Here is a 54,038-nt window from a genome sequence, read left to right as displayed (position 1 = left end):
AATCGATCAGCGAAGAGAGATTGAATACGTGTCCGGTTCTCCGTGAGCAGGGCAAGCTGCGTGGATCCCTCCGTCGCGACCGCGGCCTGCACTGAGAGGCAACCCGCCGGGGATCCGGGCATCGTCACCGCCAGCGCGTTGCCGGTGAGAAAGGCCTCAGCCACGCCGCGAGCGGTGGGTTGCGCGAGGGCATCGGTGACGTAGCCCATGTTGCGTTCCACATAGCGACGGAGCGCCGCCTGGAAGAGCTGCGCCTTGTCCCCGTATGTGGCGTACAGACTCGGCGGCTTGATGCCCATCGCCGCAGTCAGTTCGGACACACTCGCGCCGTCGTAACCACGTCGCCAGAAAACGTCGACCGCAGCGTCCAGCGCCTGATCGGTATCGAACCCGCGGGGCCGTCCGGTTACCGCCATGTCATGTCCTCACTACTTTCTTAGTGATCACTACATAAGTCAGTGTGACACAGAAACGGGCTCGAAGATAGAGCGACGGCAGGTTGTCGGAGGGCCGGAACTTCTCCCACGGCGCGTCCATGATGGAGCGGGAGCCGCATCGAGGAGACGTTCATTCACGCCTGAATGCCGTGGAGCTCAAACCATTGATCGTCGTGTCTCCCTGAAGGAAGCCGGTGGCGAAACCGCGGATGACGTTCATGGGGTACTCCAGGGTGGGCTCCGTCAGAGCTGACAGCCGTGCGACGTTCTCGGCGGACAGGACGACCTCGATCGAGGCCATGTTGGCCCGGAGTTGTTCGACTGTCCGAGCGCCGATCAAGGTCGATGTCACCTCCGCCTGCTGCCGGACCCACGCGAGCGAGACCGCAGCGACAGTGGCGGTGTGCTCGTCGGCGATCTCCGCGAGCGCGTCCAGGAGCACGAACGTGGCCTCAGTGAGATTCGGGGAGGCGTAACCCGACCGGCTGGATCCCTCAACTGCGCGCACGGCGCGGGAGTACTTGCCGGAGAGCACTCCGGATGCCAGCGGGCTCCAGGGGGTGACGCCGAGGCCGAGTGCTCGGGCCGCCCCGAACTGCTCTCCTTCGGGCGTACGGGCGAGCAGCGAGTATTCGACTTGAAGTGCCGCGATGCGTTCCCAGCCGCGTGCTCCCGAGAGCCCGACGGCCTGGCCTACCCACCAGGCCGGCACGTTCGAGACGCCGATCGCCCTGATCTTTCCCGCCCGTACCAGGTCGTCGAGGGTGGAAAGGGTCTCCTCGATCGGGGTATGCCGATCCCACTGGTGCATCCAGTAGAGGTCGACGTAATCGGTCTTGAGGCGGCGTAGTGATTCGTCGAGCTGCGTGTAGATCGCCTTTCGTCCTGCGCCGCCGGCGTTGGGGTCCGCCGGATGCAGGGTGCCGCCGAATTTCGTCGCGAGGACGACACGGTCGCGGACCCCTCGTCGCTGCTCGAAGTAGTCGCCGAGTGTCTGCTCGGACTTCCCTCCGTTGTACTGATTGGCGGTGTCGATGAAGTTGCCGCCCGCATCCAGGTAGTGATCGAGGATGTCGAAGGACGTCTCCGGGGCAGAGCCCCAGGTGCCGTCATCGAAGTTCATCGCGCCGAGTGCCAGGGGGCTGACGCGCAGTCCCGTCGAGCCGAGCGTGCGGTAGGAGTGGGTGGTCATGGTGCCTCCGAAGTCGATGTCCGATTGGATGATTCGAGTCTTGGGCCCCGCTCCGGTCGCAAGAAGGGCGAGCCACACGGGGTGCGGCGCACCCACCCACCCCGCAGCCGGCGAGGACGAGGGTGGGTGTCGCACACCCTGGGAAGCGCACCCTTCCCGGTCAGGGTCTCCCCGATCACAGTGGACGCATGACCACCAACACGAATGACCTCGTCATCACCACCGACACCGTGACCTCCTGGGTCGACCGCTACCTGACCGCATGGAAGACCAACGACCCGCACGACATCGCCGGACTCTTCACGGAGGACGGCGAGTACCACGAGAGCCCGTACGAGACGGATTGGATCGGACGGGACGAGATCGTCTCCGGCTGGCGCAGCCGGTGGGACTGGCAGCAGGGCGGCTGGAGCTTCGACTGGGAGATCGTCTCGATCGACGGCCCCACCGCTGTCATCACAGGAGTGGGCCGATACACGAAGCTCGGTGACTTCGACAACCAGTGGACCGTGACGTTCCGAACGCCGGAGCTCTGCGAGAGCTTCATGATGGTCAACACCGCGCGCGACGGGAACGAGTGACGCCATGCGCCGGAGGGTCCGCGTCGTCCGAACGGACGACCCGACGTGGGCGCTGCGAGGTCGACTAACGTGAAGGCCATGCCGGTCCAGCCCAGTCCTCTCGGAGATTTCCTCCGGGCGCAGCGCGCCCGCGTCGCTCCCCAGGATGTGGGACTACCTGACGTCGCCGGCCGTCGTGTCACGGGGCTGCGCCGGGAGGAGGTCGCCGTCCTGGCCGGAGTGAGCGTCGACTATTACACCCGGCTCGAACAGGGCCGCGAGCGCACACCGTCGGCTCAGGTCGTCGATGCGCTCTGCGGAGCGCTCCGACTCAGTCCTGACGCTCGTCAGCATGCCTATCGGCTCGCCATGCTTGCCCCCACATTCCAGCCGCCGCCGGACACCGTCAGTGCGGAACTGCTTCAGTTGATGGATGCGTTTCCTGGAGCTGCGGCTTATGTGGTCGACCCGGCTTTTCGGGTGATCGCCGCCAACGCCACCGCGAGGGCGCTGCTCGGTCCCACACAACTCGAGGTCGGCGGGCTCGAGTTCATTTTCCTCGAGCCCGCCGCCCGTGATTACTTCGTCGAGTGGGACGTCGTCGCGCGAGCGTCCGTCAGTGCGATCCGGCTCGCTGCCGGATTCCCGGTTCCGTACCCGGCCGTTCCGCCCCTCGTGGAACGCCTCCTGCGGGAGAGCAGTGACTTCGCCACCCTCTGGGCGGATCACACCGTGTCAGGACTAAACATCACCTACAAAGTCATCAACCACCCCGACATCGGTCGAGTGGAACTGACCTACCAGACGCTCGACGTTCGCGATGCGCCGGGCCAGCAGCTCACCGTTGCGACCGCTCCTGTCGGGTCGTCGAGTGCCGACGCCCTTGCGTTGCTGGGAGCGATCGACGCCACGCGACGAGCGCGGCGTTAGGCGCGACGGGAGAGCTTTCGTGCCGGTGTCGGCGACGCTCGCGCCCGCCGGGGCGGCCCCCCGTCAGCGGGAGCTCGCCTCATTCTGCATAGCTCGTGATCGTGGGGTGAAGCAGTAGACGGTCGCCTTCGCTTACGGGCCCCCTGGCGTCAGGCACTGAAGCCGCCGTCGATGTTCAGGGAAGCACCGGTCATGAAGGCGGCCTCCGGTGTGGTCAGGTACGACACGAGCGCAGCGACCTCGACGGGTGAGCCGAACCGCTCCACGGCGATGCGAGAACGAAGCGTCTCTCCGGCGGGGCCGTCCGAGGGGTTCGCATCGGTATGGACGGGCCCGGGCTGCACGTTGTTGACGGTGAGTCCGCGCGGTACGAGCTCGCGTGCGAGAGCCTTCGTGAAGCTCGCAACCGCTCCCTTGGTCATCGAGTAGACCGAACCCCCGACGAAACCCGTGTAGTCGGCGTTCACGCTGCCGATATTGATGATCCGTCCGCCCTCGCGGAGATGGGGGATGGCGGCCCTGGTCGCCAGGACCAGTGCGCGGACATTGATGGCGATCATGGAGTCGATCTCCGCCACTGGCAGTTCGGTGAGTTCACTCCAGGTGCCGCCCCCGGCACTGTTCACCAGCACGTCGAGCCCTCCGGCGCGATTGACGACGGACTCGACGACCGCGGCGAAGGCCTCCTCGTCCGTCCCGTCGGCCTGATAGGCGATCGCGGTCCCGCCGGCATCCCGCACGGTGTCGACGAGCGCGTCGGCTGCCGTGTGCGATGACACATAGGTGAAGGCCACGGTGTACCCGTCTGCGGCGAGGCGTTGCACGATGGCGGCTCCGATTCCTCGTGATCCGCCGGTGACGAGAGCGATGCGTTCGGTTGGAGACGGCATGATTTCTGTCCTCATTCACGTAGTAGGGAATATCTGGAGGGCTTCTCCGGATACCTTAGATAGAAACGGAGGTGCTCTCCGTTCATTCCCTTTGAGGAGATTCGGTGTCTCTCGTCTCGAACAAGCCCCGTACTGCGGCCTTCGCCCTGTCGGCGGTGTTGGCATTGCAGCTCATGCTGCAGCTCGACGCTCAGGTCATGACCGTCGCCCTGCCCGCCGTACAAGCAGAACTCGGCTTCACGGCCGCGTCCCTGTCGTGGGTACCGAATGCTTATGCTCTCGCCTTCGGGGGGTTGATCCTGCTCGGTGGCCGACTCGGCGACGCGTTCGGCCGCGTACGGGTATTCGCGGTGGGCACCGGGGTGTTCATGCTCGGGTCGCTGCTCGGAGGTCTCGCGATCGACCCGATCATGCTCGTCGCCGCTCGTGTCCTCCAAGGGATCGGTGCGGCCGTGGCCGCACCGAGCGTGTTGGCCCTGATCGCAACGATGGCGCGAGACGAAGCGGCTCGCGCGAAGGGGCTCGCGTTGTTCACTGCGACCTCCGCGATCGGGTCGTCGGCTGGTCTCATTCTCGGCGGTTTGTTGACCGATCTGGCTTCCTGGCGATGGGGGCTCCTCATCAACGTGCCGGTCGGCATCGTCGTCATCGCGACCGTGGCCTGGCTCGTGAACGAGAGCGATCGGCGCCGAACCCACGCCTTCGACGTTCCGGGAGCGGTCTTCGCCAGCTTGGCATCCGCCGGGATCGTATGGGCCTTCATCTACGCGGGAGAATGGGGCTGGGGTTCAGTCAGCACCGTTCTCTTCTTCGGATTGGCCATAGTCCTCATCGCCGTGCTCGTCGTGATCGAACGACGTTCGGCCAACCCTCTCGTCGCCGTTCACCTTCTGACACACACGCCGCGCGTCGGCGCTCTCATCAACATGGGACTGATCGTCGGCACCCATGCCGCCATGCTGTTCTTCATCGTGCAGTTCCTGCAGCGCGTTCTCGACTTCGGCCCGCTGCTTGCCGGACTCGCTTTCCTGCCCCTCACCGCAACGGTGTTCATCGTCACTCGATGGGTGCCGGGCATCGTCGCTCGTTTCGGCGCTCGCATCCCACTCGTCATCGGGGGAATGCTTGTCGCTACGAGTTTCCTGCTCTGGGCGCCGCTGAACGAGAATGCATCCTATGTCGCCGTCGTCGTTCCGCTTGTCGTCCATGCACTCGGAGTGGCGCTCATCTTTACGGCCGGTACTCTTACGGCGATGAACGCGGTCCCCGAGGACGACACCGGCTCGGCATCGGGATTGCTGCAGATGGCGCAGCAGGTCGGAGGATCGGTCGGGATCGCGGTCGCGGTCAGCGTCTATGCGACCGGTGCGGTAGAAGGGCAGTTCATCCCCGGCTTCGCCGGTGCCATGTTCACCGGCGCGGGACTCGCGGCCGTGGCGACCGTGGTCGCGATCTTCACGATCAGGAGGCCGGTCGCCAAGGCGGCCGAGCAGCCCGTGCATAGCCCCCGCGTCACAGCCCGCTGATCATATCCTTGATACACAACACCACGCGGCTTGCGAGGGGAAGGGCGGACCACATCTCTACCGACATGAACCCACCCCGGCGTATGCGCGCAGACGCGCTGAAGAACCGGGCGCGCATTCTCGAGGCCGCCCGGGTCGAGGTCGAGCTGGGCGGCACGGAGTGCTCGCTCGACAACGTCGCCAAGCGGGCGGGAGTGGGTCCCGGTACCCTGTATCGGCACTTTCCCACGCGCGAGGACCTCATCAGCGAGCTGCTCCTCACCTGGGTCAGCGACGTCGAAGCCGACGCCGACGCCACGGCGACCGATCGCTGGGACGACGTCCTCGACTGGTTGATGCGCTTGGTCGAGCGCGCACGGCTCTACCGTGGACTCGCGTCCACCATGGCGGCCACCGAGAGTGATGAGGACTCGCCCTTGCGTGCGGCCCATGCCGCCGTCGTCGAAGCGAATGGGCGGGTGTTCGACCGCGCCTTCCACGCGGGAGTGGTGGTGGCCCCCGTCGACTCCGGCGAAGTCATCCGGCTCGTCACGGGGGTCGCCATGAGCGCCGAGCAGGCAAAGCTCGATCCGGCTCAGGTGCGGTCGATGCTCTCGATCGTCCTCCACGGCCTCACCCCTCCGCACGCTCACTCCTGAAATCCCGCCCAACGAGGCACCCGAACAACTCGCCAGAAACTCAGGCAAAAAACTTTTGGCTAGCGGGAATTACCTGCCCCCTTCGAGCGCTCTCTCTAATAACCGGAGAGACTCTCCGGTAAAGACCGGAGAGGGTCATCATGACCGACACCACCACCAACCCCACCATCGTCATCGTGCACGGAGCATGGACCGATGCAAGCTCCTTCGCGGGAGTTCAGCAGTTGCTCACCACGGGCGGCTACGACGTCCTCGAGTTCGCGAACCCGCTGCGATCACTCGGCGGCGACGCCGACTACCTCGCCGCGTTCCTGCAGAGCCGCACCAGCGGCCCGGTCATCCTCGTGGGCCACTCCTACGGTGGAGCGGTCATCGGAGCAGCCGCCGCGGCCGTTCCCAGCGTGACCGGTCTCGTCTACGTCAACGCTTTCGTTCCGACTGAGGGAGAAAGCCTCCTCGACCTGCTGAACAGCGCCGGCCCCGTCGACCCGACCCAGCTGTTCGACATGGCGCCCTACCCCGGCGCTCCGGAGGGAGATGTCGACCTCTACATCCAGCGCGGCCCGTTCGAACCCGCATTCGCAACGGGACTCTCCGAGGAACTGCAGGCGGAGTTCTACGCCAAGCAGCGCCCGATCACGTTCAGCGCTGTCGGCGCGCCGGCTGCTGCGAACCAGGGCTGGGAGAAGCTTCCCTCCTGGTACGTGGCGGGCACGATCGACGGCAGCATCCCGCTGGCTCTCCAGCTCCGGATGGCCGAGCGTGCCGGATCGGCCGTCACGCAGCTGGAAACAGGTCACCTCTCGATGGTGACCCACCCCCGCGAGGTCGCCGACGTCATCCTCGCCGCCGCGACGGTCGCAGAACGCGCATGAGCTTCCTCGACGACTTCCACCCCACCCAGCTCAAACTCACCGTCGAATCGCCGACTTTCTGGCGAGTGACCTTCGATAACCCACCGATCAATGTGATCGGGCTCGAGATGATGCGCGAGCTCAAAGAGCTCCTCACCGAGCTCGAGCACAATGACACGGTCAACGTGGTGGTCTTCGACAGCGCCGACCCCGACTTCTACATCGCCCATTACGACGTCGAAGTCGACAACGACGCCGCCGAGGCACTGCCGACCACCACCGGGTACACCGCCTGGGTCGACATCACGGTGCGCATGAGCAAATTGAATGCCGTCACCATCGCGGCCATCCGGGGCAACACCCGGGGTGCCGGCAGCGAACTCGTCCTCGCAATGGACATGCGCTTCGCGAGCCTGGAGAAGGCGAAGCTCGCTCAAGTGGAGATCGCACTGAAGGCCGTCACCGGAGGTGGCGCCAGCGGTCGGCTGCCGTCGCTCGTCGGACGGGGCCGCACGATGGAGATCCTGCTCGGCGGCGAGGACTTCGACGGAGCGCTCGCGGAGCGCTACGGATACGTCAATCGCGCCATACCCGACGCTGAGTTCGAGGACTTCGTCAATGCTTTCGCACGGCGCGTCTCCGGGTGGGACCACCAAGCGATCGTGGAGATCAAAGCGTTCATCGACAAGTACACCCGTCTCCCCGACGCCGAGTACCCGCTCCACTCCGACGCGTACTGGGCGGGAGTCTCCCGCCCTGAAGTCGCCGGGATCGTGGGGCGCCTCCTGGACAACGGGATGCAACAGCGCGGACCGCTGGAATACGACCTCGGTCGACAGATCGCCACGATCGCTCAAGAGGAGGCATGACGGTACGCCCCTCGTCAGAAACCCAGATAAGCCGCGGCAAATGACCGTCGCACAATCCCCGCAACATCACTCAAGAAAGAAGATCATGAACAAGCCCGCTCGCACCCTCCGGGGTGCCACACGTCGAATCCTCACCATCGCCGCCGGTATCGCTACTGTCGCAAGCGTCGCCCTCGCGGGTACCGCGAACGCCGACAGCGTCACCGACAGGCACAGGCCGCAGGCCAAGCCGACCGTCGTCATCGTGCACGGCGCCTGGACCGACGCCAGTTCGTTCACCGCCGTCGAGAAGATCCTCACGAAGGACGGCTACCCGGTCCTCGATTTCGCCAACCCGCTCCGTTCCCTCAGCGGTGACTCCGAGTACCTCGCATCGTTCCTCGCCGCCCGCACCACCGGCCCGGTGGTCCTCGTCGGTCACTCCTACGGCGGAGCCGTCATCAGTGAAGCAGCCCTCAGCGACCCGGACGTGAAGAGTCTCGTGTACGTCGACGCCTTCGTGCCCGCCGAGGGTGAGAGCCTGCTCGACCTGCTGAACAGCGCCGGCCCCGTCGACCCGACCCAGTTGTTCGACACGATCCCGTACCCGGGCGCCCCCGAGGGTGACGTCGATCTCTACCTGAAGAAGGACGCATTCGGTCCTGGTTTCGCCAACGGCCTCTCCAAGTCCGAACAGGCATCCTTCTACGCCAAGCAGCGCCCGATCACCTTCAGCGCGGTGAACGAGAAGGCCTCAGCGGCCGAGGCGTGGAAGACGCTCCCGTCCTGGTACGTCGCAGGCACACAGGACGCCAGCATCCCGCTCGCACTCCAGCTGCAGATGGCTGAGCGCGCCGGATCCACCGTCACCGAGGTCACGGCAGGACACCTCGCCATGGTGAAGGAGCCGAAGAAGGTCGCCAAGGTCATCGAGGCCGCGGCGAACGGCACCAAGTAGCACTGTCCAGGGAAGAGCACGGGGGTCGCGCGAAAGCGTGACCCCCGTGCTCTTCCTTGCTCCTTCCTCGGCACGCCTTCGCTGTCGAGCCTCACGAGAGAGAGTCGAACCACCATGCGCGCTGCCCGATACCACTCCTACGGGACCCCCGACGTCCTCGTCATCGAGGATGCACCGGAGCCCCACGCCGGCGAGAACTCGATCCGCGTCGCAGTCCGCGCAACGAGCGTCAACCAGATCGACGTCTTCCTCCGCGCCGGCCACCTCGCGCAGGTCCTGCCGCTGGACCTCCCCGCCGTGCCGGGCATGGACGCGGTCGGCGTCGTAGACGAAGTCGGCCCGGGCGTGACAGACACCGAGGTCGGTGACGTCGTCTTCGGGCTCAATGGTGGGGTCAGCGGGACAACGGCAGAGTTCGCCGTTCTGACCGCGTGGAGCGTCGTGCCGGAACAGTGGACAACGACGCAGGCCGCTGCGGCGGGCCTCGCGGGCGCTACCGCCGCCACAGCCATCGAAGCGCTCGGCGACGTGGAGGGCCTGACGGTGCTCGTCGAGGGTGCATCCGGAGTAGTGGGCAGTGCAGCCGCAGCGTTCGCGCTCACCGCGGGAGCCACCGTCATCGGCACGGGCAGCCGGAGCAGCTTCCCTTACCTCGAGGGGATGGGCGTCCTCCCGACCACCTACGGCCCGGGGCTGGCGGAGCGAGTCGCCGCCCTCGCACCGAGCGGCGTCGACGCCGGACTGCACGCCGCGCCATCCCCCTCCGACTCGCTGCCCGACATCGTGGCCATCGTCGGGAACGCCGACCGAGTCGTCACCGTCCTCAGCGCTCAAGAAGCTGCCCGTTTGGGCGCGCTGAGTGTCATCGCCCGCCACGACTCAGTACTCCTCCGGGACGCGGCCGCACTCGGAGAGGCCGGTCTGTGGACGCCCCGAGTCGGACACGATTTCCCCCTGGCCGACATCATCGACGCGCACAGAACCGCTGAGAGTAGTAGCGGCAAGGTCGTCGTCACACAGCGCTGACCCAGCAGCGTCGACGGCCGAGTCGGCGGGTCCAGAGCATCGAGGCGCTTCACGTGCAGGCACCCCTTCCCGTGGTGTGGGGATCGATCTCGTCGGAGAGCGGACGTGCTGCTCATGCCGACACGGTACGCCGGCGTGGTGCGGAGACCAGAGGTGAGGATTCGATGATCCGCACATCTCCACCCGAAATGGGGAGCGATGACGCGATACCCCCGGCTCTACGGTGAAGCGATCCATTCAGCTTCGCTCGGGCCCGACGCTCGCGCCCGTTTGAAAGCACGGCCATGACCGACCCTCAGTACCCCGTCGCCCCTCCCGCCGCGCCCACACGACAGCGGACCTCACGCGGTCGCACGGCCGCGGTCGTCGTGTCCGCGCTCGTGGGCGGCCTCCTCTTCCATGGCGGGATCGGCGCCGTGGGCGTCGGACTGTTCGCCGCGGGACAGTCGGCCGTCGCGGCCTCCCTCACCGAGGCGCGCGACGAGAAGATCGCCGCGGTCGCCGCGGAGGAGGCCGCCGCCGCCGCGATCGAGGAGCAGGCCGCCGATGAGCGTCTCGCCGCTGCGGCGGCGCTCGCCGACGAGAAGACCTGGCGGGAGTCGATCCTCCTCGCGCTCGAGAAGGCGGTGCACGAGGACGCCCAAGCGCTCGTGGCCGAGGGCTACCTCGAGGGTCCCATCCTCGAGAGCGTCTGCTTCCCCGACGGCGACACGTCGACCGTGGCGATCACCGAGCTGTCGGACGGCGAACTCGAGTGCATGGCCGTCACGCAGACGACAATCGACGAGTACGTCGGCTACACCTACACCGCCACGATCAGCTGGGCCGACGGCACCTACTCGTTCGAGATCCTTTGACGCCGGCCCACCCGTGGCCTCCACGCCGGTCGCTTGCGGCCTCCACTCCGGTCCCTGAGCTTGTCGAAGGGCGCCGCGTTCCAGAGAGCTGGAGGCGCTTCGACAAGCTCAGCGACCGAGATGGTTTAGTGACCGGTACGGGTCAGTGACCCAGGATGCCCGACGGGGCGATCCACACCGTGCTCTCGCCGGGAACGGCGCCGCCGTCGACCGTGCCGAGCACGACGCTCGCGGCGTCCGCCCCGAGGTCGAACGGCTCCGTGCCGAAGTTGGTCACGACGTTCCAGCCGTTGGGGCGCGCGAAGCGGACGACGTCGGCTCGGCCGGTCTCGACCCATTCGAGCTGCTCCTCCGTCTGGAGGACCCGGCGGAGGCGGAGCGCCTCGCGGTAGAGCGACAGCGTCGAGGCGGGGTCGGACGACTCGACGTCGACGGCGTACTCCGCGAACCACTCCGGCTGCGGGAGGTGCGCGGGACCGGACCCGAACCCGAACGACGAACCGGTCGACGTCCACGGGATCGGGACGCGGCAGCCGTCGCGGCCGAAGCCGTCGAACTCGCCGCCCCGGAAGAACGCCGGGTCCTGACGCTGGTCGGCCGGGATCTGCGCGACCTCCTGCAGGCCGAGCTCCTCGCCCTGGTAGAGGTACGCGCTTCCCGGAAGCGCCAGGAGGAGCAGGCTCGCGGCGCGCGCACGACGAAGCCCGCGCTCACGATCGACCCAGTCGGCGGGGCCGCCGGCCCGCACCCACTCGACGCCCTGTTTCTCGGGCTTGCCCTCGAGCGCCGGGAGACCGTAACGCGTGGCATGCCGCGTGACGTCGTGGTTCGACAGCACCCACGTGGTCGACGAACCCGACGCGGCCGACTGCGCGAGGTTGTCCGCGATGATCGTCCGGAACTGCTCGGCGTCGAAGTCGGCGACGAGCAGGTCGAAGTTGAAGGCCTGACCGAGCCCCTCCGCCGACGCGTAGCGCGCACGGCGCTCCGGGCTGCTCACCCATGCCTCGGCGACGCCGGTGCGCGGCGGGTCGTACTCGTTGAAGACGCGGCGCCACTCGGCGTAGATCTCGTGCACGTCGTCACGATCGCTCAGTGGATGGTTGCCGTCGTGCGGCAGACCCTCGAGCTCCGCCCGGCTCGGCAGCGGCTCGGTGAGGTCCTTCGTGAGCATGTGGGCGACATCGATGCGGAACCCGTCGACGCCCCGGTCGGACCAGAACCGCAGGGTCGTCAGGAAGTCCTCCCGCACCTCGGGGTGGTCCCAGTTGAAGTCCGGCTGCTCGGTGGCGAAGCTGTGGAGGTACCACTGGCCGTCCTCGACGCGCTCCCACGCCGAGCCGCCGAACGCCGCACCCCAATCGGTGGGCGGCTGCTCGCCGTTCTCGCCCGCGCCCTCGCGGAAGATGTACCGCTCGCGCGCCGCGGACCCGCGACCGGCCGCGAGCGCCTCCTGGAACCACGGGTGCAGGTTCGAACTGTGGTTGGGGACGATGTCGACGATCACGCGGATGCCGCGTTCGTGGAGGGCTGCGACCATGCGGTCGAAGTCCTCGAGCGTGCCGATCCGCGGGTCGACGTCGCGGTAGTCGGCCACGTCGTAGCCGCCGTCCGCGAGGGCCGACGGGTAGAACGGGCTCAGCCACACGGCGTCGATCCCCAGCTCGGCGAGGTAGTCGGCGCGGGAGACGATGCCGGGGAGGTCGCCGAGACCGTCGCCGTTCGCGTCCGCGAAGCTGCGCGGGTAGATCTGGTAGACGGCGGCCTGCCGCCACCAGATGGCCGGGTCGGTGCGGCGGGACTCGGTGAGGAGTACATCGGTCATGGTGGGGAAGCCCTTCTCTGGCTGCGGGTGTGTGGGTCCGTGGAGTGGGCGGTCTGATGGAGTCGTGCCGACGGCCGCCGCGGAAGCCGCGACGGCCGTCGGATCGTGGTGAGGTGTCAGCCCTTGAGCGCGCCCTGCGTGACACCCTCCATCACCCAGCGCTGCGCGAACAGGTAGGCGATGATCGCCGGCGCCATCGCCATCAGGTACGAGGCGAACGCGACGTTGTAGTTGCTGCTGAACTGCGACTGGAACAGGTTCTGCCGCACGGGAAGCGTCTGCATGTCCGCGTCGGAGATGATCAACGACGGCATCATGAAGTCGTTCCACGCGTAGAGGAAGGCGAAGATGCCGACCGTCGCGCTCATGGGGGCAAGCAGCGGGAAGATCAGGCGCCAGAACGTCTGCCACGTGCTCGCGCCGTCGATCCGCGCGCTCTCCTCGAGCTCCATGGGGATGGAGCGGAGGAACGCGGTGAACAGCAGCACGCTGAAGCTCAACTGGAACATCGTCGCGAGGATGATGACGCCGAGTGGGTTGTCGAGCCCAAACCGTCCGGTGAGCTGGATCTGCGGCAGGGCGACGACGGGGAACGGGATGAACATCGCGCCGAGCAGGTAGAAGAAGGAGTAGCGGAACAACCGGTGATCCCAGTTGCGGATGATCGCGTAGGACGCGAACGACGCGAGGATGATCGTCGCCACCACCGTTCCCGCCGTGACGATGAACGACATCGCGAAGCCCACGGGGAACCGGGTGAGCTGCCACGCTTCGACGAAGCCGTCGATGCTGAACGGGGCCGGGAGCGAGAAGGCGTTGCCGTCGACCGACTGCGGGCCGGTCTTGAACGCCATCGAGATGGTGACGTAGAGCGGCAGGAGGACGGTCACGGCGCAGAGGAACAGGATGATCGTCGTCGACCAGCTGCCGCTCTTCCGACCTTTCGTGGGCGCGCCCGCGCCGCCGGTGGTGATGGAGCGCGTCGAGCCGGTCGTCGCGGTCTCTTCCTTGGCGGTTCTTCCGGGGGTGAGGGGAATCGTGGACATCAGATGTTGCTCCTTCCGCGCGTCACCGAGAGCTGCAGGACGGCGATGATGATCGTGATGATGAAGAACAGCGTCGCCGTCGCCATCTGGTAGGCGTAGTCGCCCGTCTGGAAGCCCCGGATGATCGTCATCGCGATGCTCCGTGTGGAGGTGCCGGGACCTCCGTTCGTGAGCCCGATGATGATGTCGTAGGCGTTCAGGTAGTTCTTGAAGCCCAGGATCACGTTGATGACCACGTAGCCCGCCACGAGCGGGAGCGTGATCCGCAGCAACTGCTGGCGCTTGTTCGCACCGTCGATGGAGGCCGCCTCGTACACGTCTCCGGGGATCGACAGGATCCCCGCGATGTAGATGAGGAGCGTGCCGGGGATCGACTGCCACGCCGTCACGATCACGATGCCCACCCACGCGAGGTCGGGGTTCGCGATGATGCTCGTCTCGAGGAACGGGATGCCGAGCGCCGAACCGGCGGCCGGCAATGAGTTCTGGAAGAGGAACGCGAAGACGTAGGCGATGATGATGCCGGAGACGACCATGGGGATCACGAAGATCGCCCGGAGGCCCATCTTGAAGCGGATCTTCGCCGTGAGCCCCACCGCGAGGAGGAATGCGATCACGTTCACGAGGATCACCGTCACGAGAGCGAACCCGAACGTGAAGAGGAAGCTCGTGAGGATCGCCGGGTCGCTGAACGCCGCGATGTAGTTCGTGAACCCGATGAACTCCCACTCACCGATCCCGATCGAGTCGGTGAAGCTGAAGAAGATGCCGATGATCCCGGGAACCGTGATCGCGAGCGTGAACAGGATGACGGCGGGGAACAGGAAGAGGTAGTAGATCGGCTCGACCTTCTTACGGCTGCGGGGCGTCTTGGCGCCGCCGCCACCGGTGACGATGCTTCTCGTGGCGCTCATCAGTTGCCCTCCTCGCTCGAGATGGCCGGTTGGCGGAACGCGATCCGCGCCCAGTCGGCGTCCATGGTGCGCAGCAGGTTCTCGGCGTTCGTGCCGAGGGCCAAGGCCTGCGCATAGTTCTCCGTGGGGATGGCGCGCGGGTTGAGGATTCCGGGGCCCTGATAGAACGCGCCGGCGTCGTAGTAGGGGATCATGCCCTCGACGCGGGGGTCGTCGGGAGCGGTGCCGTCCTCGGTCGGGACGAAGCCGAGCTGGGATTCGTTGTACGCCTGGATGATGTCGGGCTGGAACAGGTAGTCGAGGAAGTCGAAGGCGCCCTCCTTGTTCGATGCCTCTTCGGGGATCATCGTGACGAGGTCCATGTTGACGCGGACCTTGAGGTCGGCGGGGTCCTCGGTCATCGGCAGCGGGAAGGTGCCGATCTCGAGGTCGGGGTTCGTCAGCTCGATCTGGCTGAGCGCCCACGGGCCCTGCATGTACATCGCGGCCTCGCCGTTCGCGAAGGCGACGTTGCCGACGTCGTAGGCGCGGCTTCCCGCGTTCGGCTGCGTGTACTCGCTCGCGAGCAGCTGCATCTTCTCGATGGGCTCGAGGAAGTCCTTCTGAAAGGAGACTTCGGAGTTCGGCCCGACCTCGGTGCCTTGCTCCGCCATCTTGTCGTAGAAGGACTGCACGTCGATGGCACCACCGACGGAGTAGTCGAACCAGCCCTGGTTGACGGTCCACGCGTCGGCGAAGGTGCCGTAGAAGGGGACGATGTCGTTGGCCTTGAGCGTGTCGCCGACCTCGATGAGCTCGCTCCACGTCGTGGGGACCTCGAGGTCGTTCTCCTCGAAGATCGTCTTGTTGTAGATGACCGAGGCGGCCATGACCGAGTACGGCAGGGCGGTGGTGCGGCCCGGGCACGTGCCGAACTGGTCGAGCAGCGGCTGGAAGTCGTCGCGGATGCGCGACGCGGGTTCCGTCTCGGAGAGGTCCTCGAGCACGCAGCGCTGCACGAAGCGCGAGACCTCGTGGTTGTAGTTGGCGAGCATGATGTCCGGCGGATTGCCGCGGACGAAGCTCGCGGAGATCGGGTCGACACCCGACGTGTCCATGACGACGCGGTAGTCGCTCTGGGACGCGTTGTAGTCGGCGACCGTCTGCTCCATGAACGTGATCGCCTCACGCTTGTTGAACGTGAAGTGCACGGTCTCCGCGCCGCCGCTCGAGCAGCCGGTGAGGGCCGCGCCCACGAGGGCCAGTCCCAACGCTCCTGCGGCGGCCCTCAGTGCCCCCGTCTTCCGTCTAGACATCGTTGTCCTTCCGTCGGCGTCCGTCGTTGGATCGCCAATAAATAGTGTGAGTGAATAAACTCTCAGTGCTCCACTCTTCCAGTGCTCATCGTCGAGGTCAAGCGCGGAGGCGATCCCATCCTCCGTCGGGGTGCCGGTGGCGTCGAGGGGGTCGACGCGGCGATACTCTTGGCCATCATGCGCACGATGTCGAGCAGGGCCGCGACGGTCGCGCCCCGGACGGCGAACGTCGGGGCCGTCCTCGACATCGCCTGGTCGGCGGCTGCGTTCACGGCGACCGACGTCATCCAGGCAACCGGACTCGCCCGCTCCACCGCCATCGCGGTGTGCGACGAGCTCATCGAGCTCGGGTGGCTGACGGAGCTCGACGACTCGCGGCAGTCCGGGGCGGAGTACCGGAAGGGCCGGCCTGCGCGGCGCTACGCGCTGCGGGCGGAGGCCGGGCTGCTCGTGGGCGTGGATGCGGGAGCGCACTCCGTGTCGACGGTCGTGACCGACCTGCGCGGGGCCGAAGTGGCGCGCTCGCAGCGGGTCGTGGATCCGGAGGCCGAGGCGGAGGAGCGGATCGCGGCGATCGACGCGGCGATCGATGAGGCGTTGAGGGACGGTGCGACTGTGCCCGTCTCAGATCCAGAGGCCGCCGACATCGAGTCTGTTGACGGAATGGTGGCTGAGCGGACCCGTGTCCTCTGCATCGCAGTTGGCGTGCCGGCCCCCGTCGATGTCAACGGTGCCTCCCCGGATCGCGACGTCTTCTGGCAGCGCATGAACCCGCGTCTCGCCGAGCGGTTGACCGGTCGCGGGTGCCCCGTGCTCGTCGACAACGACGCCAACCTCGCGGCGCTCGCCGAGGGTGCCGTGGGCGCCGGGGTGGGCGCCCACTCCTACATCGCGATCGTCGCGGGCGAGCGACTCGGCGCCGGCTACGTCGTCGACGGCCACCTCGTCCGCGGCCGCGGCCAGGCCGGTGAGCTCCACTTGCTGTCTCTCGTCGACGGCGTCGGCGACCCGCTCGGCGTGGGCGCGCTGCTCCGCGAATGGGGCCGGCAGGCGCGCGAGAGCGGAGCGCTCGCCGCAGACAGTGCGCTCGCCCAGGTCCCCGCGGACGACATCGACGCCCCCACCGTCTTCGATGCGGCGGCCGCCGGCGACCCCGACGCCCTCACGCTCCTGGATCGCATGGCCGACCGCCTCGCCCGCATCGGAGCGATCCTCGGCGGCCTCCTCGACGTGGAGCGCATCGTCTTCGCGGGTGCTCTGGCCCCGTCCATGCCCCCGCTCCTCGACCTCACGACCGCGATGCTCACCACCTACATGAACGCCGACCCACCCGAACTCGTCGCCTCCGCACTCGGCGCCGACATCGTCGCCCAGGGCGCCATCGCCAGCGCGATGGACCACGTCCGCCGCAACGCTTTGGGGATAGACATGGCGCACACTTCTTGACGTGCTCTGCGCCCGTGATACGAAGTGAAGGGCCTCGCGTGCTTGCACTCGGTTAACCGGTACGCATCTCACCTGAAGTGGGGAACGACGAGGTGAACACGTTCGCTCTAACGTTGGTTGTATCTTGTGGCCCGGAGCCTTGTCTTCATTGTGAGGGCCCGGACGATGGCCGGTTCAAAAGAGCCTCAGCAGGCGGGCCATCAGCGAAGCCACCGTGATCCACGGATCGACCTCATTGGAGGATGCTTACAGCCTGCGGCTCGCAACTATGAACGTGGACGACCGCGGAGTAAGGACAATCAGGCCCAACCTTGGCAAATTATTCAATGAATCCATATGCGTTCTCGTTCAAGCCAAGTTATGCGCGGGGCGGCGAAAAGAAACCGATCGATGACCTCGATGGCAAGGGGGCAACGGCCCGGAGTGCTATCGACGGCGCTCTGAAGTCTTTGAAAAGTGCCAGGTTGAAGGTCCATGCAGAGGACGAATCCAGGTCACTACGAGTAACGCAAATAACTGAATATCGTGAATTCACGTTCGTTGAGTTCGAGGTGGGTCGCGCCGGCCTGGTGGGCAACTTGCACCAAAGTACCGGTGGTCGGATTCCTTATGGCGAGGAAGATCACAACGGCACCTTTGTTCGAGCAATCTTCGTCTACCCCAAAGATGCGCACGAGGTCTACTGGCTCAACGAGCGCGCGGGACTCACGTCGGCCTTCTCTTATCTCGAAGAAGTCCTGGTGGCCGCCCTGCGTGCGGCGACGTCTGATGCACGCATCACAGTTTCGCTTGCGCCCGTGGCCGAATGGAGTGCGCTAGAAAGCTGGGCTTCTAAAGTTATGGTCCGCGAGCTCAGGTTCGATGCGCCGCGGCCCGGCGGGTCGACTCAGGCGATGGACGTAAACGGGGTGCACGCAGACGTAAGATTCGTCGTCAAGCCGAGAGGTAGCTTGGCTCTAAGTCGATTGATGGGAAAGAATGGTCCCGACCGTAAGGCCGTGTTCGGGTTCTTGACTGACTTGCCATTGGTCCGAAAAACCTCTACGCCGAACTCTGTTATGCGCGATGGTTGGCGAGCACAGGTTTCATTCCAGACGCCCAATGGGCGTCAACGATCATTTGGTCTCGCCACTGATGACAAGGCGCCGACGCTCGTCTACCCGGTAGGCCCTCAGGGTGCAGGGATCTCTCGAGCCAAGCGGCCGAGCCAGCGAGAGTTCGCAGTTGCCTGTGCAGATTTTCTTTCTGACGTCGAGTCTGCGCTGCCCGGTCTGAAGTCAGTGGCTACGGCCATACTGAGTTCCTTCAAGTGAGGGGCGGAGGCCGACGCGATTGAATGGCGTTTCAGTACTTCAGATTGCGCGAGAACAGTTCTACTCCCTCGCGCCGCCAAGCATTGCGCGGCCGGGGCTTGCCTGGCTTCAGTTGGTATGGCTGGTGCTCTCCGGGCTCGTCGGACTTGCCTTCGGCTTCACCGCTCCAACACGAGACCCGGGCGCTTCAATCTTGGCAGCTAACGCCGTCTTCACTGCCCTTAGCGTGACGATGGCAATGTTCTTCTGGCCACGTGCCATCAATATGAAAGCCGACGCAAGATTCTCGGCCACGGATGAGCGCTGGCATGTCTACCGCCTCACTACTCAGTTGTTCTGGACTGTGCTGGTGGGAATTCTGGCTACAGGATTGGCCGTGATCCAGCTCGTCATACCCGACCGCCTCGCCCTTTGGTTCGGTGTCGTCGAACTGGAACTCACGAGCACTGTCATACAGGCGTTGTCGGTTGGTTTGACCGTCTATCAGGTTCTACTCCTGGCGCAGTCCGTGTTTCGGTTGTATGCCGCGACCTATTGGATGCCGCGAGCTTGATTCAACGTGCTGAGCGTCTCACACGGCGTCGCCTTCGCCCCGTCCCTCAGCTCTCACGCCCACGCGAAGCGCTCCGGGGGCTATCCGCGGCGGGCCTAGTCTGAGAAGCCGAGGGAACGCACGAGCATCACAATCGCATGACCCCAGAAAGAAGCGAATGTCACCGAGTACTAAAGAAGGGCAGCGCGCCGAGCTGCACAAGACGATTTGGCGCATCGCGAACGACCTGCGTGGATCGGTCGACGGATGGGACTTCAAGTCATACGTGCTCGGGATGCTGTTCTACCGCTTCATCTCCGAGAACCTCGCCGCGTACATCAATAGGAGCGAGCGCGAGGCTGGCGAATCCGCGTTCGACTATGCCCGGTTGGACGATTCCGACGCGGAGTTCGGGCGTCAGACGACGGTGGAGGAAAAGGGCTTCTACATCCTTCCGTCCGAGCTGTTCCAGAACGTTCGGCGCCGCGCATCCCAGGACGAAAACCTGAACGAGACGCTCGCTCGGGTGTTCAAGAACGTCGAGGGTTCCGCCGTTGGGACGGACGCGGAAGACGACCTCAAGGGTCTCTTTGACGATCTCGACGTGAACAGCTCAAAGCTCGGCAACACCGTGGCGAAGCGCAACGAAAAGCTTGTAAAGCTGCTCGACGCGATCGGAGACCTGCCGCTCGGCAACTTCGAGGACAACTCGATCGACCTCTTCGGCGACGCCTACGAGTACCTCATGCAGATGTATGCGTCGAGCGCCGGCAAGTCTGGCGGCGAGTACTACACGCCGCAGGAGGTCTCCGAGCTCCTCGCTCGAATCACGGTTGTCGGCAAAACAGAGGTGAACAAGGTCTACGATCCGGCGGTCGGCTCCGGCTCGCTGCTTCTCAAGTTCGCAAAGGTGCTCGGGAAGGAGAACGTCCGGCAAGGGTTCTACGGCCAGGAGATCAACCTGAACACGTACAACCTCGCGCGAATCAACATGTTCCTGCATGACGTGAACTACGAAAAGTTCAACCTCGCGCACGGTGACACCCTCGCGGAGCCTGCTCACTGGGACGACGAGCCCTTCGAGGCGATCGTCTCGAATCCGCCGTACTCGATCAAGTGGGAGGGCGACGCGAATCCGTTTCTCATCAACGATCCGCGCTTCGCTCCCGCCGGCGTGCTCGCACCGAAGTCGAAGGCTGATCTCGCCTTCACAATGCACATTCTGTCGTGGCTGGCGGTTAACGGCACCGCCGCGATTGTCGAGTTCCCAGGCGTGCTCTATCGCGGTGGAGCGGAGCAGAAGATCCGCAAGTACCTCATCGACAACAACTACGTGGATGCGGTCATCCAGCTGCCGCCGGATCTGTTCTTCGGAACGACGATCGCCACCTGCATCATTGTGCTCAAGAAGTCGAAGAACGATAACGCCGTGCTCTTCATTGACGCATCGGCGGAGTTCACCCGCGTCGGGAACAAGAACAAGCTCGTCGACGGAAATCAGAAGCACATCCTCGACACCTTCACTGCGCGCGAGAGCGTCGACCATGTGGCGCGACTGGTGGTGAACGACGACATCGCGGCGAATGACTACAACATCGCGGTGCGGTCCTATGTCGAGCAGGAAGACACGCGCGAGGTCATCGACATCACCGAGCTGAATGCGGAGATCGCGCGAATAGTCGCCCGCCAACAAGAGCTCCGCGCGTCGATCGACGAGATCATCGCGGATCTGGAGAGCGCGAAGTGACTGAATTGCGTGATCTCGTCGCACGTCTATGTCCGAAGGGGGTGCCGCATCTAGCGCTCAAGGAAGTGCTCTCCGACTTCATCGTTCCTATGCGCGACCGCCCGAAAAATTTTTGCGGAGATACACCGTGGTGTCGAATCGAAGACATCACGGGAATGGAGATGAACGGGTCCAAGAGCGGCCTTGCTGTCTCCGAAGACGTCATTCGGGACATGAACCTGAAGGTCATGCCCGCAGGTACTGTCGTGGCTTCTTGTAGCGCTTCGCTCGGAACCTACGCCATAGCGACGCGGCCATTAGTGACGAACCAGACGTTCATAGGCCTCGTGTGCGGGCCGAGGGTGCTGAATCGCTTCTTGCTCCATTTGATGTTCACGAAAACGGACGAGCTTCGAAGCGCTGCGACAACTGGCACCATCGCCTACGTTTCGCGCAAGCGGTTCGAGGAGCTGGTGATCCCTGTGCCCCCTCTCGAGGTTCAGCGAGAGATCGTGCGAGTGCTAGACCGGCTCACCGAGAGGGACGCGAATGTTCGAGCAGAACTTGACGCGGAGTTAGACGCTCGTAGTCGTCAATACGAGTACCACCGGAACTCGCTCCTCTCGTTCACAGCGGACACCAGACGGGAACCGTTGGGTGACCTTGGAACGATTTTCGGCGGGCTTGTTGGCAAGAGTAAAGCTGATTTCTCTCACGGCAATGCGAGGTACGCCTCGTACAAGAATGTCTTTAGCAACATTGCTCTCGACGTCGACGCAATGGATTTTGTGCGGGTCGGCGAGGCGGAAAGGCAACGATTGCTGGCGTATGGGGACGTCCTGTTTACCGGCTCCTCCGAATCGGTCGAGGAGGTTGGAATGACGTCAGTAGTCACGCGAAGGCTCACCGCGCCCTTGTACCTAAACAGTTTCTGTATCGGGTTTCGGCCGTTCGATATCGGCCTACTCAAACCCGAGTTCGCGAAGCATTTGTTCCGTGCGCCCACCATGCGGGCTCAGCTCGTCAAGACTGCGAGCGGGGTCACACGCATCAACGTCTCAAAAAGCCGTTTGTCGAAGGTCCTGGTTCCGCTCCCCCCACCGGACGAGCAGGAGCGTGTCGCGCGAACCCTCGACCAGCTCCATGAGCTAACACGCCACCTCACCGCCAGCCTCAGGGCTGAACACGCCGCCCGCCGCAAGCAGTATGAGTATCACCGCGACAAGCTACTCACGTTCGAACAGGCGCCAGCGTGAGCGATTTGAGTGGGCGGGCATACGACGCCATTGCGGTGTCGAACGAGAGCACCGTCGTCGCAGAGTACGTGCCCAGCGCGAAAGCCGAGACGTCGTATCAGTCCGAGGCGGAGCTCGAACGCGAGCTAATCGGTCTGCTGCAGTCGCAGGCGTACGAGTACCTGCCGATCGCGTCCGAGGCGCAGCTCACGGCTAACCTTCGCGCGAAGCTGGAAACTCTCAACTCGGTGTCCTTCTCCAACACCGAGTGGAGGCAGTTCTTCGCTGAACGAATCGCCGGAGCCAACGAGGGCATCGCCGAGAAGACGGTGCGCATCCAAGATGACCACGTTCAGCTGCTCAAGCGCGACGACGGATCGACCAAGAACATCCTGCTGATCGACAAGCAGAACATCCACAACAACCGCCTCCAGGTCATCAATCAGTACGAGATCGCCGCGGGGGAGGGCGAATCCGCCCGGGCCAATCGGTATGACGTGACCGTGCTCGTCAACGGGCTGCCAATGGTCCACATCGAGCTGAAGCGCCGCGGCGTCGACATCCGCGAGGCGTTTAACCAGATCGACCGCTATCAGCGTGACAGCTTCTGGGCGGGGTCCGGGCTCTTCGAGTACGTGCAGCTCTTCGTCATCTCGAACGGCACGCTGACGAAGTACTACTCGAACACCACGCGCCGTCAGCACCTCAGCGAGACCACCGGTTCAAAGCGGGTGCGTAAAACCTCGAACTCGTTCGAGTTCACGTCGTGGTGGGCGGACGCGCAGAACAAGCCCATCCAGGACCTGCCGGCTTTCGCGAGGACGTTCTTCGCCAAACACGCTCTGCTCAACATCCTCACGAGGTATTGCGTGCTCACCGCCGACCGGATGCTTCTTGTCATGCGGCCGTACCAGATCGTCGCAACCGAGCGGATCCTGCAGCGAATCGATATCTCCACCAACCACAAGCAGCTCGGCAGCCTCGCCGCGGGCGGGTATGTGTGGCACACCACCGGATCGGGCAAGACCCTCACTTCTTTCAAGGCCGCCCAGCTCGCGTCGAAGCTACCAAGCGTCGATAAGGTGCTGTTCGTCGTGGACCGCAAGGACCTCGACTACCAGACCATGCGGGAGTACGACCGCTTCGAGAAGGGCGCCGCCAACTCGAACACCTCCACCGCGGTGCTCAAGAAGCAGCTCGAGGACCCGGCCGCTCGCATCATCATCACGACCATCCAGAAGCTGTCGACATTCATCGCCGCTAACAAGGGGCACGCGATCTATGACGGGCACATCGTGCTCATCTTCGACGAGTGCCACCGGTCGCAATTCGGTGACATGCACACGGCGATCACCAAATCCTTCAAGCGATACAACCTGTTCGGCTTCACCGGCACGCCGATCTTCGCCGCGAACTCCGGAAGCGGAGGCAACCCGCAGCTGAAAACCACCCAGCAGGCCTTCGGGGACAAGCTGCACACGTACACGATCGTCGATGCGATCACCGACAAGAACGTCCTGCCGTTCCGTATCGACTACGTGAACACCGTCAAGGTCGGCAACGTCATCGACAAACAAGTCCCCGCCATCGACACAGAAGCGGCGCTTCTCGCCGACAAGAGAGTCGCCGACGTCGTCGCGTATATCCGCGAGCACTTTGACCAGAAGACGAAGCGCGCCCAGCACTACACGCTCGGCGAGCGACGGGTCCGCGGCTTCAACGCCCTCTTCGCCACCGCGAGCATCAAGGCGGCGCGCGCTTACTACGGCACCTTCCAATCGCAGCAACGGGACTTGCCCTCCGACAAGCAGCTCAAGGTCGGCATTATCTACTCCTATGGCGCCAACGACGCGGTCGAGGACGGCGGGCTCGAGGAAGAGGGCTTCGACGTGGGGGCGCTCCCCATCGACGCGCGCACGTTCCTCGAGGAAGCCATCCAGGAGTACAACGACATGTTCGGCACGTCGTTCGACACCTCCGCTGACCGCTTCCAGAACTACTACAAAGACCTCTCGCTAAGGCTCAAGCAGCGCGAGATCGACCTCGTCATCGTCGTCAACATGTTCCTTACGGGGTTCGATGCCACCACGCTAAACACGATGTTCGTCGATAAGAACCTCCGGGCCCACGGCCTCATCCAGGCGTACTCGCGTACGAACCGCATCCTCAACTCCGTGAAGACGTACGGCAACATCGTCAGCTTCCGCGACCTCGAAGACGAGACGAACGACGCACTCGCGCTCTTTGGCAATAAGGACGCGAGGGGGGTCGTGCTGCTGAAGCCGTACGTGGAGTACTACGGCGACTATGCCGAGAAGGTCACCGAGCTGCTCACCCTCTTCCCGCTCGGAGCGCCGATCACGGGAGAGTCGGCGCAGAAGCAATTCATCGCACTGTTCGGCGCCATTCTCCGGCTGCAGAACATCCTCACGTCCTTTGACGAATTTACTGGCCACGAGATCCTCAGCGCCCGACAGAGCCAGGACTATCGCAGCGTCTACCTTGACCTCTACGCCGACTTCCGGAAGGACAAGGACGCGGATAGGGAGACCATCAACGACGACGTCGTCTTCGAGATCGAGCTCATCAAACAGGTCGAGATCAACGTCGATTACATCTTGATGCTCGTGCAGAGGTATCGCGCCGAGCGTGGCGACGGCGACGACAAAGAAATCCGCGCCGAAATCACCCGCGCGGTTGACGCCAGCCCGAGCCTGCGAAACAAGAAAGACCTCATCGAGGACTTCGTCGACTCACTGTCTGTCGATGGCGAGATCGACCGGGAGTGGCAGGCGTTCATCGCGGCGAAACGCGAGGCGGAACTCGATGCCATCATCGATGACGAGAGCCTCCGCCCGGAGGAGACCCGTGACTTCGTCCGGACCGCGTTCCGCGACGGTCAGCTCCGTGCCGGCGGAACGGCCATCACAAAGGTGCTGCCGCCGGTGTCACGCTTCTCCGCCGAGGGTGGTCACGGCGAAAAGAAGCAGCGCGTACTCACCCGGTTAGGGGCGTTCTTCGAGCGCTTCTTCGAGCTCGGTGCTGGCGAGCGGATGGTCTGAGGTTCCGGCTCCGTGGGGCTGTCCGCACGGTTCGCTGGCTCCAACGGGGGAAGGTAACGGTCCAGCGAATGGCGCTCGGATCTTCACCGAACTCGTGCGCTCCGAAGTTACACCGGATTGCGCGGCCCGAAGACGTAGGAGTCAAACCCCGCTCCATCCATTCCTCGCGTGGGACGAGTTCATGTACGCGCTCATCTTCACCTCGACCGACGCCGCGAAGACCCTGCCCGTCGCGATCGCCGAGTTCGCCGGTCGATACACGACGGACTTCGGTCTCGTCGCGGCGGGCGGCCTCATCGCGTCGATCCCGCCCGTGGTGATCGTTTTGATCTTCCAGCGCCAGGTGGTCAGCGGCCTCGCCGCCGGCGCCGTCAAGGGCTGACCCTCTCCACCCCCACGAAAGGAAACACATGCAGAACCGAGAGACGTTCTCCACGACCGTCTGGAAGCAGTCGGAGCTCCTCCGCGCGGCCGTCGAGAGCATCCGCGAGTCCGTCGCCGGCGCGTCGATCGGGCCGTGGAAGCCGGGCGAGACGGTCGCCCTCGTCTCGATGGGGGCGTAGAGCCACTCGGCCAACGCGCTCGTGTGGGCGCTCACCGCTCAGGCGGTGCGCGGCGTCAACGTGACCGCGTCCGACCTCTTCGACGCGCCGGAGGGCTTCGCGCCGGGCGACCACATCGTCATCGTCACCGAGTCCGGTCGGAGCCCGGAACCGATCGAGGTGGCGCGCCGGTTCCCCCGGGGCCGCCGCATCGCGATCACGCACTACCCCGAGGCGGAGGTGGGCGAGGTCGCCGACACGATCGTCTCCCTTGGCGGCATCACGGATTCGCCCGTCTACACGGCAGGCCACATCGGCACGCTCGCCGCCTACTCGGCTCTCCTGCGCGCCGCGGGTCTCCCCGCCGTCTCGATCGACGAGTCGACGGTGGCGGACCTCGTCGCCGACATGCTCGAGCGGTTCCGCCCGGAGGCCGAGGCGCTCGCCGAGTTCTTCGACGGCGTGCAGAGCGTCGACTTCGCGGGTCTCGGCGTCTCGTTCACGTCGGCGGCGCAGGGCGCGCTCGTGTTCCGTGAGGCGCTGCGGCTTCCGACCGCGGGCTGCGAGACCTTCCAGTACCTGCACGGTCCCATGGAGCCGGGCCGCGCGGGAACGGGTCTCGTGCTCTTCGACGACGGGCGCGGCCTCGGCGTCGTGCCGTCGCAAGCGGAGGCGGGCGTGAAGGTGCTCGTCGTGTCCGCGGGCTCCGATGACGATGTGCGGGAACTCGACCATGAGAACGCACGTGCTGCGTGTGCCCGAGGGCAGCACCGGCTTCGAGCGTGTCATCGCCGAGGCGATCGCGACCCACGTCGTGACGGAGGCGATCGCGAAGCGCCGCGGCATCACGATCGAGGAGTTCCTCTACGACCAGCCCGACACGAAGTTCGGCAAGGGCGACTAATACGGTCGCTGAGCCCGTCGAAGTGCGCTCCCTCAGTCTGCAGAAACACGGTCGCTGGGCTTGTCGAAGCGCGGTGCCCCTTCGAGGTGAGACGCTTCGACAAGCCCAGCGACCGGTGGTGGCCTCGGCGACCGGAATCGGGCTCGGGGGCCGGTGGTGGGCTCAGTGCTCGGTGGTGGGCTCGGCGACCGGTGGTTGCTGGCGACCGTGTTCGGCTATCGCCGCCCGAGCCGCACCAACAACCACACCATCGCAATCACGTTGAGCAGCAACGCCCCGATCACACTCGACACCGCGATGTCCCCGATGACCGGCACGAGCGGATTCTCCGTCCCCGATACGGCGGCCCAGCCGTTGATGGAGCGGCTGACCACCGCCGCGAGGATGAGGACGACGAACGGGCCGACGATCGCGATCACCTTCTCGCGGGTGCGCCACAGCGACGACATCCACACGAGCACGACCCCGACGACCCAGCCGACGAAGGGGACGACGAAGCCGCCGACCCCGAGCGCGATCGCGCCCAGCACTGCGAGGCCGCGTGACTCGGAGAGCGGCGGGCGCTGCGCGACCACGGTCGTGTAACCGGTCGACGTGGTGTCGCCGATCGTGCCGACGTCGACGGCGTTGCGTGCCTCGCGAGCGATGAATGACGGGTCGCCGAGCTCCGCGATCCGGCTACGCGCGTCAGTCTCGGCGAGGCCGTCGAGTTCCTCGGCGATGCCGGACCAGATGTCGCCGCGGAGCGGTTCGCGCACGGCGCGGAGCTCGTTCGCGAGTCGGTCGAGGTAGGTGTCGGCTGCGGGGGAGAAGTCAGGCATCGGGGGTCGTCCCTTCGAGCGGTGGGTCGGTCGTGAAGTCGTCGGGCGCTTCGCCGCGGATGAGGGCGCCGACCGTGAGGGAGAACGCCGGCCACTGGTCGCGGAAGTCGGCGAGCAGCTCCTCGCCGGCGGTGGTCAGTCGGTAGTACTTGCGGACGGGGCCGGCGCCCGTCGCCTCCTCGAACGAGGTGACGAGCCCCCGTTCACGCAGCCGCGACAGCACCGGGTAGAGGGTGCCGATGCTCGCGATGAGCCCCGAGTGCACGAGCGTCTCCGAGAGCTGCCAGCCGTACATCGGCTCCCGCGACAGGAGTCCGAGGATGCAGTACTCCGCGACGCCCTTGCGCAGTTGCGCGGAGACGTCGGACGGAGGTGTCATGCAATGCAATATAGCAGCGGGTCTTCGTTGAGTCACTGCCGACGAGGCGACGTCGACGGCGGGGCCTTCAGGTGCCGGGTTGATCGCCCGCGGATGCGTTGTTGACGCTTTCATCAAAGTACCTATACGGTGACTTAATGAATCATTCCGATGCCGGGAAGCAGCGCCCGTCCAGCCTTCAACTAGTTGCGGCGGTACTGCTCTTCAGCCTGGGTGTGGCCATCACCTGCGTGAGATTCCCCCCGGCAGACGCAGCGGGATGGATCGCCCGGAGCCTCAACGCTCCGCTCGGCGTTCCGTTCCTCATTGCGGCGCTGCTCTTCGGCAGCGTCGTGTGGATCCTGAAGGTGCACGGCACCCGGTTTCGACTCTTCCGGCGAATCTCGCTGATTGCGGCAGTCGTATCGGTGGTGATCGGCATCTTCATGATCTCTTCGTTCAGCTGAGGAGAAGCAATGGAGCGAGTCGACGATGATCAGCGAGTTCGTATCGTCGCCCGTCGGCGCGTATGTGCTGTCTTTCGTGCTCGCCGTGGCGATGGGTCTCGTTGCTGCGGAGCGAGGGATCCGGGCCTGGCTGACGACCGTGCTCGTCACGATCGTGTTCATCGCGGTCGCATCGACGCGCATGACGGACGCCGTGTTCGCGGCGCCCCTCTACGTCACGACGATCGGTGTCACGGCGATCCTGGTGACGATGGTCGAACTCAGAGCCAGTCCCCTCCTCGTGAGCGAGCCGTTGTGGCGGAAGGTTTTGCTCGTCGCCGTTCGCGAAGGCGCAGTGCGTGCGGCGGCAGAGTTGGACGAGCGGGATCGGGCGACTGACTCGGCCCGAGATGCTCAGCCCGAGGCCGCTCGGAGGCGCGCATGACGGATTCCCTCCGCCGCGGCAATCTCGCCGTGGCGATCGTGACAGCCGTCGCCCTCGTCTTGACCGGAATCTTCGTGACCCACTGAGGCGTGATCGCATCGTTGGTTGGGGCGCTCTGCCTTTTTCGTCGTCGTGTTCGGTGTCGGCGAGAGCTTAACTCGGCGGCGACGACGCGACTTCTTCGAGCCGTTGAGGACTTCCGGAGGTCAGGCAGGGTCGACTCGTCCGCGTCGGAATACTCCCTTGAGCGGGGAGGAAGGAGTCGGCCATTGACGAGCACCGAGGGGGGACCAAAGAGGTATTGGATCGTCGCGTGGTGTCGGCGCTCCTCGCTAGCCTGGCGGTCCCGACCACGGACGTGAAGGAGCATCGCGGTGGACTTCTGGCTTGAGATTCTCGCTGCCACAATCGCCGGACTGATCGTCCTCGGCGTTCAACTCGCCGTGAGCGGGGCCGGGTCGGCAGCCCGTCACTCGGCGAGCCCCGGCACGAGTATCACCGTCGTGCAGATCGAGCATCACATCGTCGAGCAGCGCACCGAGGTGCAGCAGACCAAGCAGTCGACGAATGACGACAACTCGGACGTGGCCCTCTGGATCGTCGGCGTGCTTGTCGGCTCGGTGGTTGTCGGGATCGCTTTCGCGATGTACTACGAGTGGATCCGCGCCATCTCCGTCGGTGCTCTGCTCGGGCTGCTCGCGGGCCTCGTCTTGGCGACCGTGTGGACTCGTCGACTCGTCGGCTGGCCGCGCGGGGCGACCTGGACGCTGCTGTCAGCTCTGCTGGCCGGCATCGCGACCTGGATGACGTGGGAAGGCATCCTCAACGCTCGTCTGGGGAGCTTCACGCTCCGCGAAGCGCACGAGCGACTCGAGGTGATCGACTCCTCTCGTGGCTTGGGAACGTGGTTCGCCGACGCCATGGACACGCTGACGGCGAGCTCGGACCGTCCCGGTCCCGAGATGTTCCTGTACCTCGCGGCCCTGGCCGGCGGCGCACTCCTCCTCCTGTCGCTGATACTGCTCCTGTGGGTGAGCCTCCTCGACTGGTTCGCGTTCCTCGCCTGCAGCGACGGACGACCACGCAGACCCTTCGTTCTGAACCGTGCCGCGGCGTTCAGTCGCTCCGGTGGAGTGCGCTTCTTCGTGGTGGTCGTCGTCAGCGCGATCTCGGTCCTCTACGGATCCGGAGCGATCCTCGACCTGACGAACTCAGTACCGCTGCCCGCCACACCGCCCACCAGCCCGACGCCGACTCAGTGACGGCCGAGGGCGCAAACGACGGCGATGAGCGGACGCCAGCGAGACGTCCTTCTCGACCTGCCTCAGCTTCCCGCCCGCTTCCGCCGCGCTCGCGCCCCGAAGGCATCGAGCGCAGCGAGCACCTCATCGGCCTGCCAGTGCCGGTTGCGCCGGCCCGCTGTCGCCTGGGTCAGCACACCGGCGTCCACGAGCTTCTGCACGGAATCGTCCGCCGCCGGATTACTGACGCCGAGCTCCGATTCGACGAGCTTGATGGTCACGACAGGCTGGCGCAGTAGCAGGTTCTTGAGGCGGTGCACCGAGGAGTGGCTGCGCGCCCGAACGTTCGAGTCCCAGCGCGCCGCGATCTCGGTGATGTCCTTCTCGAGGATCCGGCCGTTACGGATGGCGTCAAAGGACGCTTCGGACATCGCCTCGACGATCGGGCGGACGTCGCCGTCGCGGTAGGCGGTCAGCGCGCGGAAGTAGCCCTCGGTGTCGCCGAGCAGCCCGGCCGACACGGGGACGGTCACGTTCTTCGTCACCCCTCCGGCACGCAGCATCGCCTGCACGAGCGCTCGCCCGGTTCGGCCGTTGCCGTCGGGAAACGGGTGGATCGTCTCGAACTGGGCATGCGCGATGGCGAGTTGGGCCATCGCTGGAAGGTCGGTGCGACGCGCAAACGCCATGACGTCGTCCATCAGGGCAGGGACGCGATCCTGGTGTGGCGGGACGAACGTCGCGTTGTGCGGTGACACGGAGCCACCGCCGACCCACACCTGCTCCTCGCGCCAGTGACCGACGATGTCAGGTGCCGACTTCTCGAGCAGCGCGCGGTGCATCGCGAGGACGGCGTCCGTATCAAGGTCGTCCGCTAGGGCGATCGCCGCCTCCATCGCGGCCACGTTGCCGACAACCAACCGCGCGTTCTGTGAGGTCGAGTCGCCGATCTGGGCGAGCGCGACCTGCTTCGCGCTCGATGTCAGGTTCTCCACCTCCGAACTCGATGCGCTCTCCGTGCGAAGCAGGATCGACGCGAACGGAGCCGCGAGGGTGCCCGCTTCCGTGTCGAAGCGCGTCAGCTCCCGGCTGGCGTCCTCCGATGCGGCGACCAGCTCGGCCGGAAGTTTCACGTCGAGATCGCGAATGAAGGGAGGTACCGCCGCCTGGTAGGAGCCCGCTGCCGCCCTCAAGCGACGGCGCGAGCCGACCTCATCGCCGGAACGAGTCCAGGGGAGTGGCTCATGCCGAGTGACGGGCCAACTATCGCCGCTGCCTGGGGCATCGGTTTCCTTGTTCACGTCAACACCTTATCCAAGCTTTCTCGAGAAAGCTTGGATAAGGACATTCGGTAAGCAGGCTTACGACCCTCGCAGGATCGACGTCATCTTCTTCCCTCGCGCGACCTCGTCGACGAGGAGGTCCATGTAACGGATCTTCTGCATGAGGGGGTCCTCGATCTCCTGCACGCGCACGCCGCAGATCGTTCCCGTGATGAGGCTCGCGTTGGGGTTCGGCTCGGGGGCCTGCGCGAAGAAGTCCTCGAGCGAGGTCTCGTCGGCGAGGGTCCGCTTGAGGCCCGTCTCGTCGTAGCCGGTGAGCCACGAGATGACGCGGTCGATCTCCTCCGCCGTGTGGCCCTTGCGCTCCGCCTTCGCGATGTAGTGCGGGTAGATGGCGGCGAAGGGGGTGCCGAAGATGCGGTGTCGTGCCATGGCTGATCCCTTCCGTGGCTGGGGGTTTGGGTGGGTCAACGGTAGCGCGTGAGGGGTGGAGCGAGAGTTCAGTGAGACAGGTGGGGCGCGTCGATCGTCGCCCGTCTCGGGCCGTCGGAGATCATTCATGACCTCATCCTGCAACCTGGAGCGCGCTCCAGGGTCAAGCGATTCGCGGAACCCGTCTCACGCCGTCGGGAAGCGCGGCACCCAGCACGCCACGCGGTCCCGGTACGCCTCGTACTCTTCGCCGAAGCGCTCCTTCAGGTCCGCCTCCTCGATGGGGCACGAGCTCGTTCCAAACGAACGACCCCGCGACCGCGTAGACGACCACGAGCCAGGAACCGAGGATCAGGCCGACGGCCGCGCCCTGGGCGATGCCCGCTACCGCCATCGGATTGCGGACGAAGCGATACGGTCCCGCGATGACGAGCTCGCGAACGAGCGGCACGGTGAAGACGCCGATCCACCACACGAGCCCCATCACGGCCTGCGCGGCGAAGTAGAGGCGACCGTGCCGGGCACCGAGCCGGTCGGTTACGCGGCACTGCTCGTCGATCCGCGCGCGATCGATGGCGCGGCCGAGAGCGGACGGGGTCATGAGGCGAGTCTAGGAGCGTCCCGACCGCGCCGACCTCTTGTGGAGAGGAGCGGCGTCGCGCATCATTCGGACATGGGATCGCGTGAGTGGAAGCCGGTGGTGTGGCGGGTGCTGCGCCTCACCGCTCGTGCTGTCGGCCGCAGCATCACGGTGGTGCTCGCCGTCCTCGCGGCGCTGGGCGGCAAGAGCGTTGGGCCGATGATCTCGTCGCACGAGCGGCCGCCCGTTCCGCGGGAGGAATGCCGGCCGTAATCGGATTCGTCACCGTCCCGAGTGATCCCCTTCGACAGGCTCAGGCCCGCACGCCGGTCTCCGCCCGCGGTGCCACTGTCGGCAGGCCCGCCGAGGCGAGGAGCGCGAGCTTCTCCGCATCCGCCGACCCGCGTTCCGCGTGGAACACGACGAGCGTCATCCCTTCGACGCCGAGGGACGGAGCGACGCGAGGGGCCCGGGCCGGAACCGGGGCCCCTCGGGCACCGCCGACGTCTGCCAGGTCGGATCGGGCGATACGGGAATTGTCGTCGAGGACGGGGTTCCTCGTAGGCTGAATCGAATGAAGCGGAAACGTCGCCCCATCGCGGCTGCCTCGGCGGCCGTGGTTCTCGCCTCCCTCGGCCTCGCTGGATGTTCGCTCGACGGCGCCACCGAGCCGACCGCGATCGAGAAGATCAGCACCCGTCTCCATGCGTTCGAGGCCCGTCTCGAACGGATCATGTGGAGCCGCCCGAGCCCCGACTCCCTCTGGTACCAGCTCGATCCGGCGACGGGCATCGGAAATCCGGTGCTCGCGGCCGACTTCGCCGCCGCGACCACAGCTCCGCACCCGTTCGCGCACGACGTGGGGGACGACGTCCTCACCGTCGACGTCTTCGTGTCTGCGTTGACGCGTCCGGGTGGGAACCTCTTCCCGGACGCGTCTCACGCCTATGTGTGTGCCTCGTATGTGATCGACCCCTACCGGCAGTCGTTCTCCCGGGAGCCGGTCGAGTGTCCCGTCGGTCCCACGGACCTCGGTGACGGCCGGGGCGAGGTCGTGGCGCTCGACGACCTGGCGCTGGACCCCGTCTGACCGCTCCGTGTTCTGACGGCGCCCTTCGACAGGCTCAGGGAGCGTGAGCCCTCCCGGCCGCTGAGCCCGTCCAAGCGCCTCGCGGACGACTCCGGTCGCGACTAGCGGTCGGCGAAGCCGTCCGTCGCGGTGACGAGGGCGTCGAGGATGCCCGGCTCGTCGAAGGCGTGACCGGCATCCGGAATCATGTGCAGCTCGGCCTCGGGCCACGCGCGGTGCAGGTCCCACGCGGTGAATGCCGGGGTGCAGAGGTCGTAGCGGCCCTGGATGATGACGCCCGGGATGTCGCGGAGCTTCGGCGCATCGCGGATCAGCTGTTCCGGTTCGAACCAGCCCTTGTTCACGAAGTAGTGGTTCTCGATGCGTGCGAACGCGAGCGCGTAGGCGGGCTCGGTGAACGTGTCGATGAGGTCGTCGCGCGGGATGAGCGTGATGGCCGCGGCCTCCCAGCCCGACCAGGCCACGGCGGCCGGCCCGTGGATCGCGGGATCCGGGTGGTTGAGCAGCCGGTGGTAGGCGGAGATGAGGGAGCGTCGCTCGTTCTCCGGGACGGGCGCGAGGAAGCCCTCCCACCGCTCGGGGAGGATCGCTCCCGCACCGCCCTCGTAGAACCAGTCGATCTCACTCTGACGGAGCGTGAAGATGCCGCGCAGGACGATCTCGGTCACGCGCTCGGGGTGCGTCTCGGCGTACGCGAGGGCGAGGGCGCTGCCCCACGACCCGCCGAACACCTGCCACCTGTCGATGCCGCGCGCCTCGCGCAGTCGCTCGATGTCGACGACCGAGTGCCACGTGGTGTTCGCGGAGAGATCGGGGTTCTCGCTCGCGTGCGGCGTGCTGCGGCCGCAGCCGCGCTGGTCGAAGAGCACGATGCGGTACTTCGCGGGGTCGAAGACGCGCCGCTGGTTGGCGTTCGTGCCGCCACCGGGTCCGCCATGGAGGAAGACGACGGGCTTGCCGTCCGGGTTGCCCGACTCCTCCCAGTAGAGCTGTTGGCCGTCGCCGACGTCGAGCATGCCGGAGACGTACGGTTCGATCTCGGGGTAGAAGCCGCGCATGAGATCAGCCTAGGGAGTCGGTGCGCCCACCTCACGCCATCGCCGGATCAGCGGGACCGCTCGTCGAGCCAGATCAGCGGCAACAGCAGGATGAACGCCGCTCCGGCGATGGCGGTGCTCAGATCGCGACTCCCTGCCGCAGCGGCCGCGAAGGATGCGGCGAAAGCCGCGATGAAGACGGCCGCGCTCGCGACGAGCGCCGGAGCCACGCGCCGCCGTCGTGGAAGGCCGGGTGGACGGGTCGCGGTGGGCCGGGTGGACTCGACGAGCGCGAGTGCCAGGCTGGAGAAGCCGATCGCGATGGCGCTGGCGTACGCCTCGGTGAGCCCGGGTGCGCTGACGATCACCGCGGCGAAGAGCGCTCCGAGCGACGCGCGTCCGAGTGGCGACACGTCGCCTCGCGCGACAGCGGGACGCGCGTCATGCGGTGGGGGCTCGAGGGTGCCGGAGCCCGAATCGCGGGATGCGGACGAGTATCTATTCATGCACGCCAGTATCGCTCGCCCGGAAGAACCTGTCCACAGAAGACGTATCTATGTGGAAACTCCGAGCGGGTGTGGAGAAGAGCAACTACCGTCGGGTCACGCAGGCGCCGCCCGGTGCCCGCATCCGAACAAGGAGGTACTCACATGTCCATGGTTCTGGAGATGCCCACCACGTATCGAGACGTCCCGAACGACGAACTGGACGGCATCGACGGCGGCATCGGCGCCATCGCGGTCATCGGCATCATCGGCGGCGCTCTCGGAATCGGAGGAAGCCTGTACGCCGGAGGCATGGCCGCCGGCGAGCGCGCCTACCACGCCGGCCTGCGCAACAAGACCTACCAGAAGATCAAGTGGCAGGTCCGCGGGGCGGTCGCCGGCATGTCCCCCGCCGGCAGCCCGTTCATCATGGCCGGGTTCGAGAACAAGTTCTACTCGATGATCTAGCGCCTCCGGGCGGGCGGCGCGCCCGAACGCGTTGCCCGTCCCCCGTTCCCCCTACCGCTGCGACGAGAGGACGAGTGTCGCGGAAGCGACACCGACACGAGATGAGAAGAACGATCGGCACCGAGTACCCGCGCACACTCGTACTCGAGAACGTCGTGCGGCGACGGATACGTGCGCTGGATCCGGGCCATGTCCGCGACACGGCCGTCGCGCTCGTGCGGGATATCCGCGACAGCGGGGGGACGCCGAGAGGTCCCCTCGTCCAGCGACTCACGCCGCGAGCGAACGAGGACCACGTCGTCGCGCACGAGACGGCGCTCATGCGTCAGTCGGCGACGCCTCTGTCCCCCGCGGATCTTCCTCCGGACGTCGAAGTCGAGCCGCGCGTCGAGGTGAGCGATTGCATCCTGGTCCGGTTCCGTGGCGACGTCTCCGACCTCGATGTCGTGTACAGCAAGATCAACGTCTCCGCCTACGAGAACGAGATCGAGCTCGACGGGACGGTCTACCTCGTCTTCGCCGGCGAGGACGGAACGTCCGTCGAGGTCGACGCCTTCGCGCCGGCGGTCTCGCGCGAGCCATGACGCGCATCGTCGACCTCGACAGCCTCACCGACAGTCGGATCCTCTACGAGAAGCGGCCGCCTCTCTTCGGACTCTTCCTCCTCGCACTCACCGCGGGTGCGATCGTCGCCGTGGTCCTCTGGTCGTCGGTGACCATGCGGCCGAGCCTCGTCGAGGGGGTCGGCGTCATCGAAGGAGCCAACCGCACGGTCGTGATGGCGAGCGTCTCGGGTCGCGTCGCCGCGGTCGACGCACCGAACGGTTCGAGGGTCGAGGCGGGAGCGCGCGTCGTCGCGGTCGAGAGCCTCGAACTTCAGGCGGAGAAGGACACCGTCGCGGCCCAGAAGGCCCTCCTCGAGAAGGGGCTGGACCTTCAGTCTCGCTTCTCGCAGGCCGTGCGCGACGGCGAGAACTCCTTCCGGCAGGACGTCGTCGACGAGGCGGCCTTCTACTGGCAGTTCGACTCGCTGCAGAAACAGAAGGACCAGCTGATCGTGAGCCGCGAGAGCCTCGAAGCGCTCGGGTACACACCCGTGGAGATCGACGGCGCCATCGCCGACAACGCGTTGAAGGCGGAGGAACTCGACTCGACGGCCTTGAGCGAGTCGTCGGCGAAGGAGACCCAGATCCGTCAGCAGATTGCGGAGATCGACATTCGTGGCCGCGCGGCGAGCACCGGGGAGAGCGCCTTCCAGATCACCGCGCCCGTCTCCGGAACGGTCCACCTCGACGAGGGCGTGCAGGTGGGCAGCGTCGTCACGGCCGGAGACCGGATCGGCTCCGTGGCGTCGACGGAGGAGGGGCTCGACGTGAGCGTCTACCTGTCCGTGCCGGATCGGCAACACGTCGAGGTGGGGGATCGGGCGACCGTCTCGGTGGAGGGTCTCCCCGCCGTCGAGTACGAGAAGCTCAGTGGCCGCGTCGTCTCCATCGACGCCGACGTGACGGCGATGCCGATCGACGGGACGGAGACGGCCAACTACTTCGTGGTGCACCTGGCGCTCGACGACGACGTCGTCCGCACGCGCGACGGTGCCGAGCACGATCTGATCAACGGGACGGCCATCACCGTCGACGTCGTGCGCGACGAGGTCACCTACCTCGAGTACGCCCAGGAGCTCGCCGGGTTCTCCCCCTGAGGTCGCGCCTGCCCGCCTCCGACATGACGACCATGACGACCACGAGAGAGGGATCCCACCGATGACCCGCCAGCACGTCCGCCAGAACGAGAGCTCCGACTGCGGTGCCGCGTGCCTCGCGGCGGTCAGCGCGGCCCATGGGAAGACCGTGTCGGTCACACAATTGCGGGACGCATTGGGAACGGCGGCTCGGGGCGTGTCGGTCCGCGGACTCGTCGACGGCGCGGTCGAGTTGGGGTTCGAGGCGAAGGTCGTGAGGGTCGGTGAGGACGCCCTCACGACGAGTTACACCCGACCAGCGATCGCCCACGTGACGACGTCAACCGGCGATCCGCACTTCGTCGTCATCCATCTGGCCACGTCCCGGCGCCTCCTCATCGGCGATCCGGCGGAGAAGCGGCGGCGCTGGGTCGCGGTCGACGACTTCCTCGCACGCTTCACCGGAGTACTCGTCCTGCTCGCCCCATCGCGCGCGTTCGATCCGGGCGGATCACAGTCCCGTCCGGTCGGGCGATTCCTCCGCCTCCTCCGCCCGCACCGGGCGCTCTTCCTCTGGGCGATCCTCGGCTCTCTCATCCTCACGATCCTCGGCATCGCCACGTCATTCGCCACGAAGATCATCGTCGACGAGGTCATCCCCTACGACCTCGAGTCGCTCATCGTCCCGCTCGGCGTGCTCTTCGTCGGAATGTACGTCGTGCAGCACGCCGTGCAGTTCGTCCGGCAGTGGATCGTCCTGCACCTGTCGCAACGCATCGATGTCCCGCTGATCCTCGGCTACTTCGCGCACGTCTACCGGATGCCGTTCCGGTTCTTCGACTCCCGCCCCGTGGGAGACATCCTCACCCGCTTCGGCGACGCCATGACAATCAAGAACGTCCTGACCGGCGCCGCCCTGTCGGCGGTGCTCGATGCCGTGATGGCGATCGTCACGGGAGCCGTGCTGTTCTCGCTCGACGCCTCCCTCTTCCTCGTCATCGTCGTCTTCGTGATCGCCTCGGTCGTCCTCGTGGTCGCGTTCCTGCGTCCGTTCCGCGCGGTCAACGGCGAGCAGATGCAGCAGGCTTCCGTCCTCAATTCGCGCATCATCGAGGGCCTCCGCGGTGTGGAGGGCATCAAGCTCGAGGGCTTCGAACCGCGAGAGATGGAGGGCGTCGAGCGCGAATACATCCGCAGCGTCCGCTTCTCCTTCCGGGAAGGGATGCTGGAGAACGGGCAATCGACGTTGATGTCGCTCTTCCAGGCCGCCGCGGGGCTTCTCCTCCTCCTCTTCGGAACGACGCGCATCATCGACGGCGACCTCACACTCGGAACGCTCATGGCCTTCGTGGCACTAAGCGCCTTCTTCATCGATCCCGTCTCCCGACTGATCGGGCTGCAGCTCGAGTGGCAGGAGGCCAGCATGGCGCTCCGGCGCGTCGCCGAGATCCTCGACTACGAGCCCGAGGGAGACGAGGTGTCGGGATCCGATGAGGTCGATGACGTCGGCGGTGAGGTGCGGTTCGACTCGGTCTCGTTCGGCTACCGCGGACGCGCCACCGCGCTGCGCGACATGTCCTTCTCCATCCGGGAGGGCGAGCGTGTCGCCTTCGTCGGTCCGAGCGGCGGGGGGAAATCCACGATCGCGAAGCTGCTCCTCCGGGTGGTCGAACCGGACGAGGGCGGTATCTCGCTGTCCGGGGTGCCGCTCGAACGGATCTCGCCCGCGGTGGTGCGATCCCGCATCGCCTATGTGCCGCAGCAGATCTCGCTGTACTCGCGGTCCGTCGCGGACAACGTCCGACTGTCGTCTCCCGACGCCTCGCCGCACGCGGTCCGACGCGCGCTCCACCGGGCTCACGCCGATGAGTTCGTCGCGGCGCTTCCTCACGGCGCAAGCACCGTGCTGGATGAAGCCGGGGCCGGGCTGTCGGGAGGTGAGCGGCGCCGGCTGGGGCTCGCCCGGGCGCTCCTCAAAGAGTCGCCGCTGTACGTCCTCGACGAGGTGACGAGCGATCTCGATGCATCGACCGAGGCGCACATGATCGAGGACCTCATGGGATCGCTTCCCGGCGCGACCCTCATCATGATCGCGCATCGCCTGGCCAGCGTGATGCGGTGCGACCGCATCTTCGTGGTCGAGGCCGGCCGGATCGTCGAGGAGGGCACGCATTCCGAGCTCGTCGAGCTCGGCGGCGTCTATGCCGAGATGTGGGCGGTGCAGCGCGGCGACAAGCGGCCGGCGCACGATCGGGTGGACGAGGCACGTGCCTCGCGTCGGGCGCGCGGTCGGCAGGAGACCGACGCCATCACGTATCGATGACGAGGCGGCCGAGCTCCTGCATTCCCGTGACGCGGAGGAGGTCGAGTTTCTCCGCCGAGGCGGAGCCCGGGTCGGCCGTGTAGACGACGATGCGCATGTCGGTCGACGGCGCGTTCAGCACGTCGCAATCGAGTTCGAGCGCACCGACCGTCGCCGAGTGCACGGTCTTGCGGCTCGAGGTGTGCGAGGCGACCGTCGCGGTCTCCCACGCGGCCGCGAAGAGCGGGGAGTCGCGGAGGAGAGCGGCGACGAGGCCGGCGATCCGCGCGTCGTCCGGGTAGAGGCCCGCCGCGCGTCGCAGGTCGGCGGAGAGGTCGGACGTGAACTCCTCGCTGTGGCCCTCGGCGAACTCGATGTCGCCGAGACCCCGCATGAAGTAGCGCCACGCGACGTTGCGCTCGTTGCCCGAGAGCGTGGACGGATCGCCGAAGAGCGCCGCCCACAGCGGGTTCCAGTGCACGATGTCCCAGGCCGCCGTCATCACGGCGACGGGACAGTCTCCCATCCGGTCGACGATGCGCAACACTCCGGGCGGGATGTGCTGCGGTGCCACGCGAGACGACGGGATCGGCGCCCCCGCGACGCGGAAGAGATGGTCGCGTTCCTCTCGGTCGAGCCGGAGGGCGCGGGCGAGCGCCGTGAGGGTCTGCGCCGACGGGTTCGTCGCGCGACCCTGCTCGAGCCGCACGATGTAGTCGACGCTCACTCCGGCGAGGGCCGCGAGCTCCTCGCGCCGGAGTCCGCTCGTGCGTCGACCGGCCCCCGCCGGCATGCCCACCTGCTGGGGCGTGACGCGGTCGCGCCAAGCACGCAGGACGGTCGCGAACTCACTCATGGAGCCAGTATGCGCGGTGACCGGCGTCGCCGGGTGGTATCGCCGGTCCCACCGTCGAGCGGTACCTGTGGCGCTCGCCGCATCGGTCGCAGAGTCGAGTCATGACAACGACACTCGTCACCGGCGCCAACAAGGGCCTCGGAGTCGAAACCGCCCGCCGACTCCTCGCCGCCGGCCACACCGTCTATGCAGGGATGCGCGACCTCGCCGCCGGCGATGCCGCTCGCGAACTCGGCGCACACACCGTGCAGCTCGACGTGACGGACGACGCCTCCGTCGCCGCTGCGATCGCTCAACTCCCCGCACTCGACGTCCTCATCAACAACGCGGGCATCGCAGGTTCCGCGCAGACTCTCGACGACCTCACGCCCGCGGCGAACGACGCGGTCTTCGCGACGAACGTCACCGGGATCGTCCGGGTGTCGCAAGCCGCCCTCCCGCTGCTCCGCGAGTCGGCGCACCCCGTCATCGTGAACGTCGCGAGCGGTCTCGGCTTCCCCCGGTTCCTCCTCGACTCCTCGCGTGCCGAGGGGCACGTCATGACGGTCCCGTACGTGGCGTCGAAGGCGGCGGTCATCGCGCTCACCGTGCAGTACGCGAAGAACCTGCCCGGGATGCGCGTCAACGCGATCGATCCCGGCTACACGGCCACCGACCTCAACGGGAACTCCGGCCACCAGACCGTCACCGAGGGGACCGACGCGGTCGTCGCGATGGCGACAGTCGCCGCGGATGGCCCCACCGGAACGTTCAGCGATCGCGAGGGGCTCATCGCGTATTGATGCGGTCGGCCGGCTACGGCGCGGCGGCTGCGATCGACTGAGCGCGTCAGTCGGTCGCAGCCGCCGGGTCCACGTCGACGGGTCGCACGACGGCGCGCCAGCCGCTCTGCGCGCTGCCCTCGAAGCGTCCGTTGCGGAGCCCCACCGCGTCGAGTCGGCGTTCGACGTCGGCCCGCGCTGCGGCGTCGAATTCGCGGGAATAGACGACCCACTCGTCGAGTACGCGTCCGGTGTTCGTGGTGATCGTGAGCCGCAACTCGTCGGCGACCTCGCCTCGGCGGACGATCGCGAGCACGGCTGTCGGGTAACGGGCGGGCATGCCCACGACGATACCGAAGCGCACGGCCGAGCCCTCGAGTGCTTCCGACCGACTAGGCGAGCGAGACGAACAGGTCGTGCACGGTGTCGGATCCGTCGCGCCGATACCCGATGTCCAGTTTCGCGGCGCCGGGCGGCCGTCCGCTCGAACGGAGCCACGCCTCGATCTCGCCGAAGGCCGCGGCGATGCCCGCACGCGTCCCCTCGTGCCGCAGATGACCGTAGGGGCCTCCCGGGACCAGCGCGTGCACGAAGCCGTCGATCCGGGCACCGTCGTCCGCGAGGATCCCGACGACCTCGTGATATCGATCACCGACCCGGACGCTCGCCTCCGCGAAGTCCCGATCGTCGTCCGGAAGACTCGAGAACGCCGTCGCCCACGCTTCGGGGACGAGACTCGACAGGTGATCGAAGGGCGCGAGCACCGGCACCCCGATCACGATTCGCGGCGGCATCTGCACGATGTCGATCATGGTCGCTCCTTCGTCGTCAAGGCGACCCTAGTGGAACGGCGGCGGGGGATCGCGGGAGCGATGTCGTCGTGAATCCTCGAGCCATGCGCTCGACCGCGGTGCGCAGATGTCGGTTGCTCAACCCGGACAGCGACGAGGGCGCGCGTGTATGACCGTCTCGGCTACACCGAGTCGTCCGGGTCCGACGTCATCTGGCGAGATGGTCTCGCGTCGCGCGGCCCTTCCCCGTCAGCGGAGTCTCACGAGACCGGCGGGCGTCGACCCGAATCCGCACGCCCCGACGTAGAAGCCCGTGAGGTGCTCCTCGAAGTCGACGTGCAGCCAGTCGCAGCCCGCTTCCGTCGCGTGGGATCGGGCGATGTCGACGAGACGCGATCCGACGCCACGCCGACGAGCACGTGCGGCGACGATCGTGTCGAGAAGGAAGGCGTGCGTCAGGCCGTCCCAGACGACGTTGACGAAGCCGACGAGCCCGTCGTCGTCGCGAGCGGTGACCCACCCGAGGCTCAGCCGGGCGAGATTCGCCGTCCAGTCGTCGTCGGAGAGGGGATGGTCGAACGCCTCGGCGTGCAGGGCGTTGAGTTCGAGATCGGTGAGGGATCCCCGCCACTCGAAGCGGGGGGAATCGGGATCGGTCGTGCGCATGGTGCGGCTCCTCGGGGATGGCCGCACTCGTGGGCGGCCTCTAGAGAGAACGGTGAGGGGAACGGCGAGACGTGGTCATCAGTTGCTCCCTCCGGTTCTCGCAACGAGCCGTTGCTGCGTCGACGGTAGCACTGCGGCTGTGGCGCAGACAGCCGACCCGCTCGGCTCGAGTGGTCGCAGGTCGGCGGTGCGACGGGCAACGCACCACGGATATGCGACAACCGAGTGGAGTGCTCCTCCTGGGTGGTCGCATGTCCGGGGTGCTGCCGCTTCCGATGCGCCGCCGATATGCGACGACCCGACGCGCGCTCGCTGACACAATGGGACTCGTGACCGGGGAGGACAGGGCGACGCATCCGCTCTGGCGCCCGCTCGTCGCCGGGGCCAACGCCGCTCGACAGGGGCAACGCGTCGCGCATCGTCAGACGGAGCCGGGTCCGCTCCAGGAGCACGACCCGTCGTGGAGCGGCGCCTATGCGACGGTCGAGACCGTCATCAGGGGAGCGCTCCTCGACCGTGCGCTCGGCATCGAGCACGTCGGATCGACCGCTGTCCCGGGCCTCGTCGCGAAACCTGTCATCGACATCGACCTCACGGTCGCCGACGTCGGCGACGAGCCCGCTTACCTCCCGGTGCTCGAGCGCGTGGGGTTCCGGCTGATCTTCCGCGACGAGCTGGCCGGTGAACCGCACCGGCACCTGACTTTCCCGGACCCCAACACAAACCTGCACGTCTGGAATTCCGGAGCGATCGAGCCGCGGCGGCATGCCCTCTTCGCCGAACACCTGCGATCGGACGCGACGGGCCGGCGTCGGTACGGCGCCGCGAAGCTCGCGGCCGCGGCCGCTCGGGAGGGAGGTCGATACAACGACCTCAAGGCGGCGGCCGTCTACGAGATCTACGAGCGCGCCTTCCGGGCGGATCGGGAGCACGATCACGACCCGCGACCTCTCGATTGAGCCGGCCGGGACGTCTCAGACGGAGCTGCCGATGAGTCGACCGAGACGCGCGATCTGCTCCTCGTTGCGCTGATAGTGCGACCACTGGCCGATGCGCGTGCAGGTCACGAGACCGGCACGCTGCAACGTCGCCATGAACTGGGAGGCCGTCGATTGCGACACGTTCGCGCGGGCCTGGATGTGCTTCAAGCACACGCCGACGGTCTCGGCGGGCTGGTCCTGCGGGGGGAACGACGTCGGGTCCTTCAGCCACCCGAGGATCGCCAGACGTGTCGGGTGTCCCAGCGCCTTGAACGCGACCACCAACTCGTCGTTCGTCTCGTCGTCCTTCACGCCAGCAGTATATCGCAGTATCGCTATTTACCGATGCGTGCTAGACAGTACATCGTAAAAACGCGATTTAACGATGGAGGACGAATGGACAGGACAGCACTCGTGGTCGGCGCTCGAGGAGTGATCGGAGGCAACCTGATCGCGCACCTCGAGCGTGAGGGTGGCTGGAGCGTCGTCGGACTCTCGCGGCGGGGTGGCGAGGATGATGGCGCCGTGCGTCACCTCGCCGTGGACCTCCTCGACCGTGACGAGACGGCGGCGACTCTCTCGGGTCTGATCGACGTCACCCACATCTTCTACGCCGCCTACCAGGACCGACCGAGCTGGGCGGAACTCGTACCTCCCAACCTCGCGATGCTCGTCAACGTCGTGGACGCGATCGAACCGATCGCCCCGCGGCTCGAGCACATCAGCCTGATGCAGGGATACAAGGTCTACGGAGCGCACCTCGGCCCGTTCTCGACGCCGGCGAAGGAGAGCGACCCGCCGCACATGCCGCCGGAGTTCAACGTCGACCAGCAGCGGTTCCTCGAGCACCGCCAGGTCGGCGCGTCCTGGACGTGGTCGGCCTTGCGCCCCTCCGTCGTCGCGGGCGTCGGTCTCGGCAATCCGATGAACCTCGCGATGGTGATCGCCGTCTACGCCTCGATCAGCAAAGAGCTCGGCATCCCGTTGCGGTTCCCCGGTCGGCCCGGTGCCTACACGAGCCTCATCGAGATGACCGATGCCGACCTCCTCGCGAAGGCCACGACATGGGCCGCCACCGACCCGGCCGGCCGGAACGAGGCCTACAACATCACCAACGGCGACCTCTTCCGCTGGTCGCGGATGTGGCCGCGTATCGCGGCCTTCTTCGACCTCGAGGTCGCACCGCCGCTGCCGATGAGCCTCACCGAGGTCATGGCCGACAAGGCGCCCCTGTGGGATTCGATGGTCGAGCGCTACGGGCTCCGTCCCACGCCGTACGGCGACGTGTCGTCCTGGCAGTTCGGGGACTTCGTCTTCGGTTGGGATTACGACGTCATCGCCGACACGTCGAAGTCCAGACGAGCGGGTTTCCACGAGTACGTCGACACCGAGGCGATGTTCCTCAGCATCTTCCAGGACATGCGGGACCAGCGACTCATCCCGTGACGGTCACGCCCGGGGATCTTCCGACGAGCTCCCTACCCGCCCGCGCAGGGCGTCGATGACGTGCACGCCGGCAGGCTTGGCGAGCCGAATGGCGTACTTACCGCCGACGCCGCCGACGCCGACGATGAGGACCCGCTGACCGGCCTCGAGCTTGTGAGCTACGTGCAGTTCCAGCTCCTCGCGCGGCTCGGAGACGCGCCCGACGGCCACCATCGGATGACGGATCTCGCCGACGGGGTCGTCTACAGTCGGAGCGGCCTGACGTACCAGGCGCAATCGCTCGAGCAACGCGGGCTCGTCGTGCGCTCCCCCTCGCCGGAGGACGAGCGCAGCACTGTCGTGTCGATCACCGCGGCGGGCCCCGACGTGCTCGCCGCCGAGTTTCCCGGACACATCGCCACCGTCCACGGTGTCCTCTTCGACCCCCTCACGGACGAGGACGCAGCCGACCTCGCGCGCATCCTCGGACGCGTCGGTGAACACCTCCGCGCCTCGCCACCACGTTCGGCTACCCGCCGCGAAGTGACCTGAGGACGCGCGGCGGGGTCAGCCCTCCGGAGCCACGGGAGGGATCGAGGGGAGATCGAACTCGGGGATCGTGAACCTCGGGATCGGGGCGGGGGATTCGAGGTCGTCGAAGTAGCCCGGCGGGATCGTCGCGGGGGCGGACGGTTCGTCGTCGATCGGGGCCGGCCGTCCGCTCGCCGAGCCGCTCGCCACGGACACGAGGTTCGCGAGCCCGACGAGGAACACGACCGTCAGCAAGACGGTGGGGATCGAGAGCCGGACGAGGCGCCATCCGGTCACGCTCGGCTTTCCATGCTCGCGCACCCACGGGGCGACACCGACGAGAGCGGTGATGCCGACGATCGCGGCGATCATCCCGACGGCCGCTCGACCCGCGTCGCCCTCGTCGAACGACCCCGCCGGAATCAGTCCCACGATGCAGAACGGGATGAGGAGAGGTGGGGTGAGGACCGCATGGCGCCACCGCAGATCGCCGAGAGAGCGACCGGCGGGGCCGAGGCCCGATCCGTCGTCGGACACCGTTCCCGGTTTCACGGCGGCGAGATCGGCGTCCGCTCGGCTGGCGAGGCGTCGCTCCTGGCGCATGCTCGCGAGTCGGACGACGGTCCACCCTCCCGCCGCGAGTACGAGCAACCATGCGCCCGGCACGACCTCGAACGCGAGCAGGATCGCGCCCAGGAACGTCGACAACGCGGACGTGCGTCCACCGAGCCGGACGGCGGCGCGCCATCCGACTTTCGACGCGATATCCGCTCGATAGGCCGGAGGCAGCGCCTGGATCGACGCGTTCCGGATCCCCCAGACGGTGAAGGAGGCGGCGCCGATCGCGACGAGCGCGCCCGTGCGGAACGGTCCGCCGAGGAAGGCGATCGTGAGGCCGACGAGTGCGGGCGCGAGCCACAGCATCGTGGTGACGGCCCGTCGGCGCGCGGCGACGAGGGTGTCGAACCGCGCACGCAGTGCGGGATCCGCCGGCGAGCTCGCCAGCAGCCCGCCCACGATGTTCATCGACTCGTCGATCGACGTCGACGCGAGCTCCGTCTTCAACTCCAGGAGTTCCGAATCGGTGGGATTCTGCGCGAGGGCGTCATCGACGAGTCGGCGGGCCTCGGAGGAGTTGGCGAGCCAGATCTCGATCCGGGCCGCCATCATCGTGTACCAGGGGTCGCCTCCGGCGTGCTGCAACGACAGCCGGTAGAGCTCCCGCGTCCGCGCCTTCCCTGCGGCCGATCGATCCCGAGAGCCGTGCAGGGCGAGGTACATGAGCGCCGTCGGTTGTTCGGGGCGATGGGCGAGCACGACGTCGAGGTGCTGCTTCATGAGGTCGAAGTCGCGCAGGCTGTACGCCGCCCAGGCGATCGACATGCGCGCGTTGAGGGACTGCGGATTGGCCTCGAGTGCCGCCGTGGCGGTCCGGACGACCTCGTGCCACTGCTGCCGCGACTCGAAGACCTTCGCCAGGCTGAGGAGAAGCAGGGCGTCGTCCGGCCGCTGCGTGAGTTCGTCGCGGAGCAGTGTCTCCGCACGGTCGACCTGACCGACCGCGAGGAACGATTCGGCGCGGTAGACGACGCCCTCGACCGGGTCGGCCACCGGCTAGCGGATGCCGCGCGACTCGAGGAACGCCGCGAGGTCGTCGTAGCGTCCGTCCGTGTTCGCGAACGTGACGACGTTCTTCGCCCCGGCGAGCCAGGCGCCCGTCGACGGCTTCACCTCGCGCAGCACGTGGCGGAGTTCGGTCATCCCGATCGGCTGCACCTCGCCCGTCTGGATGGAGCGCAGCATCGCCTGCTCGGCCGCGGAGGAGACGAGGTGCTCGAGATCGGCACCCGAGAAGCCGTCGGTGCTGCGCACGAGTTCGCCGAGGTCGATGCCCGCGACCGGGCGCCGGTCGAGGTGCATGCGGAGGATCGCCTCCCGCGCGGGCTCGTCGGGCGGCAGCACGAGCAGCATGCGGTCGAAGCGCCCGGGGCGCAGGAGCGCGGGGTCGACCTCCCACGGGCTGTTCGTCGCGGCGAGGACGAAGAGGCCGTCGTTGTCGGCCGTCATCGAGTCGAGCTCCATGAGCAGTTGGTCGACCATGGCGCGCATGCCCGACCAGCCGGTGCCGATGCTCGACCGCTTGGCGCCGATCGCGTCGATCTCGTCGAGGAAGAGCACGGCGGGAGTGAGGCTCCGCGCGTGCTCGAACAGCGCGCGCAGGTTCTTCTCGGTCTCGCCGAAGTGCGACCCGAGGATGTCGGCGAGGCTCGCGGTGAGGAAGCGGGCGCCGAGTTCGCCCGCGATCGCCCGCGCCATGAACGTCTTGCCGCAGCCGGGAGGGCCGTAGAGCACGAGGCCGCCGCGGAGCGTCTTGCCGAACGCCTTCGCGAGCTCCGGGTGGCGCATCGGTTCGAGGAAGCTCTCGCGCAAGCGCTGCTTGACGGCTTCGAGGCCGCCGACGTCCGCGAGCGTGACGCGATCGCGGTACTCGTCGACGACGGGTGCGGCCTCGTCGCCGCCCGGGGTGATGATCGCCGGGTCGCCGTCGGCGGCGGCAGCCGGTGAGGAGACGTAGGGCGGGGGCACGGCGGAGGACCCGAGATCGCTCTCGGCGGCGGTCCAGTCGAAGCCGCCGGGGGCGTCCGTGGCGGCGCTGTTCGTGCTGCCGCCGTCCCTCACATCGAGGTCGCCGGAGCTCTGTCCGGTGCTGAACTCGTCGCGCGGAGCACCGCCGGAGTCGACGTCGTCCGGAGACGGCCGGGAACCATCGGGCGTTCCGGCCGCGGTCGTGGTGCCCGGGGAACGCATCGCCGCCGTGGCCGCCGTCAGGACCCGCATCGCCTCCGGGTTGCCCGGCTCGTGCGTGAGCACGGTGGCGGCCTGCGTCACGGCGTCGTCGAGGCGACCGCGGTCGAGCAGCAGCTGGGCGACCTGCACCCGTAACTCGACGTTCGTCGGGCTCGCCTCCAGAGCGGCGAAGAGGCTCTGGAAGAGGGCGTCACTCATGCGTCAAGCCTAGCGACGACGACGGAAGGCCCACAGTGTGAGCTGGCGGGACTCGTCGTGGTCGCCGGGCCACGGTATCCTCACGGCGTGCGCATCGTCGTCTCGGGAACCCATGCAAGCGGAAAGAGCACGCTCATCTCCGACTTCGCGGTGAGGCACCCGGAGTTCACGGTGCTGCCCGACCCGTTCGAGCTTCTCGACGAGAGCGGCGACATGCCGTCCGCTGCGCTGTTCGCGTCGCAACTGCGCATCGCCGCAGACCGGCTCACGACTGAGCCCGTCGACGAGATGCTCATCGCAGAGCGTGGCCCTCTTGACTTCCTCGCCTATCTCCTGGCTCAGGCCGACCTCGCCGGCCGTCCCCTCGACGACGCGTTCCTCGAGCGGGCGACTGCTCGAACCGCCGAGGCGCTCCGGGCGGTCGACCTCCTGGTGGTGCTGCCGCTGACGACCGGCGACCCGATCCGTGTCGGTGCCGATGAACACCTCGAGCTGCGCGATGCTACGAACGACGTGCTCTTGGACCTCCTCGACGACCCTGACATCATCGATGACGACCTGATCGTGGCGGAGATCGCGGGAGCGCCCGCCGAACGGCTGGCCACGCTGGAGGCGCTGGTGGGCGGCGGGGCCCGCCGAGCACCCTGACACTGCACGTCCGCCCCCGCCACCGCTACACGGACGCATCCGCCCCGCGTGCGGCGGCGACAGCCCGGCCCCGTTCCGTCTCGTCGAAGCGCGCCATCATGTCGGCGAGCGTCCCGGCGTCCTCGTTCGCGCCGAACGCCTCGGCGTGCGGCTCGAGCCGGATGCTGTCCCGGAGGGAGCCGGCCGACACGACGGCGAAACCGAGGTCGTCGACGAGTCGGCTCACGGAGGCGACGGCCTCGGCGTCGTCTCCCGCGACGGCGATCGCCTTGCGGTCGACGGCGCCGACGGGCCGCGGGCCCTCGTCGAGGTCGTGGTAGCCCATGTGGTTGAACGCCTTCACGACCCGGGATCCGGGCAGGAACGCCTGCACGCGTTCGCTCGTCGAGACGCGGGGATCTGTGAGGTCCTCGCGGATGCCGTCGACCTCCCACCAGTAGTTCATCGCGTCGACGACGACCTTCCCGTCGAGCTCGGCGACGGGGACGCTCTCGAGCTTGCCGAGCGGCAGCGCGAGCACCACGATGTCGGCGTCGCGCGCAGCCTCGGCGCTCCAGACCGCTTCGGCTCCCGGAGCGAGGACGCCCACGATGAGGCGGATCTTCGCCGGGTCACCCGAACCGGAGATGAGCACACGGTGACCGGCCGCGAGAGCGAGCCGCGCGAGTACCGTCCCCACCTTCCCGGAGCCGAGGATGCCGATCGTGAGTCGCTTCGCCATAGCGCCGCTCATGCCGCCACCGTCCCGTTCGTCGAGTCCGCGAGGATGTCCTTGACCATGGGCAGCACCTTACTTCCGTAGAGCTCCACGTTGCGCAACCGCGCGCTCGCGGGCACGGTTCCCGACGTGTAGATGAGGTCGAACCGACCGACGCCGAGGCTCGACACCGTCTTCGCGATCTTCCGCGCCACCGTCTCCGGTGAACCGATGTACTGCGAGCCGTGCTCGATCTCCGCCTGGAACTCGTGGCGCTGGATGGGCGGCCACCCGCGCAGCGCGCCGATCCGGTCGCGGATGACCTTCATGTGCGGCCACACGATCTCGGCGGCCTCCTCGTCGGTGTCGGCGACGAAGCCCGGGGAGTGCACACCGATCGGGTGCGCCGTGGTGCCGAGCTGGTCGGCCGCGCGGCGGTAGAGGTCCATGTAGGGGAGGAAGCGCTCCGGCTGACCGCCGATGATCGCGAGCATGAGCGGGAGTCCGTACTGGGCCGTGCGGATGACCGACTGGGGGGAGCCGCCCACGCCGACCCACGTCGCGAGACCGTTCGCCGTCTTCGGGAACACGTCGGCGTTGTCGAGAGCCGCGCGGGTCGTGCCGCTCCACGTGACCGGCTTCTCCGTCAACAGTTCGGCGAACAGCGCGATCTTCTCGTCGAAGAGCACGTCGTAGTCGGCGAGGTCGTAGCCGAAGAGCGGGAAGGATTCGGTGAAGGAGCCCCGGCCGAGGATGACCTCGGCGCGACCGTTCGACAGGGCGTCGACCGTCGCGAAGCGCTGGAAAACGCGCACCGGGTCGTCGGAACTGAGGACCGTGACGCCCGACCCGAGGCGGATGCGGGACGTCTTGCCCGCGATGCCGGCGAGCACCGTGTCGGGGCTCGAGACGGCGTACTCGGGGCGGTGGTGCTCGCCGAGGGCGATGACGTCGACGCCGAGCTCGTCCGCGACGACGGCCTCGTCGACGACCTGGCGGATCGCTTCCGGGTAGCTCATGACCTCGCCGTCGTCCCGGGTGGGGACGTCGCCGAAGGTGTCGAGACCGAACTGGACGGTGTTCATGACGGGCTCCTTTTAGTTGACGCGTCAATTACTACTCTCTTATGATTGACATGTCAACCAGGAGGACCGATGACGACGAGTGGCACCCGTAAGACGCCCACGAGCACCGAGCTCGCGGCCTGGCGCGAGTACATCGAGGCGGCGGAGGAGATGCGGCGAGCCGTGTCGTCGGCGATGCAGGACCAGTCTGGCGTCTCGTCCGGCGACTACTCCGTGCTGCTCGCGCTCTCGGAGGCGGACGGCCACCGCTTGCGGTCGTCTGCCCTCGCCGATGACATCGGGTGGGAGCGGAGTCGCCTCTCCCATCACCTCGGTCGGATGGAGAAGCGCGGTCTCGTCGCTCGCGACCGTTGCGGCGAGGACAATCGCGGGGCGTGGATCGCGATCACGGCCGAGGGCTCGAGCCTGTTCCGCACGGCGTCCGCCGCTCACTTCCGGGTGATCCGCCGCCTCTTCGTCGACGCGCTCGACGACGGCGAACTCGAGGGTGTCCGTGCGGTGTCCGCCGCGTTGCGCCGGCATGTGCGCTCGACGGGCGGGAACGCGTCGCAGGATGACTGAGCGCGCGGCCACGGTCGTCGTCATCGGAGCCGGGCAAGCGGGGTTGTCCGGCGCGTACCACTTGCGGCGCCGCGGGTTCTCCTCCGCCCTCGATGATCCGGCGGGTGCGCGCACCTTCGTCGTCCTCGACGCCGACGCCGCTCCTGGCGGTGCCTGGCAACACCGGTGGGAGTCGTTGCGGATGGCCACCGTGAACGGCATCTTCGACCTGCCCGGCATGCCGAAGCCGCCGATCCGAGCGACGGACTCCTCGCGGGATGCCGTTCCGGGGTACTTCGCCGCCTACGAGAGGGAGTTCGGCTTCCCGATCCTGCGTCCCGTGCAGGTGACCGCCGTGCGTCGTGACGACGACGACCCGGAGGGTGACCTCCTCGTCGACACGTCCGACGGCCTCTGGCGGACGCGGGCCGTCATCAACGCGACCGGGACGTGGACGAACCCCGTGCTCCCGCACTATCCCGGCGCCGAGTCCTTCCGCGGTCGGCAGCTGCACACGCACGACTACGTGTCGAACGAGGAATTCGCCGGACAACGCGTCGCGATCGTCGGTGGTGGCATCTCGGCCGTGCAGCAGCTCGAGGAGATCTCCCGGGTCGCGACGACCTTCTGGTACACGCGTCGGGAACCCGTGTTCCTCGAGAACGGTTTCCAGCCGGAGACGACGGGCCGATCGACGATCGAGAAGGTCGTCGCCGACGTTGAGGCGGGGCGTCCGACCGGCAGCGTCGTCTCGTACACGGGGCTCGGGTGGACGAGCTATGCGATTGCCGCTCGGGATCGCGGCGCCCTCGAACGGCGCCCGATGTTCAGGGAGATCGAGCCGACCGGCGTTCGCGAAGCCGACGGGTCGTTCACGCCCGTCGACGCGATCCTCTGGGCGACGGGCTTCAAGGCGGCGATCGCGCACCTCGAGCCGCTCGACCTCCGCGGACCGCTCGGAGGCATCCCCCTCGAGGGCACACGGGTCGCGAGCGAGCCGCGTGTGCACCTCATCGGGTTCGGCCCGTCGCAATCGACGGTGGGGGCGAACCGCGCCGGCCGCGAGGCCGTGGCGACACTGCTCCGCACGGTGCTGAGCGAGGAGACGAAGAGCGCCGACGCGTGAGTGCGTAGTCGTCCGCTCGCTCCTGCGGTCTTGTTCCGTCCGCAGACCTCCTGCGGACGGTCACGACGTCGGTGGTGGCGGTTAGCCTCGAACCGCACCCCCTCCCGACGATCGGACCCGACTGCATGTATCTTCTCGACGGCACGACGCCGATCACGAGCGCGAGCGATCTCACGGCGGCGTCGACGTGCGAATTCGCGTTCCTGCGGTCGATCGACGCGAAGCTCGGGCGGGTCGAGGCGACGGTCGAGGACGACCCGATGTACGCGCGCTCGTCGAAGCTCGGCGACGAGCACGAACTGCGGGTGCTCGAGCAGTACCGGGCGGAGTTCGGCGACGCCGTGCGCGAGTTCGACCGGCCGGACGTGCGCGACCGCGCGGCCATGGAGCAGGCCCACCGCGACACGATCCAGGCATTTCGAGACGGCGCTCCGCTCGTCTTCCAGGCCGTCTTCTTCGACGGCTCCTTCGTCGGCTTCGCGGACTTCATCATCCGCATGCCCGCAACGGAGGACAAGCCAGCGCGCTACCGCGTGCAAGACACGAAGCTCGCGCGCTCGGCCAAGGTCACCGCGCTCCTGCAGCTCGCGGCGTACGTCGAGCAGCTCACGAACGCTGGCATCCCGGTCGACGACGAGGTCGACGTCATCCTCGGCGACGGCACCGTCAGCACGCACCACGTCGCCGACATCCTGCCGGTCTACCGGCGGCGCCGTGAGCGCCTCGTCCGCATCGTGCAGGAGCGCCTCGACGACACGGAAGCCGTGCGGTGGGACGACCCGCGCTACACGATCGACGGCCGATGCGCGGATTGCGAGCGTGAGATCCAGGAGCGGCGAGACGTCCTCCTCGTGGCTCGAATGCGGCTCACTCAGCGGGAGCGCCTCCGCGCGGCCGGCGTCACCACGATCGACGAGCTCGCGGAGCGGACCGAGCCCGTCGACGGCATCGCCGCCGCGACCCTCGAGGGTCTGCGCGAGCAGGCCGAGCTGCAGCTGCAAGCGCCCGTCGACGGCGGTGTCCCTCCCGTCCGGCTCATCGACACGGACCCGATCGCGCACCTCCCCGTCCCCGACGCCGGTGACATCTTCTTCGACTTCGAGGGCGATCCCCTCTACACCGAAGGCAGCGCCGGTCACCCCGTCGGCACCCGCTGGGGGCTCGACTACCTCTTCGGGCTCGTCGACGTCGACGAAAAGTTCACCGCTTGGTGGGCCCACGACTTCGCCGCCGAGCGGGCGGCGCTGCGTGGCTTCCTCGACTGGGTCGCCGAGCGGCGCGCGCGCTTCCCCGGCATGCACATCTACCACTACGCGGCGTACGAGCGCACGCACCTGCTCGCGCTCGCGGCGCGTCATGGCACGGGCGAGGAGGAGGTCGATCAGCTGCTGCGCGACGGCGTGCTCGTCGATCTCTACCCGATCGTGCGAGCCTCGGTCCGGGTGGGGTCGCGTTCGTACTCCATCAAGAAGCTCGAGCCCCTGTACATGGGCGACGAGCACCGCGAGAGCGACGTGAAGGACGGCGCCGCGTCGATCGAGGCGTACGTTCATGCGCGCGAACTCTCCGCATCACCCGACCCGGCCGACCGCGCCCAGGGCGAAGCGGAGCTCGCGGAGATCGGCGACTACAACCGGTACGACTGCGTGTCCACCATCCGACTGCGCGACTACCTGATCTCACTCGCGCGCGAGGTTGGGG

The 54,038-nt window shown here is 66.9% G+C and carries 57 protein-coding genes and 1 pseudogene (2 of these 58 cut by a window edge); 35 read left to right on the top strand and 23 right to left on the bottom strand.

The window, feature by feature from the left end; all coding sequences use genetic code 11:
- Window positions 1-416: the 5' portion of a TetR/AcrR family transcriptional regulator gene (locus tag ELQ90_RS00845; RefSeq protein WP_128493381.1), read on the bottom strand. Its footprint begins 232 nt before the window's first position; only the first 416 of its 648 coding nucleotides appear in the window; the start codon lies at window positions 414-416; its stop codon lies off the left edge, out of view.
- A gap of 151 nt (window positions 417-567) precedes the next feature.
- The gene (locus tag ELQ90_RS00840) at window positions 568-1,629 is read right to left on the bottom strand and encodes an aldo/keto reductase (protein WP_128493380.1); all 1,062 of its coding nucleotides are present in this window, start codon (window positions 1,627-1,629) and stop codon (window positions 568-570) included.
- Between the two features lie 188 nt (window positions 1,630-1,817).
- Between ELQ90_RS00840 and ELQ90_RS00835 the strand changes: the two genes are divergently transcribed.
- Window positions 1,818-2,210 (top strand): nuclear transport factor 2 family protein, encoded by a 393-nt coding sequence (locus ELQ90_RS00835; RefSeq protein WP_128493379.1) that lies wholly within the window; start codon window positions 1,818-1,820, stop codon window positions 2,208-2,210.
- A gap of 78 nt (window positions 2,211-2,288) precedes the next feature.
- Window positions 2,289-3,119 carry a helix-turn-helix transcriptional regulator gene (locus ELQ90_RS00830; RefSeq protein WP_128493378.1) on the top strand — a complete coding sequence of 277 codons (831 nt, stop codon included), beginning with the start codon at window positions 2,289-2,291 and terminating at the stop codon, window positions 3,117-3,119.
- Between the two features lie 149 nt (window positions 3,120-3,268).
- On the opposite strand, the gene ELQ90_RS00825 is transcribed toward ELQ90_RS00830, so the two are convergent.
- Window positions 3,269-4,009, bottom strand: coding sequence for an SDR family oxidoreductase (locus ELQ90_RS00825; RefSeq protein ID WP_243695945.1), 741 nt, complete (start codon window positions 4,007-4,009; stop codon window positions 3,269-3,271).
- 104 nt (window positions 4,010-4,113) lie between these two features.
- Here ELQ90_RS00825 and ELQ90_RS00820 point away from each other — a divergent pair, with 104 nt between their 5' ends.
- The 7 genes from ELQ90_RS00820 (at window position 4,114) to ELQ90_RS00790 (ending at window position 10,716) form a co-directional block, all read left to right on the top strand.
- A complete protein-coding gene (locus ELQ90_RS00820; RefSeq protein ID WP_208020534.1) occupies window positions 4,114-5,535 on the top strand; it encodes an MFS transporter in 1,422 nt (473 codons plus the stop codon).
- 83 nt (window positions 5,536-5,618) lie between these two features.
- Window positions 5,619-6,173 (top strand): TetR/AcrR family transcriptional regulator, encoded by a 555-nt coding sequence (locus ELQ90_RS00815; protein WP_166408748.1) that lies wholly within the window; start codon window positions 5,619-5,621, stop codon window positions 6,171-6,173.
- Between the two features lie 140 nt (window positions 6,174-6,313).
- Window positions 6,314-7,048 (top strand): alpha/beta fold hydrolase, encoded by a 735-nt coding sequence (locus ELQ90_RS00810; RefSeq protein ID WP_128493375.1) that lies wholly within the window; start codon window positions 6,314-6,316, stop codon window positions 7,046-7,048.
- Window positions 7,045-7,896, top strand: a complete 852-nt coding sequence (locus ELQ90_RS00805; RefSeq protein WP_128493374.1) for an enoyl-CoA hydratase/isomerase family protein — start codon at window positions 7,045-7,047, stop codon at window positions 7,894-7,896. Before ELQ90_RS00810 ends, ELQ90_RS00805 begins: the two co-directional genes overlap by 4 nt.
- Before the next feature lie 85 nt (window positions 7,897-7,981).
- Window positions 7,982-8,833, top strand: a complete 852-nt coding sequence (locus ELQ90_RS00800; RefSeq protein ID WP_128493373.1) for an alpha/beta fold hydrolase — start codon at window positions 7,982-7,984, stop codon at window positions 8,831-8,833.
- A gap of 114 nt (window positions 8,834-8,947) precedes the next feature.
- Window positions 8,948-9,859: an alcohol dehydrogenase catalytic domain-containing protein gene (locus ELQ90_RS00795; RefSeq protein WP_128493372.1), complete on the top strand. Its 912-nt coding sequence runs from the start codon at window positions 8,948-8,950 to the stop codon at window positions 9,857-9,859.
- 284 nt (window positions 9,860-10,143) lie between these two features.
- Window positions 10,144-10,716 carry a hypothetical protein gene (locus tag ELQ90_RS00790; protein ID WP_128493371.1) on the top strand — a complete coding sequence of 191 codons (573 nt, stop codon included), beginning with the start codon at window positions 10,144-10,146 and terminating at the stop codon, window positions 10,714-10,716.
- Window positions 10,717-10,858: 142 nt separating this feature from the next.
- On the opposite strand, the gene ELQ90_RS00785 is transcribed toward ELQ90_RS00790, so the two are convergent.
- The 4 genes from ELQ90_RS00785 to ELQ90_RS00770 form a co-directional block, all read right to left on the bottom strand.
- Window positions 10,859-12,541, bottom strand: coding sequence for a glycoside hydrolase family 13 protein (locus ELQ90_RS00785; RefSeq protein ID WP_128493370.1), 1,683 nt, complete (start codon window positions 12,539-12,541; stop codon window positions 10,859-10,861).
- A 116-nt stretch (window positions 12,542-12,657) separates the two neighbouring features.
- Window positions 12,658-13,587, bottom strand: coding sequence for a carbohydrate ABC transporter permease (locus ELQ90_RS00780; RefSeq protein WP_128493369.1), 930 nt, complete (start codon window positions 13,585-13,587; stop codon window positions 12,658-12,660).
- The gene (locus tag ELQ90_RS00775) at window positions 13,587-14,501 is read right to left on the bottom strand and encodes a carbohydrate ABC transporter permease (RefSeq protein ID WP_128493368.1); all 915 of its coding nucleotides are present in this window, start codon (window positions 14,499-14,501) and stop codon (window positions 13,587-13,589) included. Before ELQ90_RS00775 ends, ELQ90_RS00780 begins: the two co-directional genes overlap by 1 nt.
- Window positions 14,501-15,796, bottom strand: coding sequence for an ABC transporter substrate-binding protein (locus ELQ90_RS00770; protein ID WP_128493367.1), 1,296 nt, complete (start codon window positions 15,794-15,796; stop codon window positions 14,501-14,503). Before ELQ90_RS00770 ends, ELQ90_RS00775 begins: the two co-directional genes overlap by 1 nt.
- A gap of 81 nt (window positions 15,797-15,877) precedes the next feature.
- Here ELQ90_RS00770 and ELQ90_RS00765 point away from each other — a divergent pair, with 81 nt between their 5' ends.
- The 9 genes from ELQ90_RS00765 to ELQ90_RS16475 all read left to right on the top strand — a co-directional run bounded on the left by ELQ90_RS00765 (window position 15,878) and on the right by ELQ90_RS16475 (window position 26,556).
- Window positions 15,878-17,242 (top strand): ROK family protein, encoded by a 1,365-nt coding sequence (locus ELQ90_RS00765; RefSeq protein ID WP_128493366.1) that lies wholly within the window; start codon window positions 15,878-15,880, stop codon window positions 17,240-17,242.
- A gap of 326 nt (window positions 17,243-17,568) precedes the next feature.
- Window positions 17,569-18,555, top strand: coding sequence for a hypothetical protein (locus ELQ90_RS00760; RefSeq protein WP_128493365.1), 987 nt, complete (start codon window positions 17,569-17,571; stop codon window positions 18,553-18,555).
- A gap of 19 nt (window positions 18,556-18,574) precedes the next feature.
- Complete coding sequence (locus tag ELQ90_RS00755) at window positions 18,575-19,108, top strand: hypothetical protein (protein ID WP_128493364.1); 534 nt, start codon at window positions 18,575-18,577, stop codon at window positions 19,106-19,108.
- Window positions 19,109-19,265: 157 nt separating this feature from the next.
- Entirely contained in the window at window positions 19,266-20,834 is a 1,569-nt protein-coding gene (locus ELQ90_RS00750) for a type I restriction-modification system subunit M (protein WP_128493363.1), read from the top strand.
- 65 nt (window positions 20,835-20,899) lie between these two features.
- Entirely contained in the window at window positions 20,900-22,069 is a 1,170-nt protein-coding gene (locus ELQ90_RS00745) for a restriction endonuclease subunit S (protein WP_128493362.1), read from the top strand.
- Window positions 22,066-25,110: a type I restriction endonuclease subunit R gene (locus ELQ90_RS00740; protein ID WP_128493361.1), complete on the top strand. Its 3,045-nt coding sequence runs from the start codon at window positions 22,066-22,068 to the stop codon at window positions 25,108-25,110. Before ELQ90_RS00745 ends, ELQ90_RS00740 begins: the two co-directional genes overlap by 4 nt.
- 181 nt (window positions 25,111-25,291) lie before the next feature.
- The gene (locus ELQ90_RS00735; protein WP_243695944.1) at window positions 25,292-25,492 is read left to right on the top strand and encodes an ABC transporter permease family protein; all 201 of its coding nucleotides are present in this window, start codon (window positions 25,292-25,294) and stop codon (window positions 25,490-25,492) included.
- 28 nt (window positions 25,493-25,520) lie between these two features.
- Complete coding sequence (locus ELQ90_RS16480; RefSeq protein ID WP_166408744.1) at window positions 25,521-25,673, top strand: hypothetical protein; 153 nt, start codon at window positions 25,521-25,523, stop codon at window positions 25,671-25,673.
- A 712-nt stretch (window positions 25,674-26,385) separates the two neighbouring features.
- Window positions 26,386-26,556 carry a hypothetical protein gene (locus ELQ90_RS16475; RefSeq protein ID WP_166408742.1) on the top strand — a complete coding sequence of 57 codons (171 nt, stop codon included), beginning with the start codon at window positions 26,386-26,388 and terminating at the stop codon, window positions 26,554-26,556.
- Between the two features lie 215 nt (window positions 26,557-26,771).
- Here ELQ90_RS16475 and ELQ90_RS00730 read toward each other — a convergent pair whose 3' ends face one another.
- Together ELQ90_RS00730 and ELQ90_RS00725 are read right to left on the bottom strand one after the other, a co-directional pair.
- Window positions 26,772-27,377 (bottom strand): HAAS signaling domain-containing protein, encoded by a 606-nt coding sequence (locus tag ELQ90_RS00730; protein WP_128493360.1) that lies wholly within the window; start codon window positions 27,375-27,377, stop codon window positions 26,772-26,774.
- Window positions 27,370-27,756 carry a PadR family transcriptional regulator gene (locus ELQ90_RS00725; RefSeq protein ID WP_128493359.1) on the bottom strand — a complete coding sequence of 129 codons (387 nt, stop codon included), beginning with the start codon at window positions 27,754-27,756 and terminating at the stop codon, window positions 27,370-27,372. The genes ELQ90_RS00730 and ELQ90_RS00725 overlap by 8 nt, the downstream gene beginning before the upstream one ends.
- 137 nt (window positions 27,757-27,893) lie before the next feature.
- Between ELQ90_RS00725 and ELQ90_RS00720 the strand changes: the two genes are divergently transcribed.
- The 3 genes from ELQ90_RS00720 to ELQ90_RS00710 all read left to right on the top strand — a co-directional run bounded on the left by ELQ90_RS00720 (window position 27,894) and on the right by ELQ90_RS00710 (window position 29,888).
- Complete coding sequence (locus ELQ90_RS00720) at window positions 27,894-28,202, top strand: hypothetical protein (protein ID WP_128493358.1); 309 nt, start codon at window positions 27,894-27,896, stop codon at window positions 28,200-28,202.
- Between the two features lie 25 nt (window positions 28,203-28,227).
- Window positions 28,228-28,626, top strand: coding sequence for a hypothetical protein (locus ELQ90_RS00715; protein ID WP_128493357.1), 399 nt, complete (start codon window positions 28,228-28,230; stop codon window positions 28,624-28,626).
- Window positions 28,627-29,000: 374 nt separating this feature from the next.
- Window positions 29,001-29,888 carry a hypothetical protein gene (locus ELQ90_RS00710; protein WP_128493356.1) on the top strand — a complete coding sequence of 296 codons (888 nt, stop codon included), beginning with the start codon at window positions 29,001-29,003 and terminating at the stop codon, window positions 29,886-29,888.
- A 62-nt stretch (window positions 29,889-29,950) separates the two neighbouring features.
- Here the strand turns inward: ELQ90_RS00710 and ELQ90_RS00705 are convergent, their stop codons facing one another.
- The 3 genes and pseudogenes from ELQ90_RS00705 to ELQ90_RS16855 all read right to left on the bottom strand — a co-directional run.
- On the bottom strand, window positions 29,951-31,000 hold the full coding sequence (locus ELQ90_RS00705) for a Fic family protein (protein ID WP_243695943.1): 1,050 nt from the start codon (window positions 30,998-31,000) through the stop codon (window positions 29,951-29,953).
- A gap of 228 nt (window positions 31,001-31,228) precedes the next feature.
- Window positions 31,229-31,582: a DUF2200 domain-containing protein gene (locus ELQ90_RS00700; protein WP_128493354.1), complete on the bottom strand. Its 354-nt coding sequence runs from the start codon at window positions 31,580-31,582 to the stop codon at window positions 31,229-31,231.
- 186 nt (window positions 31,583-31,768) lie between these two features.
- A pseudogene (locus tag ELQ90_RS16855) lies at window positions 31,769-32,015 on the bottom strand (methyltransferase family protein); the annotation flags it as partial.
- Between the two features lie 240 nt (window positions 32,016-32,255).
- Between ELQ90_RS16855 and ELQ90_RS00690 the strand changes: the two are divergent.
- On the top strand, window positions 32,256-32,435 hold the full coding sequence (locus ELQ90_RS00690) for a hypothetical protein (RefSeq protein ID WP_128493353.1): 180 nt from the start codon (window positions 32,256-32,258) through the stop codon (window positions 32,433-32,435).
- 301 nt (window positions 32,436-32,736) lie between these two features.
- On the top strand, window positions 32,737-33,252 hold the full coding sequence (locus tag ELQ90_RS00680; protein WP_166408728.1) for a hypothetical protein: 516 nt from the start codon (window positions 32,737-32,739) through the stop codon (window positions 33,250-33,252).
- A gap of 101 nt (window positions 33,253-33,353) precedes the next feature.
- Here ELQ90_RS00680 and pip read toward each other — a convergent pair whose 3' ends face one another.
- Both pip and ELQ90_RS00670 read right to left on the bottom strand, forming a co-directional pair.
- A complete protein-coding gene (gene pip, locus ELQ90_RS00675; protein ID WP_128493351.1) occupies window positions 33,354-34,310 on the bottom strand; it encodes a prolyl aminopeptidase in 957 nt (318 codons plus the stop codon).
- A 47-nt stretch (window positions 34,311-34,357) separates the two neighbouring features.
- Entirely contained in the window at window positions 34,358-34,795 is a 438-nt protein-coding gene (locus ELQ90_RS00670) for a hypothetical protein (protein ID WP_208020533.1), read from the bottom strand.
- Window positions 34,796-34,939: 144 nt separating this feature from the next.
- Between ELQ90_RS00670 and ELQ90_RS00665 the strand changes: the two genes are divergently transcribed.
- The 4 genes from ELQ90_RS00665 to ELQ90_RS00650 all read left to right on the top strand — a co-directional run bounded on the left by ELQ90_RS00665 (window position 34,940) and on the right by ELQ90_RS00650 (window position 39,246).
- Window positions 34,940-35,242: a hypothetical protein gene (locus ELQ90_RS00665; RefSeq protein ID WP_128493349.1), complete on the top strand. Its 303-nt coding sequence runs from the start codon at window positions 34,940-34,942 to the stop codon at window positions 35,240-35,242.
- A gap of 101 nt (window positions 35,243-35,343) precedes the next feature.
- Window positions 35,344-35,826 (top strand): hypothetical protein, encoded by a 483-nt coding sequence (locus tag ELQ90_RS00660; protein WP_128493348.1) that lies wholly within the window; start codon window positions 35,344-35,346, stop codon window positions 35,824-35,826.
- Window positions 35,823-36,944 carry an HlyD family secretion protein gene (locus ELQ90_RS00655; protein ID WP_128493347.1) on the top strand — a complete coding sequence of 374 codons (1,122 nt, stop codon included), beginning with the start codon at window positions 35,823-35,825 and terminating at the stop codon, window positions 36,942-36,944. The genes ELQ90_RS00660 and ELQ90_RS00655 overlap by 4 nt, the downstream gene beginning before the upstream one ends.
- A gap of 61 nt (window positions 36,945-37,005) precedes the next feature.
- The gene (locus tag ELQ90_RS00650) at window positions 37,006-39,246 is read left to right on the top strand and encodes a peptidase domain-containing ABC transporter (RefSeq protein ID WP_128493346.1); all 2,241 of its coding nucleotides are present in this window, start codon (window positions 37,006-37,008) and stop codon (window positions 39,244-39,246) included.
- Here the strand turns inward: ELQ90_RS00650 and ELQ90_RS00645 are convergent.
- Window positions 39,233-40,081, bottom strand: coding sequence for a helix-turn-helix transcriptional regulator (locus ELQ90_RS00645; protein WP_128493345.1), 849 nt, complete (start codon window positions 40,079-40,081; stop codon window positions 39,233-39,235). The two genes, ELQ90_RS00650 and ELQ90_RS00645, sit on opposite strands and share 14 nt — an antisense overlap.
- A gap of 101 nt (window positions 40,082-40,182) precedes the next feature.
- Between ELQ90_RS00645 and ELQ90_RS00640 the strand changes: the two genes are divergently transcribed.
- On the top strand, window positions 40,183-40,863 hold the full coding sequence (locus tag ELQ90_RS00640) for an SDR family NAD(P)-dependent oxidoreductase (protein WP_128493344.1): 681 nt from the start codon (window positions 40,183-40,185) through the stop codon (window positions 40,861-40,863).
- 46 nt (window positions 40,864-40,909) lie between these two features.
- On the opposite strand, the gene ELQ90_RS00635 is transcribed toward ELQ90_RS00640, so the two are convergent.
- The 3 genes from ELQ90_RS00635 to ELQ90_RS00625 form a co-directional block, all read right to left on the bottom strand.
- Window positions 40,910-41,182 (bottom strand): hypothetical protein, encoded by a 273-nt coding sequence (locus ELQ90_RS00635; protein WP_128493343.1) that lies wholly within the window; start codon window positions 41,180-41,182, stop codon window positions 40,910-40,912.
- Window positions 41,183-41,234: 52 nt separating this feature from the next.
- Window positions 41,235-41,654: a GyrI-like domain-containing protein gene (locus ELQ90_RS00630; protein ID WP_128493342.1), complete on the bottom strand. Its 420-nt coding sequence runs from the start codon at window positions 41,652-41,654 to the stop codon at window positions 41,235-41,237.
- Between the two features lie 228 nt (window positions 41,655-41,882).
- Complete coding sequence (locus tag ELQ90_RS00625; protein WP_128493341.1) at window positions 41,883-42,299, bottom strand: GNAT family N-acetyltransferase; 417 nt, start codon at window positions 42,297-42,299, stop codon at window positions 41,883-41,885.
- Between the two features lie 329 nt (window positions 42,300-42,628).
- On the opposite strand from ELQ90_RS00625, the gene ELQ90_RS00620 reads away from it, so the two are divergent.
- Window positions 42,629-43,258, top strand: coding sequence for a GrpB family protein (locus ELQ90_RS00620; RefSeq protein WP_166408740.1), 630 nt, complete (start codon window positions 42,629-42,631; stop codon window positions 43,256-43,258).
- A 15-nt stretch (window positions 43,259-43,273) separates the two neighbouring features.
- Here ELQ90_RS00620 and ELQ90_RS00615 read toward each other — a convergent pair whose 3' ends face one another.
- Window positions 43,274-43,591, bottom strand: a complete 318-nt coding sequence (locus tag ELQ90_RS00615) for an ArsR/SmtB family transcription factor (RefSeq protein ID WP_128493339.1) — start codon at window positions 43,589-43,591, stop codon at window positions 43,274-43,276.
- 84 nt (window positions 43,592-43,675) lie between these two features.
- Here ELQ90_RS00615 and ELQ90_RS00610 point away from each other — a divergent pair, with 84 nt between their 5' ends.
- Window positions 43,676-44,725 (top strand): SDR family oxidoreductase, encoded by a 1,050-nt coding sequence (locus ELQ90_RS00610; protein WP_128493338.1) that lies wholly within the window; start codon window positions 43,676-43,678, stop codon window positions 44,723-44,725.
- Between the two features lie 60 nt (window positions 44,726-44,785).
- Window positions 44,786-45,256, top strand: coding sequence for a MarR family winged helix-turn-helix transcriptional regulator (locus ELQ90_RS00605; protein ID WP_128493337.1), 471 nt, complete (start codon window positions 44,786-44,788; stop codon window positions 45,254-45,256).
- 15 nt (window positions 45,257-45,271) lie between these two features.
- On the opposite strand, the gene ELQ90_RS00600 is transcribed toward ELQ90_RS00605, so the two are convergent.
- Window positions 45,272-46,846: a tetratricopeptide repeat protein gene (locus tag ELQ90_RS00600; RefSeq protein WP_128493336.1), complete on the bottom strand. Its 1,575-nt coding sequence runs from the start codon at window positions 46,844-46,846 to the stop codon at window positions 45,272-45,274.
- Window positions 46,847-46,849: 3 nt separating this feature from the next.
- Complete coding sequence (locus tag ELQ90_RS00595; RefSeq protein WP_128493335.1) at window positions 46,850-48,241, bottom strand: ATP-binding protein; 1,392 nt, start codon at window positions 48,239-48,241, stop codon at window positions 46,850-46,852.
- An 87-nt stretch (window positions 48,242-48,328) separates the two neighbouring features.
- Here ELQ90_RS00595 and ELQ90_RS00590 point away from each other — a divergent pair, with 87 nt between their 5' ends.
- Window positions 48,329-48,889: a DEAD/DEAH box helicase family protein gene (locus ELQ90_RS00590; protein ID WP_128493334.1), complete on the top strand. Its 561-nt coding sequence runs from the start codon at window positions 48,329-48,331 to the stop codon at window positions 48,887-48,889.
- A 25-nt stretch (window positions 48,890-48,914) separates the two neighbouring features.
- Here the strand turns inward: ELQ90_RS00590 and ELQ90_RS00585 are convergent, their stop codons facing one another.
- Both ELQ90_RS00585 and ELQ90_RS00580 read right to left on the bottom strand, forming a co-directional pair.
- Complete coding sequence (locus ELQ90_RS00585; RefSeq protein WP_128493333.1) at window positions 48,915-49,622, bottom strand: NADPH-dependent F420 reductase; 708 nt, start codon at window positions 49,620-49,622, stop codon at window positions 48,915-48,917.
- Window positions 49,619-50,671: an LLM class flavin-dependent oxidoreductase gene (locus ELQ90_RS00580; RefSeq protein ID WP_128493332.1), complete on the bottom strand. Its 1,053-nt coding sequence runs from the start codon at window positions 50,669-50,671 to the stop codon at window positions 49,619-49,621. The genes ELQ90_RS00585 and ELQ90_RS00580 overlap by 4 nt, the downstream gene beginning before the upstream one ends.
- Window positions 50,672-50,740: 69 nt before the next feature.
- Here ELQ90_RS00580 and ELQ90_RS00575 point away from each other — a divergent pair, with 69 nt between their 5' ends.
- The 3 genes from ELQ90_RS00575 to ELQ90_RS00565 all read left to right on the top strand — a co-directional run.
- Window positions 50,741-51,232: a MarR family winged helix-turn-helix transcriptional regulator gene (locus tag ELQ90_RS00575; protein ID WP_128493331.1), complete on the top strand. Its 492-nt coding sequence runs from the start codon at window positions 50,741-50,743 to the stop codon at window positions 51,230-51,232.
- Window positions 51,225-52,337 carry an NAD(P)-binding domain-containing protein gene (locus ELQ90_RS00570; RefSeq protein WP_128493330.1) on the top strand — a complete coding sequence of 371 codons (1,113 nt, stop codon included), beginning with the start codon at window positions 51,225-51,227 and terminating at the stop codon, window positions 52,335-52,337. The genes ELQ90_RS00575 and ELQ90_RS00570 overlap by 8 nt, the downstream gene beginning before the upstream one ends.
- A 125-nt stretch (window positions 52,338-52,462) precedes the next feature.
- Window positions 52,463-54,038, top strand: partial view of a TM0106 family RecB-like putative nuclease gene (locus ELQ90_RS00565; RefSeq protein ID WP_128493329.1) — the 5' portion only. Its footprint extends 2,048 nt past the window's final position; only the first 1,576 of its 3,624 coding nucleotides appear in the window; the start codon lies at window positions 52,463-52,465; the stop codon falls past the right edge of the window.

Origin of the sequence: Labedella phragmitis (genome assembly GCF_004078635.1) — a bacterium.
Lineage (GTDB): Bacteria > Actinomycetota > Actinomycetes > Actinomycetales > Microbacteriaceae > Labedella > Labedella phragmitis.
This window is presented reverse-complemented; position numbering and strand designations above follow the sequence as displayed.

What these genes read in the sequence shown, in the direction of transcription:
- ELQ90_RS00720 (WP_128493358.1), top strand. Translation starts at nt 27,894, where the DNA reads ATGAATCATTCCGATGCCGGGAAGCAGCGCCCGTCCAGCCTTCAACTA.
- ELQ90_RS00580 (WP_128493332.1), bottom strand. Translation starts at nt 50,671, where the DNA reads ATGAACACCGTCCAGTTCGGTCTCGACACCTTCGGCGACGTCCCCACC.
- ELQ90_RS00660 (WP_128493348.1), top strand. Translation starts at nt 35,344, where the DNA reads ATGAGAAGAACGATCGGCACCGAGTACCCGCGCACACTCGTACTCGAG.
- ELQ90_RS16475 (WP_166408742.1), top strand. Translation starts at nt 26,386, where the DNA reads ATGAGAACGCACGTGCTGCGTGTGCCCGAGGGCAGCACCGGCTTCGAG.
- ELQ90_RS00785 (WP_128493370.1), bottom strand. Translation starts at nt 12,541, where the DNA reads ATGACCGATGTACTCCTCACCGAGTCCCGCCGCACCGACCCGGCCATC.
- ELQ90_RS00610 (WP_128493338.1), top strand. Translation starts at nt 43,676, where the DNA reads ATGGACAGGACAGCACTCGTGGTCGGCGCTCGAGGAGTGATCGGAGGC.
- ELQ90_RS00640 (WP_128493344.1), top strand. Translation starts at nt 40,183, where the DNA reads ATGACAACGACACTCGTCACCGGCGCCAACAAGGGCCTCGGAGTCGAA.
- ELQ90_RS00840 (WP_128493380.1), bottom strand. Translation starts at nt 1,629, where the DNA reads ATGACCACCCACTCCTACCGCACGCTCGGCTCGACGGGACTGCGCGTC.
- ELQ90_RS00830 (WP_128493378.1), top strand. Translation starts at nt 2,289, where the DNA reads ATGCCGGTCCAGCCCAGTCCTCTCGGAGATTTCCTCCGGGCGCAGCGC.
- ELQ90_RS00810 (WP_128493375.1), top strand. Translation starts at nt 6,314, where the DNA reads ATGACCGACACCACCACCAACCCCACCATCGTCATCGTGCACGGAGCA.
- ELQ90_RS00570 (WP_128493330.1), top strand. Translation starts at nt 51,225, where the DNA reads ATGACTGAGCGCGCGGCCACGGTCGTCGTCATCGGAGCCGGGCAAGCG.
- ELQ90_RS00670 (WP_208020533.1), bottom strand. Translation starts at nt 34,795, where the DNA reads ATGAATAGATACTCGTCCGCATCCCGCGATTCGGGCTCCGGCACCCTC.
- ELQ90_RS00635 (WP_128493343.1), bottom strand. Translation starts at nt 41,182, where the DNA reads ATGCCCGCCCGTTACCCGACAGCCGTGCTCGCGATCGTCCGCCGAGGC.
- ELQ90_RS00750 (WP_128493363.1), top strand. Translation starts at nt 19,266, where the DNA reads ATGTCACCGAGTACTAAAGAAGGGCAGCGCGCCGAGCTGCACAAGACG.
- ELQ90_RS00805 (WP_128493374.1), top strand. Translation starts at nt 7,045, where the DNA reads ATGAGCTTCCTCGACGACTTCCACCCCACCCAGCTCAAACTCACCGTC.
- ELQ90_RS00690 (WP_128493353.1), top strand. Translation starts at nt 32,256, where the DNA reads ATGGGATCGCGTGAGTGGAAGCCGGTGGTGTGGCGGGTGCTGCGCCTC.
- ELQ90_RS00775 (WP_128493368.1), bottom strand. Translation starts at nt 14,501, where the DNA reads ATGAGCGCCACGAGAAGCATCGTCACCGGTGGCGGCGGCGCCAAGACG.
- ELQ90_RS00630 (WP_128493342.1), bottom strand. Translation starts at nt 41,654, where the DNA reads ATGATCGACATCGTGCAGATGCCGCCGCGAATCGTGATCGGGGTGCCG.
- ELQ90_RS00770 (WP_128493367.1), bottom strand. Translation starts at nt 15,796, where the DNA reads ATGTCTAGACGGAAGACGGGGGCACTGAGGGCCGCCGCAGGAGCGTTG.
- ELQ90_RS00795 (WP_128493372.1), top strand. Translation starts at nt 8,948, where the DNA reads ATGCGCGCTGCCCGATACCACTCCTACGGGACCCCCGACGTCCTCGTC.
- ELQ90_RS00595 (WP_128493335.1), bottom strand. Translation starts at nt 48,241, where the DNA reads ATGAGTGACGCCCTCTTCCAGAGCCTCTTCGCCGCTCTGGAGGCGAGC.
- ELQ90_RS00790 (WP_128493371.1), top strand. Translation starts at nt 10,144, where the DNA reads ATGACCGACCCTCAGTACCCCGTCGCCCCTCCCGCCGCGCCCACACGA.
- ELQ90_RS00680 (WP_166408728.1), top strand. Translation starts at nt 32,737, where the DNA reads ATGAAGCGGAAACGTCGCCCCATCGCGGCTGCCTCGGCGGCCGTGGTT.
- ELQ90_RS00645 (WP_128493345.1), bottom strand. Translation starts at nt 40,081, where the DNA reads ATGAGTGAGTTCGCGACCGTCCTGCGTGCTTGGCGCGACCGCGTCACG.
- ELQ90_RS00700 (WP_128493354.1), bottom strand. Translation starts at nt 31,582, where the DNA reads ATGGCACGACACCGCATCTTCGGCACCCCCTTCGCCGCCATCTACCCG.
- ELQ90_RS00725 (WP_128493359.1), bottom strand. Translation starts at nt 27,756, where the DNA reads ATGACACCTCCGTCCGACGTCTCCGCGCAACTGCGCAAGGGCGTCGCG.
- ELQ90_RS00800 (WP_128493373.1), top strand. Translation starts at nt 7,982, where the DNA reads ATGAACAAGCCCGCTCGCACCCTCCGGGGTGCCACACGTCGAATCCTC.
- ELQ90_RS00715 (WP_128493357.1), top strand. Translation starts at nt 28,228, where the DNA reads ATGATCAGCGAGTTCGTATCGTCGCCCGTCGGCGCGTATGTGCTGTCT.
- ELQ90_RS00825 (WP_243695945.1), bottom strand. Translation starts at nt 4,009, where the DNA reads ATGCCGTCTCCAACCGAACGCATCGCTCTCGTCACCGGCGGATCACGA.
- ELQ90_RS00835 (WP_128493379.1), top strand. Translation starts at nt 1,818, where the DNA reads ATGACCACCAACACGAATGACCTCGTCATCACCACCGACACCGTGACC.
- ELQ90_RS00625 (WP_128493341.1), bottom strand. Translation starts at nt 42,299, where the DNA reads ATGCGCACGACCGATCCCGATTCCCCCCGCTTCGAGTGGCGGGGATCC.
- ELQ90_RS00585 (WP_128493333.1), bottom strand. Translation starts at nt 49,622, where the DNA reads ATGAGCGGCGCTATGGCGAAGCGACTCACGATCGGCATCCTCGGCTCC.
- ELQ90_RS00815 (WP_166408748.1), top strand. Translation starts at nt 5,619, where the DNA reads ATGCGCGCAGACGCGCTGAAGAACCGGGCGCGCATTCTCGAGGCCGCC.
- ELQ90_RS00780 (WP_128493369.1), bottom strand. Translation starts at nt 13,587, where the DNA reads ATGTCCACGATTCCCCTCACCCCCGGAAGAACCGCCAAGGAAGAGACC.
- ELQ90_RS00655 (WP_128493347.1), top strand. Translation starts at nt 35,823, where the DNA reads ATGACGCGCATCGTCGACCTCGACAGCCTCACCGACAGTCGGATCCTC.
- ELQ90_RS16480 (WP_166408744.1), top strand. Translation starts at nt 25,521, where the DNA reads ATGCAGAACCGAGAGACGTTCTCCACGACCGTCTGGAAGCAGTCGGAG.
- ELQ90_RS00760 (WP_128493365.1), top strand. Translation starts at nt 17,569, where the DNA reads ATGAATCCATATGCGTTCTCGTTCAAGCCAAGTTATGCGCGGGGCGGC.
- ELQ90_RS00650 (WP_128493346.1), top strand. Translation starts at nt 37,006, where the DNA reads ATGACCCGCCAGCACGTCCGCCAGAACGAGAGCTCCGACTGCGGTGCC.
- ELQ90_RS00730 (WP_128493360.1), bottom strand. Translation starts at nt 27,377, where the DNA reads ATGCCTGACTTCTCCCCCGCAGCCGACACCTACCTCGACCGACTCGCG.
- pip (WP_128493351.1), bottom strand. Translation starts at nt 34,310, where the DNA reads ATGCGCGGCTTCTACCCCGAGATCGAACCGTACGTCTCCGGCATGCTC.
- ELQ90_RS00665 (WP_128493349.1), top strand. Translation starts at nt 34,940, where the DNA reads ATGTCCATGGTTCTGGAGATGCCCACCACGTATCGAGACGTCCCGAAC.
- ELQ90_RS00735 (WP_243695944.1), top strand. Translation starts at nt 25,292, where the DNA reads ATGTACGCGCTCATCTTCACCTCGACCGACGCCGCGAAGACCCTGCCC.
- ELQ90_RS00575 (WP_128493331.1), top strand. Translation starts at nt 50,741, where the DNA reads ATGACGACGAGTGGCACCCGTAAGACGCCCACGAGCACCGAGCTCGCG.